This window comes from Brachybacterium vulturis, from assembly GCF_002407185.1.
GTDB lineage: Bacteria > Actinomycetota > Actinomycetes > Actinomycetales > Dermabacteraceae > Brachybacterium > Brachybacterium vulturis.
The window spans coordinates 2,784,758-2,842,428 of sequence record NZ_CP023563.1 but is presented as its reverse complement, the minus strand read 5'-3'; the positions used below and the strand labels follow the sequence as shown (position 1 = coordinate 2,842,428).

The 57,671-nt window shown below is 71.4% G+C and carries 46 protein-coding genes and 6 tRNA genes; 39 read left to right on the top strand and 13 right to left on the bottom strand.

Annotated features, from left to right (window positions below):
- The first annotated feature begins 40 nt into the window (after nucleotides 1–40).
- Genes CFK38_RS17200 through CFK38_RS12720 form a run of 12 tightly spaced genes read left to right on the top strand, consistent with a single transcriptional unit; the run spans nucleotide 41 to nucleotide 13,899 of the window.
- Nucleotides 41–880 carry a hypothetical protein gene (locus tag CFK38_RS17200; RefSeq protein WP_245851042.1) on the top strand — a complete coding sequence of 280 codons (840 nt, stop codon included), beginning with the start codon at nucleotides 41–43 and terminating at the stop codon, nucleotides 878–880.
- Nucleotides 877–1,893, top strand: coding sequence for an HAD-IIA family hydrolase (locus CFK38_RS12770; RefSeq protein ID WP_096803411.1), 1,017 nt, complete (start codon nucleotides 877–879; stop codon nucleotides 1,891–1,893). The genes CFK38_RS17200 and CFK38_RS12770 overlap by 4 nt, the downstream gene beginning before the upstream one ends.
- Nucleotides 1,890–2,735, top strand: coding sequence for a TlyA family RNA methyltransferase (locus CFK38_RS12765; RefSeq protein WP_096803410.1), 846 nt, complete (start codon nucleotides 1,890–1,892; stop codon nucleotides 2,733–2,735). Before CFK38_RS12770 ends, CFK38_RS12765 begins: the two co-directional genes overlap by 4 nt.
- Nucleotides 2,736–2,740: 5 nt before the next feature.
- Complete coding sequence (locus tag CFK38_RS12760) at nucleotides 2,741–3,685, top strand: NAD kinase (protein ID WP_096803409.1); 945 nt, start codon at nucleotides 2,741–2,743, stop codon at nucleotides 3,683–3,685.
- Between the two features lie 15 nt (nucleotides 3,686–3,700).
- Nucleotides 3,701–5,449: a DNA repair protein RecN gene (gene recN, locus CFK38_RS12755; RefSeq protein ID WP_096803408.1), complete on the top strand. Its 1,749-nt coding sequence runs from the start codon at nucleotides 3,701–3,703 to the stop codon at nucleotides 5,447–5,449.
- The gene (gene steA, locus CFK38_RS12750; RefSeq protein ID WP_096803407.1) at nucleotides 5,446–6,621 is read left to right on the top strand and encodes a putative cytokinetic ring protein SteA; all 1,176 of its coding nucleotides are present in this window, start codon (nucleotides 5,446–5,448) and stop codon (nucleotides 6,619–6,621) included. The genes recN and steA overlap by 4 nt, the downstream gene beginning before the upstream one ends.
- 15 nt (nucleotides 6,622–6,636) lie before the next feature.
- On the top strand, nucleotides 6,637–7,698 hold the full coding sequence (locus tag CFK38_RS12745; protein WP_096803406.1) for a copper transporter: 1,062 nt from the start codon (nucleotides 6,637–6,639) through the stop codon (nucleotides 7,696–7,698).
- Complete coding sequence (locus CFK38_RS12740; protein WP_096803405.1) at nucleotides 7,695–8,525, top strand: hypothetical protein; 831 nt, start codon at nucleotides 7,695–7,697, stop codon at nucleotides 8,523–8,525. Before CFK38_RS12745 ends, CFK38_RS12740 begins: the two co-directional genes overlap by 4 nt.
- Nucleotides 8,522–10,369: a murein biosynthesis integral membrane protein MurJ gene (murJ, locus tag CFK38_RS12735; RefSeq protein WP_096803404.1), complete on the top strand. Its 1,848-nt coding sequence runs from the start codon at nucleotides 8,522–8,524 to the stop codon at nucleotides 10,367–10,369. Before CFK38_RS12740 ends, murJ begins: the two co-directional genes overlap by 4 nt.
- Nucleotides 10,366–11,436 carry a glycosyltransferase gene (locus tag CFK38_RS12730; RefSeq protein WP_096803403.1) on the top strand — a complete coding sequence of 357 codons (1,071 nt, stop codon included), beginning with the start codon at nucleotides 10,366–10,368 and terminating at the stop codon, nucleotides 11,434–11,436. Before murJ ends, CFK38_RS12730 begins: the two co-directional genes overlap by 4 nt.
- An 11-nt stretch (nucleotides 11,437–11,447) precedes the next feature.
- On the top strand, nucleotides 11,448–13,220 hold the full coding sequence (locus CFK38_RS12725; RefSeq protein WP_096803402.1) for a CTP synthase: 1,773 nt from the start codon (nucleotides 11,448–11,450) through the stop codon (nucleotides 13,218–13,220).
- Nucleotides 13,221–13,224: 4 nt separating this feature from the next.
- Nucleotides 13,225–13,899, top strand: coding sequence for an NUDIX domain-containing protein (locus tag CFK38_RS12720; protein ID WP_096803401.1), 675 nt, complete (start codon nucleotides 13,225–13,227; stop codon nucleotides 13,897–13,899).
- 33 nt (nucleotides 13,900–13,932) lie between these two features.
- Here CFK38_RS12720 and CFK38_RS12715 read toward each other — a convergent pair whose 3' ends face one another.
- The 3 genes from CFK38_RS12715 to msrB form a co-directional block, all read right to left on the bottom strand.
- A complete protein-coding gene (locus tag CFK38_RS12715; RefSeq protein WP_096803400.1) occupies nucleotides 13,933–15,132 on the bottom strand; it encodes an HRDC domain-containing protein in 1,200 nt (399 codons plus the stop codon).
- On the bottom strand, nucleotides 15,129–15,776 hold the full coding sequence (locus CFK38_RS12710) for a DUF3000 domain-containing protein (protein WP_096803399.1): 648 nt from the start codon (nucleotides 15,774–15,776) through the stop codon (nucleotides 15,129–15,131). The genes CFK38_RS12715 and CFK38_RS12710 overlap by 4 nt, the downstream gene beginning before the upstream one ends.
- Before the next feature lie 118 nt (nucleotides 15,777–15,894).
- Complete coding sequence (gene msrB, locus CFK38_RS12705; protein ID WP_096804351.1) at nucleotides 15,895–16,347, bottom strand: peptide-methionine (R)-S-oxide reductase MsrB; 453 nt, start codon at nucleotides 16,345–16,347, stop codon at nucleotides 15,895–15,897.
- A gap of 134 nt (nucleotides 16,348–16,481) precedes the next feature.
- On the opposite strand from msrB, the gene CFK38_RS12700 reads away from it, so the two are divergent.
- Both CFK38_RS12700 and zapE read left to right on the top strand, forming a co-directional pair.
- On the top strand, nucleotides 16,482–17,837 hold the full coding sequence (locus CFK38_RS12700) for an alpha/beta hydrolase family protein (protein WP_096803398.1): 1,356 nt from the start codon (nucleotides 16,482–16,484) through the stop codon (nucleotides 17,835–17,837).
- Nucleotides 17,838–17,865: 28 nt separating this feature from the next.
- Nucleotides 17,866–18,924, top strand: a complete 1,059-nt coding sequence (zapE, locus tag CFK38_RS12695) for a cell division protein ZapE (RefSeq protein ID WP_096803397.1) — start codon at nucleotides 17,866–17,868, stop codon at nucleotides 18,922–18,924.
- Between the two features lies 1 nt (nucleotide 18,925).
- Here zapE and treZ read toward each other — a convergent pair whose 3' ends face one another.
- From treZ to CFK38_RS12670, 5 genes are all read right to left on the bottom strand, one after another.
- Complete coding sequence (gene treZ / locus CFK38_RS12690; RefSeq protein WP_096803396.1) at nucleotides 18,926–20,698, bottom strand: malto-oligosyltrehalose trehalohydrolase; 1,773 nt, start codon at nucleotides 20,696–20,698, stop codon at nucleotides 18,926–18,928.
- A complete protein-coding gene (treY, locus tag CFK38_RS12685) occupies nucleotides 20,695–23,277 on the bottom strand; it encodes a malto-oligosyltrehalose synthase (protein WP_096803395.1) in 2,583 nt (860 codons plus the stop codon). The genes treZ and treY overlap by 4 nt, the downstream gene beginning before the upstream one ends.
- A gap of 77 nt (nucleotides 23,278–23,354) precedes the next feature.
- A complete protein-coding gene (glgX, locus tag CFK38_RS12680) occupies nucleotides 23,355–25,520 on the bottom strand; it encodes a glycogen debranching protein GlgX (protein ID WP_096803394.1) in 2,166 nt (721 codons plus the stop codon).
- 90 nt (nucleotides 25,521–25,610) lie between these two features.
- Nucleotides 25,611–25,685, bottom strand: a tRNA-Val gene (locus CFK38_RS12675).
- Between the two features lie 28 nt (nucleotides 25,686–25,713).
- A tRNA-Gly gene (locus tag CFK38_RS12670) sits at nucleotides 25,714–25,789 on the bottom strand.
- Between the two features lie 267 nt (nucleotides 25,790–26,056).
- Here CFK38_RS12670 and CFK38_RS12665 point away from each other — a divergent pair.
- The 16 genes from CFK38_RS12665 (at nucleotide 26,057) to CFK38_RS12590 (ending at nucleotide 40,689) form a co-directional block, all read left to right on the top strand.
- Nucleotides 26,057–26,128 (top strand) — tRNA-Val (locus CFK38_RS12665).
- A 26-nt stretch (nucleotides 26,129–26,154) separates the two neighbouring features.
- Nucleotides 26,155–26,227: transfer RNA gene (locus CFK38_RS12660), tRNA-Gly, on the top strand.
- Nucleotides 26,228–26,292: 65 nt separating this feature from the next.
- Nucleotides 26,293–26,363: transfer RNA gene (locus CFK38_RS12655), tRNA-Cys, on the top strand.
- Nucleotides 26,364–26,391: 28 nt separating this feature from the next.
- A tRNA-Val gene (locus CFK38_RS12650) sits at nucleotides 26,392–26,466 on the top strand.
- Between the two features lie 152 nt (nucleotides 26,467–26,618).
- A complete protein-coding gene (gene thrS, locus CFK38_RS12645) occupies nucleotides 26,619–28,619 on the top strand; it encodes a threonine--tRNA ligase (protein ID WP_096803393.1) in 2,001 nt (666 codons plus the stop codon).
- On the top strand, nucleotides 28,616–29,197 hold the full coding sequence (locus CFK38_RS12640) for an HIT family protein (RefSeq protein ID WP_172895796.1): 582 nt from the start codon (nucleotides 28,616–28,618) through the stop codon (nucleotides 29,195–29,197). Before thrS ends, CFK38_RS12640 begins: the two co-directional genes overlap by 4 nt.
- Before the next feature lie 92 nt (nucleotides 29,198–29,289).
- A complete protein-coding gene (locus tag CFK38_RS12635; protein ID WP_096803392.1) occupies nucleotides 29,290–30,615 on the top strand; it encodes a PrsW family intramembrane metalloprotease in 1,326 nt (441 codons plus the stop codon).
- Between the two features lie 121 nt (nucleotides 30,616–30,736).
- Entirely contained in the window at nucleotides 30,737–31,495 is a 759-nt protein-coding gene (locus tag CFK38_RS12630) for a YebC/PmpR family DNA-binding transcriptional regulator (protein ID WP_096803391.1), read from the top strand.
- Between the two features lie 70 nt (nucleotides 31,496–31,565).
- The gene (gene ruvC / locus CFK38_RS12625) at nucleotides 31,566–32,159 is read left to right on the top strand and encodes a crossover junction endodeoxyribonuclease RuvC (protein WP_096803390.1); all 594 of its coding nucleotides are present in this window, start codon (nucleotides 31,566–31,568) and stop codon (nucleotides 32,157–32,159) included.
- 26 nt (nucleotides 32,160–32,185) lie between these two features.
- Nucleotides 32,186–32,794, top strand: a complete 609-nt coding sequence (ruvA, locus tag CFK38_RS12620) for a Holliday junction branch migration protein RuvA (RefSeq protein ID WP_096803389.1) — start codon at nucleotides 32,186–32,188, stop codon at nucleotides 32,792–32,794.
- An 83-nt stretch (nucleotides 32,795–32,877) separates the two neighbouring features.
- Entirely contained in the window at nucleotides 32,878–33,882 is a 1,005-nt protein-coding gene (gene ruvB, locus CFK38_RS12615) for a Holliday junction branch migration DNA helicase RuvB (RefSeq protein WP_245851303.1), read from the top strand.
- A 140-nt stretch (nucleotides 33,883–34,022) separates the two neighbouring features.
- A complete protein-coding gene (gene yajC / locus CFK38_RS12610) occupies nucleotides 34,023–34,403 on the top strand; it encodes a preprotein translocase subunit YajC (protein ID WP_245851039.1) in 381 nt (126 codons plus the stop codon).
- Nucleotides 34,404–34,518: 115 nt separating this feature from the next.
- Entirely contained in the window at nucleotides 34,519–36,447 is a 1,929-nt protein-coding gene (gene secD, locus CFK38_RS12605) for a protein translocase subunit SecD (RefSeq protein WP_096803387.1), read from the top strand.
- Nucleotides 36,444–37,622, top strand: coding sequence for a protein translocase subunit SecF (gene secF, locus CFK38_RS12600; RefSeq protein ID WP_096803386.1), 1,179 nt, complete (start codon nucleotides 36,444–36,446; stop codon nucleotides 37,620–37,622). The genes secD and secF overlap by 4 nt, the downstream gene beginning before the upstream one ends.
- Nucleotides 37,619–38,185, top strand: a complete 567-nt coding sequence (locus CFK38_RS12595) for an adenine phosphoribosyltransferase (RefSeq protein WP_096803385.1) — start codon at nucleotides 37,619–37,621, stop codon at nucleotides 38,183–38,185. Before secF ends, CFK38_RS12595 begins: the two co-directional genes overlap by 4 nt.
- Nucleotides 38,186–38,277: 92 nt before the next feature.
- Entirely contained in the window at nucleotides 38,278–40,689 is a 2,412-nt protein-coding gene (locus CFK38_RS12590; protein WP_096803384.1) for a RelA/SpoT family protein, read from the top strand.
- On the opposite strand, the gene CFK38_RS12585 is transcribed toward CFK38_RS12590, so the two are convergent.
- Nucleotides 40,620–41,366, bottom strand: a complete 747-nt coding sequence (locus CFK38_RS12585) for a hypothetical protein (RefSeq protein WP_245851038.1) — start codon at nucleotides 41,364–41,366, stop codon at nucleotides 40,620–40,622. The genes CFK38_RS12590 and CFK38_RS12585 overlap by 70 nt on opposite strands.
- 114 nt (nucleotides 41,367–41,480) lie before the next feature.
- Nucleotides 41,481–43,208 carry a DUF349 domain-containing protein gene (locus tag CFK38_RS12580; protein WP_245851036.1) on the bottom strand — a complete coding sequence of 576 codons (1,728 nt, stop codon included), beginning with the start codon at nucleotides 43,206–43,208 and terminating at the stop codon, nucleotides 41,481–41,483.
- A 224-nt stretch (nucleotides 43,209–43,432) separates the two neighbouring features.
- Between CFK38_RS12580 and hisS the strand changes: the two genes are divergently transcribed.
- The gene (hisS, locus tag CFK38_RS12575) at nucleotides 43,433–44,809 is read left to right on the top strand and encodes a histidine--tRNA ligase (RefSeq protein ID WP_096803383.1); all 1,377 of its coding nucleotides are present in this window, start codon (nucleotides 43,433–43,435) and stop codon (nucleotides 44,807–44,809) included.
- 297 nt (nucleotides 44,810–45,106) lie between these two features.
- Here the strand turns inward: hisS and CFK38_RS12570 are convergent, their stop codons facing one another.
- Nucleotides 45,107–46,213: an IS110 family RNA-guided transposase gene (locus CFK38_RS12570; protein ID WP_096802321.1), complete on the bottom strand. Its 1,107-nt coding sequence runs from the start codon at nucleotides 46,211–46,213 to the stop codon at nucleotides 45,107–45,109.
- A 199-nt stretch (nucleotides 46,214–46,412) separates the two neighbouring features.
- On the opposite strand from CFK38_RS12570, the gene trxA reads away from it, so the two are divergent.
- On the top strand, nucleotides 46,413–46,796 hold the full coding sequence (trxA, locus tag CFK38_RS12565; protein ID WP_096803382.1) for a thioredoxin: 384 nt from the start codon (nucleotides 46,413–46,415) through the stop codon (nucleotides 46,794–46,796).
- Nucleotides 46,797–46,873: 77 nt separating this feature from the next.
- Here the strand turns inward: trxA and CFK38_RS12560 are convergent, their stop codons facing one another.
- A complete protein-coding gene (locus CFK38_RS12560; protein ID WP_096803381.1) occupies nucleotides 46,874–48,826 on the bottom strand; it encodes a DEAD/DEAH box helicase in 1,953 nt (650 codons plus the stop codon).
- A gap of 337 nt (nucleotides 48,827–49,163) precedes the next feature.
- Between CFK38_RS12560 and aspS the strand changes: the two genes are divergently transcribed.
- Nucleotides 49,164–50,981 (top strand): aspartate--tRNA ligase, encoded by a 1,818-nt coding sequence (gene aspS / locus CFK38_RS12555; RefSeq protein ID WP_096803380.1) that lies wholly within the window; start codon nucleotides 49,164–49,166, stop codon nucleotides 50,979–50,981.
- A 114-nt stretch (nucleotides 50,982–51,095) separates the two neighbouring features.
- On the opposite strand, the gene CFK38_RS12550 is transcribed toward aspS, so the two are convergent.
- The gene (locus CFK38_RS12550) at nucleotides 51,096–51,689 is read right to left on the bottom strand and encodes a DUF3043 domain-containing protein (protein WP_096803379.1); all 594 of its coding nucleotides are present in this window, start codon (nucleotides 51,687–51,689) and stop codon (nucleotides 51,096–51,098) included.
- 101 nt (nucleotides 51,690–51,790) lie between these two features.
- Here CFK38_RS12550 and CFK38_RS12545 point away from each other — a divergent pair, with 101 nt between their 5' ends.
- The 6 genes from CFK38_RS12545 (at nucleotide 51,791) to ctaF (ending at nucleotide 57,414) form a co-directional block, all read left to right on the top strand.
- Nucleotides 51,791–53,203: a dipeptidase gene (locus CFK38_RS12545; protein ID WP_096803378.1), complete on the top strand. Its 1,413-nt coding sequence runs from the start codon at nucleotides 51,791–51,793 to the stop codon at nucleotides 53,201–53,203.
- A complete protein-coding gene (locus CFK38_RS12540) occupies nucleotides 53,200–53,493 on the top strand; it encodes a hypothetical protein (protein ID WP_096803377.1) in 294 nt (97 codons plus the stop codon). Before CFK38_RS12545 ends, CFK38_RS12540 begins: the two co-directional genes overlap by 4 nt.
- Before the next feature lie 109 nt (nucleotides 53,494–53,602).
- Nucleotides 53,603–53,962 (top strand): HesB/IscA family protein, encoded by a 360-nt coding sequence (locus tag CFK38_RS12535; RefSeq protein ID WP_096803376.1) that lies wholly within the window; start codon nucleotides 53,603–53,605, stop codon nucleotides 53,960–53,962.
- A gap of 386 nt (nucleotides 53,963–54,348) precedes the next feature.
- Nucleotides 54,349–55,287: an aa3-type cytochrome oxidase subunit II gene (ctaC, locus tag CFK38_RS12530; protein WP_096803375.1), complete on the top strand. Its 939-nt coding sequence runs from the start codon at nucleotides 54,349–54,351 to the stop codon at nucleotides 55,285–55,287.
- Nucleotides 55,284–56,996 (top strand): aa3-type cytochrome oxidase subunit I, encoded by a 1,713-nt coding sequence (gene ctaD / locus CFK38_RS12525; protein WP_096803374.1) that lies wholly within the window; start codon nucleotides 55,284–55,286, stop codon nucleotides 56,994–56,996. The genes ctaC and ctaD overlap by 4 nt, the downstream gene beginning before the upstream one ends.
- 1 nt (nucleotide 56,997) lies before the next feature.
- Nucleotides 56,998–57,414, top strand: a complete 417-nt coding sequence (gene ctaF / locus CFK38_RS12520; protein ID WP_096803373.1) for an aa3-type cytochrome oxidase subunit IV — start codon at nucleotides 56,998–57,000, stop codon at nucleotides 57,412–57,414.
- The last annotated feature ends 257 nt before the right edge of the window (nucleotides 57,415–57,671 follow it).

Below are 57,671 nucleotides of genomic sequence, written 5' to 3'. Positions count from 1 at the left end.
CGGTCTGAGCAAGGAGACCGCCGAGCGGGTCGCACGCCACATGGTCGCCGCGCATCTGCTCGAGGACTCCGACAACGAGACCGCTCTGGCCCATGCGCGCTTCGCCGCCAGGCTCGGCGGTCGGGTCGGCGTCGTGCGCGAGACCTACGGCGTCCTCGCCTATCGTGCCGGTGACTTCCGCACCGCCTCTCGCGAGCTGCGGACCTCGGTGCGCATCACCGGACGCACCGACGTGCTGCCGATGATCGCCGATTCGGAGCGTGGTCTGGGACGGCCGGAGCGGGCTCTGGACATCGCCGCCTCGGACGACGCCGCGGCTCTGGGCGTCGACGCGGCCATCGAGCTGATGATCGTGGTGGCCGGCGCCTATGCGGACACCGGTGACATCGGCACTGCGCTGCGCACTCTCGAGATCCCGGCCCTGCGTCACAAGGTGGACGGGCGCTGGCAGGTGCGGCTGTGGGTGGCCTACGCCGATCTGCTCGAGCGCGCTGAGCGTCAGGACGAGGCCACGCGGTGGCTCACTCTGGCCGCGGACACCGACACGGAGGGCCTCACCGATGCCGCCGAGCGGCTCGGCCGCCCGGCACCTGCTCCCGCGGACGAGCCCACCTGGGCCGATGACGAGCAGGTCTCCGTACTGGACGCCTACGATCCCGAGGCGGACGTCGACGCCCCGAGCACGGCCGATGCCACCCCGAGCACGGCCGATGCCGAGGACTCGGGGAGCGACCAGGTCGCAGCTGACACGCAGGAGACGGCCGACGCGGACGAGGCCGCGGAGGCCGACGACCCGGAGGACGCCGTGGTCGCCGAGCCCGCTGCACGGGAGAGTGCGCCGACGCCGCCTGCAGAGAACCAGCCGGGGGAGAGCTCGTGATCCGTCGACCGGATCCGTCCCTGCTGGACCTGCACGACGCGCTGCTCCTCGACCTGGACGGCACCCTCATGCACGGCGCTGAGCCGATCCCGCATGCCGCCGAGGCCGTCGAGACGGCGCGGGCGGCAGGATGCACCGTCGTCTTCGCGACCAACAACGCCTCGCGCACCCCGCAGCAGGCCGCCGAGCACCTGGCCGTGGTCGGCATTGCGGCGCAGCCGGAGGAGTTCATCACCTCGCCGCAGGTCGCCGCCCGGCTGCTCGCCGCCCGCCTCGACGCCGGCGCGAAGGTGCTCGTCGTCGGCGGCCCGAGCCTGGCGGCCCAGATGCGCGAGGTCGGCCTCAGCCCGGTGGACACCGACTCCGAGGACGTCGCGGCCGTGGTCCAGGGCTGGTCCCCGGACCTCGATTGGCGGCGCCTGGCCGAGGGTGCCTATGCGATCCGCCACGGCGCCTACTGGATGGCCACCAACGTCGACGCCACCCTGCCCACCGAGCGCGGACTCGCTCCGGGCAACGGAGCGATGGTCGCGGCGCTGCGCCATGCCACCGGGAAGGAGCCGGCCGTGGCCGGCAAGCCCGAGCCGGGCATGTTCGAGGTGGCGGCCCGTGAGCACCGAGCGCGCAGGCCGCTGATCATCGGCGACCGTCTGGACACCGACATCGAAGGCGCGGTGCGCGCAGGGATGGAGTCCCTGCTCGTGCTCACCGGCGTCGACGGGATCGAGGAGGCGCTCCGTGCAGAGCCGATCCGTCGGCCCTCCTTCATCCTCCCGGACCTCGCCCGGCTCACCGCTCCGTTCCCGCTGCCGGTCGTCGACGGCGACCGTGCGCGCTGCGGTGCCGTGAGCGCCGTCTGGCGGGACGGCGACATCGCGGTCCACGGCGACCAGGACGATCCGCGAGTGCTGCGCGCCGTGCTGGCCCTGCTGCGCGAGCACAGTGCGCAGAGCGCCTGGACCGGGCGACTGCACCCGCAGCCCCTCGCCGCCCGGGCGCCCGCCGAGAGGTGAGCGGCGACCGACTCGACGTCGCGCTGCTCGCCGCGGGACTCGCGCGGTCCCGCAGCCACGCCCGGCGCATCATCGACGAGGGCCGCGCCCGGGTGGACGGCCGCACGGGGGCCAAGCCCTCGATGCCGATCGCCCCCGATGCCGTGCTCGAGGTCGTCGACATCCCCGACGGGGTCGAGTTCGCCTCCCGCGCCGCCCACAAGCTCGCCGGAGCGCTCGAGGCGCTGTCGCTGCATCCCGCCGGCCGTCTGTGTCTGGACGCCGGCGCGTCCACCGGCGGGTTCTCCGATGTGCTGCTGCGCCGCGGCGCCGCTGCGGTGATCGCCGTCGATATCGGACACGACCAGCTCGCCGAGCACGTGCGCGCCGACCACCGGGTCACCGTCCGGGACGGCACCAGCGTGCGCGACCTCACGCCCGAGCTGCTGGGAACCACCGTCGACCTGCTCGTCGCGGACCTGTCCTTCATCTCTCTGCGCACCGTGGTCCCGGCCCTGGCCGGGGTGATGCGCGCCGAGGGCGAGCTGCTGCTCATGGTCAAACCCCAGTTCGAGGTGGGCCGGGCCGCGCTGCCGAAGTCCGGCGTGGTCAGCGCCGTCCCCGCGCGGACGGGCGCGGTGCGCGGCGTGGCCGAGGCAGCCGCGCGGGCAGGGCTGCGCACGGTCGCCGTGGGGCCCAGCGCCCTGCCGGGGCAGGACGGGAATCGAGAGTATTTCCTCCATCTGCGGCCGCACGGCGCGACCTCCGCGCTGGACGCCGAGGCCTGTGACATGATCGAGTCGGCCGTGCGCGGGGACGGTCCACGGCACCGTCGTGACCAGCACACCACCGAGGAGGACTGACCACCATGCGACGGTTCCTCCTGTACGTGCACACCGGGCGGCGCGCCGCCCTGCAGGCGACGCTGAGCGTGCTCGAGGAGCTCCGGCTGCGGAACGTGCGCGCCGTCGTCGTCGACGACCAGGTCGACGAGATGCTCGCCCTGCCCGAGGACATGGCCCCGCCCAAGCTGCTGACCTTCCTCACCAACGGCGCCGTCGACGTCCTCGACGCCGTCTCCGCCGCGGACCTCGTCGAGCTGGGCATCGTGCTCGGCGGCGACGGCACCATCCTGCGCGCGCTCGAAGCGGTGCGCGCGGCCGACGTCCCCGTCCACGGGGTGAACCTCGGTCACGTGGGCTTCCTCGCCGAGAGCGAGGTCGAGGACCTCTCGATCACCGTCTCGCGCCTGCTGGACGGCGACTACGAGGTCGAGGAGCGCTCGACCCTCGAGATCACGGTGCTCGATGCCGAGGACGAGCTCGTGGCCCGGCACTGGGCGCTCAACGAAGCCTCCCTGGAGAAGGCCGACCGCAAGAAGATGATCAACGTCGCCATCGAGATCGACGGGCGACCGGTCTCCTCCTTCGGCGCCGACGGCGTGCTGCTGTCCACCCCCACCGGCTCGACCGCCTACGCGTTCAGCGCCGGCGGTCCGGTGATCTGGCCCGAGGTCGACGCGATGATGCTGATCCCGCTGGCCGCTCACGCGCTGTTCGCCCGGCCCCTGGTGCTGGGACGCTCCTCCGAGGCGGCGGTCGAGATGACCCTCGACAACCGCGACGACGCGATCCTCATCCTCGACGGACGCCGCAGCGCGGACATCACCGCGGGGATGCGCATCGAGGCCCGGCTGTCCGCGCGCTCCGTGCGCCTGGCCCGACTGGCCCCGAGCCCCTTCGCGGATCGGCTGGTCGAGAAGTTCCAGCTGCCGGTCGTGGGCTGGCGGGGCCGCGGCCCCCGCACCCGCTGAAGCAGGAAGGGCTCCATGCTGTCCACGCTCCGGATCCGCCATATCGGCGTGATCGACGACGCGATGCTCGATTTCGGGCCCGGCTTCACCGCCCTGACGGGGGAGACCGGTGCCGGCAAGACGATGATCGTGACCGGCCTGAGCATGCTGCTGGGCGGCCGCCTGGATCGGGGACGCACCAGCGGCGCCAGCACCGTGGACGGCACCCTCTCGCTGTCCGGGCACACCGAGCTGGCCGACTCCCTCGACGAGCTCGGCGCGGAGGAGGACGACGGCGAGGTGCTGGTGGTCCGCCGCGTCACCCGCGACGGCCGCTCCCGCGCGCAGATCGGCGGGGTCCCCGTCCCGATCGGCACGCTGTCGCGCCTCGTGGGCACCGCGGTGACCGTGCACGGCCAGTCCGACCAGCAGCGGCTGCGGGACCTCGACGCCCAGCGGGAGGCGCTGGACCGCTTCGCCGGCGCGGAGATCGGGCCGCTGCTGGAGCGCCACCGGGAGATCTGGCGCGAGCGCTCCCTCCTCGCCGAGCGCCTCAGCGAGCTCGATGCCCTGCTCGCCGAGCGCGACCGCCGCGGCACCGCGCTGCGGGAGGCCCTCGAACGGCTCGAGCAGGCGGATCCGCAGGAGGACGAGGACGCCGCGCTGCGGGCCGAGATCGACCGCCTCGGCAATGCCGAGGAGCTGCGCGGCGCCGCCGGGCAGGCGGCGCTCGCGCTGGTCGGGGACGACGACGGCCCGGCGGCCGCGCCGCTGCTGGCCCTCGCCGCCGAGTCGCTGGGCCGGGCGGCACGCACCGATCCCACGCTCGCGCCGCTGCTCGAGCGGCTGGACTCCGTGCGCATCGAGCTGTCGGACGTCGCCGCGGAGATCTCCCGCTACGCCGAGGACATCGATGCCTCTCCCGGCCGGATCCAGGAGGCCAACGAGCGTCTCCACGAGCTGACGGTGCTGGTGCGGGACCTCGGCGGACTGCTGCCCGGAGCCGACGGCCCGGCCGAGGACATCACCACCCTGCTGACGACGTCCCGCACCGCGGCCATCGACCTCGACCGCTTCGAGGGCGCAGAGCAGGAGCGCTCCGGGACGGCCGCCCGGCTCACCGAGCTCGAGCAGGAGCTCACCGCGGCCGCGGAGGCCCTCACCGCCGCCCGCACCGCCGCCGCCGGCGCCCTCTCCGCAGCCGTCCAGGAGGAGCTGCGCCACCTCGAGATGCCCGATGCGGACATCCGCGTGGACGTGACCGGGCAGAGCCATCGTTCGCACGGCCGGGACTCGGTCGCGATCCTGCTCGCCCCGCATCCCGGCGCTCAGCACCTGCCCGTGGCCCAGGCGGCCTCCGGCGGTGAGCTCTCCCGCGTGATGCTCGCCCTCGAGGTCGCGCTGTCCTCCTCCCGCAGCGACCGCTCCGCCGCGCCGGTGTTCGTCTTCGACGAGATCGACGCCGGCATCGGGGGACGGGCGGCGCTCGCGGTGGGCCAGCGGCTGGCCCGCCTGGCCCGGCACGCGCAGGTGATCGTCGTGACCCACCTGCCCCAGGTCGCAGCCCACGCCGGCACCCATCTGCAGATCGTGAAGTCCTCCCGGGAGGGCACCACCAGCTCCACGGTGGAGACCCTCGACCGGCCGGCCCGGATCCGGGAGCTGGCGAGGATGCTCGCCGGCGACGACGCCTCCGATGTGGCGCTGGCCCATGCCGAGGAGCTGCTCGACGAGGCGCGCGCAGTCGCCTCCGGGACGAGCGCCGCACGGGGAGCGCGACGATGAGCGGCGGCGTCGTGATCTCGGGCACCGCCCGGCTCGGCAAGCGCACCAAGGACCTCACCGCCCGGCTGCAGCCCGGGGACATCGCGATCATCGACCACGAGGACATCGACCGGGTGGCCGCCGAGGCGCTGGTCGAGCGGGAGCCCGCCGCCGTGCTCAACGTCGCCGCCTCCACCTCGGGCCGCTACCCGAACGCCGGGCCGCGGATCCTGATCGATGCGGGGATCGTGCTGGTCGACGATCTGGGCGCCGCCGTGTTCGAGGAGCTCCGGGACGGGCAGCCGGTCACGGTGAGCGGGGACGAGGTGCTGCGCGACGACGGCGTGGTCGCGCAGGGGGTCCGACAGGACGACGCGAGCGTGACCGCCTCGCTCGAGATCGCCCGCGAGGGCCTGTCCGAGCAGCTCGAGCTGTTCGCCGAGAACACCATGGAGTACATGCTCCGTGAGCGGGACCTGCTGCTGGACGGGATCGGAGCCCCGGACGTGCGCACCCGCATCGACGGACGGCCGGTTCTCATCGTGGTCCGCGGCTATCACTACAAGGAGGATCTCGCGACCCTCAAGCCCTTCCTCCGTGAGAACCGCCCGATCATCATCGGCGTCGACGGCGGGGCGGATGCGGTCATCGAGGCCGGCTTCCACCCCGACATGATCATCGGTGACATGGACTCCGTCTCCGACCGCACCCTGCGCGGCGGCTCCGAGCTGGTCGTCCACGCCTACCGGGACGGCCGCGCCCCCGGCATGGAGCGCCTCGCCGAGCTGGGCCTGGCAGAGGATGCGATCTCCTTCCCCGCCTCCGGCACCAGCGAGGACATCGCGATGCTGCTGGCCGATGAGAAGGGCGCCTCCGTGATCGTCGCCGTCGGCACCCACGGCACCCTCGAGGAGTTCCTGGACAAGGGCCGCGCCGGCATGAGCTCGACCTTCCTCACCCGCCTGCGGATCGGCTCCAAGCTCGTGGACGCCAAGGGCGTCTCCCGCCTGTACCGTCAGAGGATCTCGACCCTCCAGCTGGTGCTGCTCGCACTGGCCGGGCTCGCCGCACTCGCCGTCGCGCTCTGGGCGACCCCCGGCGGGCAGGCGCTGGTCCAGATCCTCGGCGCCCGCCTGGACGGCATTCTGTCCTGGTTCACCATGCTGTTCTCACCCCGGGTCACCGGGGCGTAGGAGGAACCCGACCTCGTGATCGACTTCCGCTATCACCTCGTCTCGCTGATCTCCGTGTTCCTGGCGCTCGCCGTGGGCATCGTGCTCGGTGCCGGTCCGCTGCGCGAGAACCTCGGCGACCAGCTCGCCGGGCAGGTCGAGCAGCTGCGCACCGAGCAGGAGCAGCTGCGCACGAACGCGGAGGAGCTCTCCACCAAGAACGACCAGCTGGCGACCTTCATCTCGGAGCTCGGCCCGGAGCTCGTCGAAGGCACGCTCGTCGGGAAGCAGGTCGCGGTGATCTCCGACGACCGCTCCACGCGCCCGGGGATCGAACGCATCATGGCCCTGCTCACCGCCGCCGGCGTCGAGTCGCCGGTGCAGATAGGCCTGCAACCGGCCCTGTGGGCCCCGGATGCGGACGCGGAGCGCGCCGCGGCGGTCGAGGAGATCCGGACCATCGCGCCTGCGGCGCTCACCGCGGATCCTGCCGGGGAGCTCGGCGACGCCGCACAGCTGTCGGGCCTGATCCCGACCCTGCTCCGCGGCGGCGAGGACCTCCCGTTCGAACTGCGCTCGCAGCTGTGGCAGGTGCTGATCGATCACCAGATGGTGGTCATCGACGGCCCCCTCCCCACCCGCGCCGACGCCGTGATCTACGCCGGTGCCGCCCCGGAGGAGCTGTCCGTGGAGACGGAGGGCGAGGCCGTCGCGACCGAGCGTGCGCAGGCGCTGCTCGCCTCCCAGACCCACCTGCTCACCGAGCTCTCCGAGGCCGGCCTGCCCGCCGTCGTCGCCGCCGCCACCCCCGGCAACGACGCCTCCACCGGCATCCTGCGCACGGTGCGCGGCGACCGCGCCCTCAGCGCGCTCTCGACCACCGACCGGCTGCAGGAACCCGACGGACCGCTGCTGGCCGTGCTCGCCCTGATCGAACAGACCCGGGGCGGGTCGGGCGCCTACGGCACCACCAGCGATGCGGAGGAGCGCCTGCCCGCCCTGCCCGAGACGCAGGAGCTCCAGGGCGTGGCCGATGAGCAGGGACTGGGCGAGGAGGACACCGCCCCGGCACCGTCCGACGCGGGAGGAGAGGGATGAGCTGCTCGCTGCGGGACGAACTGGCACGGCGGAACTTCGCCGGGCGCGAGGTGAGCCTCGCCGAGGGGGCGCTCGTCGTCGGCGCGGTCACCGCTCTGGCCCTCCGCGGCGGCCGGACGTCGGACGCCGCAGTCCTCGCCGCCATCGGCGCCCTCGGCCTGGTCGACGATCTGCTGGAGCCGCGCCTGCGCCGTGCCGGACGCCCCGTCTCCAAGGGACTGCGAGGCCATCTCGGCACGCTGCGCACGGGGCATCTGACCACCGGCGCCGCCAAGGCGCTGGGCATCCCGCTGGCGGCGCTGGGCGGTGCCCTCGCCGCGCCTGCGCCGCGCGGCGGGCCGATGGTGGCGGCCGATGCCGCGCTGATCGCCGGATGCGCGAACCTCGCCAATCTCCTGGACCTGCGCCCCGGCCGGGCGCTGAAGGCGGTGCTGCCCGCCGCCGCCCTCCTGGCCCTCGGAGCGCCGGAGGATCCGCGCGGGGCCGGCGGACGCGGCCTCGCCCTCGCCGCCATGCTGCCCGGCCTGCTCGCCCTGCCCTTCGACCTGTGCGAACGCGGCATGCTCGGTGACGCCGGCGCGAACGTGCTGGGGGCGGCCGTGGGCGGTGCCGCGACCCGGCGGCTGCCCGTGCCGGCCCGGCTGTCCGTGCTGGGCGTCGTCGTCGCGCTGACCCTGGTCAGCGAGCGGGTCAGCTTCAGCGCCGTCATCGCTCGCAGCGGCCCGCTGCGGGCACTGGACCACCTCGGCCGGCTGCCCGCCCCGGTCGCTGCCGGGGGCACCGACGAGCCGCCCGTGCCCGGCACCGGTCCGGAGGTGCACGGATGAGCCCGATCGCTCCGCGACCCGGCCGGGCCCCGGACCGCCGCAGCTCGATCACCCGCTCCGTGCTGCGTGGAGCAGGCGTCATCCTGGTGGTCACCGTCTTCGCGCGACTCCTCGGCTTCGTCCGCTACCTCGTCTTCGGTGCGAGCATCGGCGCCGGTGACGTCGGCACCGCCTACACCACGGCGAACCTGCTGCCGACCGTTCTGTTCGAGGTCGCCGCCGGCGGCGTGCTCGCCGCCGTCGTGGTCCCGCTGATCGCCGGACTGGTCCCCGAGGGCGACTCGACCGATCCTGAAAGCACCGAGGCGACCGAGGCGACCGAGGTCACCGGGACCGCCGGGACCGCCGGGACCATCGGGGCCGCCGGGACCGCCCCGGTGCCGCGCTCCGCAGGCGCGCGGGCCGCGGCGCGGACGCACCCTCCGGTGGAGGCGGGGCGCCGCGCCGGCGAGGGGGCCGCTCGTGCCGACCGCATCGTCTCCACGCTTCTGACCTGGACGCTGGCGGGCACCGGAGTGCTGGCCGCTCTGGTGATCCTCTTCTCGGACCCGCTCGCGCAGCTCCTGCTGGCCGCCGAGGGGTCCGGGGAGTCGTCGGTGGCGCTCGGGGCCGCCCTGCTGCGGATCTTCGCGTTCCAGCTCCCGCTGTACGGGATCTCCGTGGTGCTGGCCGCCTACCTGCAGGCCCGCAAGAGATTCCTGTGGCCCGCGATGATGCCGCTGCTGTCCTCGGTGACGGTGATGATCTCCTATCGGGTCTACGCCCACCTGGTCCCGGCGGTGGCGACCTCCACCACCATCGACCAGGGCGCGGTGTGGTGGCTCGGCTGGGGGACCACGGCCGGGGTCGCCACCATGGCGCTGCCCGTGGTGGTGATGTCCCTGCGTTCGGGGCTGCGTCTGCGCCCCTCCCTCGCCATGCCGCCGGGCTTCGGCCGCCGCGCCCTCGCGCTCGGTGGCGCCGGTCTGGGGGCCGTCGGCGCCCAGCAGCTGGTGATGCTGCTGGTGCTGCTGCTGGCGATGCGCGCCGGCGGGGTGGGCACCCTGCCCGTGTTCCAGTACGGACAGGCCCTGTACCTCCTGCCCTACGCGGTGCTGGTGCTGCCGCTGGTCACCTCGGTGTTCCCGCATCTGTCCGAGCTGCGCCTGGTCGGTGACCGCACCGGCTTCGCCAGGGTCGCCGCCGCCTCGGTGCGCACGGTGATGGCGGTCTCGGTGGTCGGCGCCGCGATGCTGCTCGCGGCAGGCCCCGCCCTCGAGCAGTTCTTCCGCCTGATCGACCGGGCCGGGGCGACCGGCGTCGGCTCCACCACGGCCGGTCTCGCGCTGGGGCTGGTGGGCTTCGCCGTCGCGACCCAGTGCACGCGGATCCTCTCCGCCGCCCTGCGTGCCCGGGACGCGCTGCTGGTGGGGTCGGTGGGCTGGGTCGTCGCCGGTGTCGTGCTCCTCATCGTGGTCCTGCCGAGCCCGCAGCGCTCCGCCGCCGAGGCGGCGACCGTCTTCGCGCTGGCGATGGCGTTCGGCATGGCGCTCGCCGGCCTGATGGGCCTGGCGCGGATCGCCGATGTGCTCGAGCACGGCGGCCACCTGGCCCGGGTGCGCCGTACCGCGCTCGTGGTCCCGTTCGCGGTGCTGGGCGGCGGAGTCCCGGGCCTGCTGCTCGGCAAGCGGCTGGTGACCACCGATGCCGGGGAGGTGCGCACGGTGCTGATCGGCATGCTCTGCGGTCTGCTCGCTGCACTCGTCTCGGCGCTGCTGATGGCCGCCGCCGATCCCGAGACCACCCGTCGTCTGCTGCACCGGCTCCGGGCCGGACGCCGCGGCGTGCCGAGGTCCGCGCCGTGAGGATCCTGCTGGTGCGTCCTGCCGCGAGCGGCGGGCTGGCCGCCCATGTCGATCACGAGCTGGCCCTGCTCACCGCCGCCGGTCGGGAGGTGAGCGAGGCGCCGGTGCGGATCGGGGAGCGGCCTCGGCTCGCCGGGGATCTGCGCACCGTGCGCACGCTCCGGGCGGCGATGGACGGGTCGCCCGCCCCGGTGACGGTCCACGCCCATGGACTGCGCGCCGGGGCGCTGTCCGCCCTGGCGGTCCGGGGACGTCGCGGTCGGCGACTGGTGGTCACCCTGCACAACCGCACCGTCGGCCGCCGTGCGACGCGCGCCGTCGGCGCCGGGCTGCTGCGGATCGTGGCCCGCGGCGCCGACACCGTGCTCGCCGTCTCCCCGGATCTCGCCGAGGCCGCCCGCCGTGCGGGGGCCCGCGAGGTGCGGCATGCCGTGATCCCCGCGCCGGAGCCGGTCGCCCCGGGGGACCGGACCGTGTCGGGCGCGTCGGAGGAGTCCCTCCCGACCGCTCCGGCCCGGACGGGCGACGGCCCACGGCTGGGGCGGCTCGAGATCCTGGTCATCGCCCGCCTGGCACCGCAGAAGGGGCTGGGTGATCTGCTGGACGTCGCCGCGCTGCTGCGGGAGGGCCCACCGGCGCGGATCCGCATCGCCGGGGAGGGGCCGCTGCACCAGGAGCTCGCCGCCCGCATCCGCGCCGAGCACCTCCCGGTGGAGCTGCTCGGCCGTCGCAGCGATGTCCCGGCGCTGCTCGCCGCTGCCGACCTGGTCGTCTCCGCCGCCCATTGGGAGGGCCAGCCGGTGTCCCTCCAGGAGGCGCTGCAGGCCGGACGGGCCATCGTGGCGACCGATGCGGGCGGAACCCGCTGGGTCACCGGGGACGCCGCCGCGCTGGTCCCGGTCGGAGACGTCCCTGCGCTCGCGGCCGCGATCACCGCGCTCGCAGATCCTGCGGCGCGGGACGCCGCAGAAGCAGCCTCCCGGCGTCGGGCCCGGGACCTGCCCACCGCTGAGGACCTGCTCGCCCAGCTCGACGAGGTGCTCGTCCCAGGCCCTCAGCACTGGTAGGTTGGGGGTCCGTGGCAGATACCAGCGCGAGCACCCTCCAGTCAGGCACCGGCCCCCTCCGTCGGATCGGGGCGGTCCCCACGGCCAAGCCCTTCCGGAAAGCCGGCACCACCAAGCACATCTTCGTCACCGGCGGAGTCGTCTCCAGCCTCGGGAAGGGGCTGACGGCCTCCTCACTGGGGATGCTGCTGCGCAGCCGGGGCCTGCGGGTGGCGATGCAGAAGCTCGACCCGTACCTCAACGTGGATCCGGGCACGATGAACCCGTTCCAGCACGGTGAGGTGTTCGTCACCGAGGACGGCGCCGAGACCGACCTGGACATCGGCCATTACGAGCGGTTCCTCGACGAGGATCTCACCGCCGCGGCGAACGTCACGACCGGCCAGGTGTACTCCACCGTGATCGCCAAGGAGCGGCGCGGCGAGTACCTCGGCGACACGGTGCAGGTCATCCCCCATATCACCGACTCGATCAAGCTCTCGATGCGTTCCCAGGCGCACGAGGACGTGGATGTGGTGATCACGGAGATCGGCGGGACCGTCGGCGACATCGAGTCCCAGCCCTTCCTCGAGGCCGCGCGCCAGGTGCGGCAGGACATCGGCCGCGAGAACGTGTTCTTCGTGCACGTGTCGCTGGTGCCCTTCATCGGCCCGTCGCAGGAGCTGAAGACGAAACCCACCCAGCACTCCGTGGCAGCCCTGCGCTCGATCGGCATCCAACCCGATGCGATCGTGCTCCGAGCGGACCGCGGGCTGCCCGCCTCCGTGAAGACGAAGATCTCCGCGATGTGCGATGTCGACCTCGATGCGGTCGTCACCTGCGCGGACGCACCGTCGATCTACGAGATCCCGCTGGTGCTGCACGGTGAGGGGCTCGATGCCTACGCCATCCGACGCCTGGACCTGCTCTGCCACGACGTCGACTGGACCCAGTGGGAGGAGCTGCTGCGCCGGGTCCGCGAGCCCGCCTACGAGATCACCGTGGCACTGGTGGGCAAGTACGTCGACCTGCCCGATGCCTACCTCTCGGTCACCGAGGCGCTGCGCGCCGGCGGGTTCCACCACCGGGCGGAGGTGGTGCTGCGCTGGATCGAGGCCGATCTCTGCACGAGCGAGGAGGGCGCCGCTGAGCAGCTGAAGGACGCCGACGCGATCGTGGTGCCCGGCGGCTTCGGGGTGCGGGGGGTCGACGGGAAGGTCGGGGCCCTGCACCACGCCCGCACCCATGGGATCCCCACCCTCGGTCTGTGCCTGGGCATGCAGTCGATGGTGATCGAGTACGCCCGCCACGAGCTCGTCCTCCCCACCGCGCACTCCACCGAGTTCGACCCCGACACCGAGCATCCGGTGGTGGCCACGATGGCGGAGCAGGAGGAGGTCCTCTCCGGTCGGGGCGACCTCGGCGGGACCATGCGCCTGGGCTCGTACCGGCACACCCTCGAGGAGGGATCGCTGGTGGCCCGGACCTACGGCACCACCGAGGTCTCCGAGCGGCACCGCCACCGCTACGAGGTCGCCAACAGCTACCGCGACCGGCTCGAGGAGGCCGGGCTGCGGATCTCCGGCACCTCGGTGCTCGAGGACGGCCGTTCGCTGGTGGAGTTCGTGGAGCTCGATCCCGCGGTCCACCCGTTCTACGTCGGCACCCAGGCCCATCCCGAGCTGAAGTCCCGCCCCACCCGCGCGCATCCGCTGTTCGCCGGGCTGATCGGGGCGGCGGTCCAGAGGCAGAAGGCGACCCGCCTGCTCGAGGTCGCCCCGCCCCAGAAGAGCGCACAGGAGTGAGCACATGAGCATGGACGACAGCAGCACCCGGCCGGGGACGACGGGCTCCGAGGAGCCGCTGCGGGACGAGCCCGGGCAGCGCCCCGTCCTCGCCCGGCGAGGGGTGCACGACGGCATGATCTTCGCTCTGGTGCGGGACACGGTCGACTTCGCCGACGGCGTGCGCTTCGACCGCGAGTACGTCCGGCACACCGGGGCCGTGGCCGTGCTCGCCGTCGACGAGGCGGACCGGGTGCTGCTGATCCGGCAGTACCGACACCCCGTCGGTCATGCACTGTGGGAGATCCCGGCGGGACTGCTCGACCTGGAGGGCGAGGCACCGCACATCGCCGCCGCCCGGGAGCTCGCCGAGGAGACCGGATTCGACCCCACCGGGATGCGCACCCTGGTGGACCTGCGACCCAGCCCGGGAGGCAACGACGAGGTCATCCGCGTCTACCTCGCCACCGGGGTCCGTGCCAGCGATACCGAGTTCGAGCGCACCGACGAGGAGGCCGAGCTGATCACCCGGTGGGTGCCGCTGGCCGATACTGTCAGCGCGGTGCTCGAGGGTCGCATCACCAATGCCACCACCGTCTCTGCGGTGCTGGCCCTGCAGGTGATGCGCGCGAGGGGTCAGGATGTCGAGACTCTGCGTCCCGCCGATGCACCGTTCATGGCGCGGCCCGGCAGGCACTGAGAGCGCGGGGAGCCGAGGCCCGGGGGCCGGGGGTCACTCCTGCTCGGTCAGCGCCCGATGGATCACCGGCGCGGTCTGCTCGACCTGCCAGGGCCGGGCCCCGAGCTCGATCAGCTGCGCGGCGAGCTCGGGCTCCGTCGGTGCCTGCTCGTGCTCCCACACCCACTGGCGCAGCACCGCGGGCTGCAGCAGGTTCTCCGGCGGCAGCTCGAGATCCTCGGCACGCTGACCCGTCGCGGTGCGCACCAGCTGGTAGCGCTCGGAGACCTCCGGGTACTTCTTCGACCAGAGCTTGTGCGGCGGGGGATAGGAGCGCTCGGTGCGCTCGGGAAGATGTGCGGCCGGGAGCTCCAGCCCGGTCCGGGCCGCCTGCCACCAGGTGTCCTTCCGGCGCATCTTCGCGGGCAGCGCCCTGTCGAAGGCCTCCCGGCCGCGCGGGGCCTCCTTCGCCGCCGCGACCAGATCGCGATCCTTGATCACGCGGTGCGGGGAGAGGTCCTCGGTGTCGGCGATCTCGTCACGACGGGTCCACATCTCGCGGGCCGCGGCGAGCTGCCGGACCGAGCGCAGGGTGCCGAGGCCGTGCAGCCCCCGCCAGCTGGAGGACCGGGTGGGGCCGTGCTCCCGGGTGCGCTCGTGCTCGAACTCCTGGCGGGCCCAGTCCTCCTTGCCGGCGGCCCGCAGCCGCTCCTGGAGGATGTCCCGGACCTCGATGAGCACCTCGACGTCGAGCGCGGCGTAGGTGAGCCAGCCCTCGGGCAGCGGCCGCTTCGACCAGTCGGCCGCGGAGTGCTCCTTGGCCAGACGGAGTCCCAGGGTGTCCTCGACGACCGCGCCGAGCCCCACCCGCTCCATCCCCAGCAGCCGGGCGGCGAGCTCGGTGTCGAAGAGCGACCCGGGTCGCAGCCCGATCTCGGCGAGGCTCGGGAGGTCCTGGCCCGCGGCATGCAGCACCCACTCCCGCTCGGCGAGCAGGGTCGTGAGCGATCCGGGCATGGTGAAGGCCAGCGGATCGATGAGGGCGGTGCCGGCCGCGTCGGTGCGCAGCTGCACCAGGTAGGCGCGGGAGCTGTAGCGGTAGCTCGAGGCGCGCTCGGCGTCCACGGAGACCGGCTGGTCGGGGGCCGCGGCCGCGGCGTCGCACCACGCCAACAACGGCTGGATGCGATCGATGACCGGCACCAGGCCGTCGCGCGGAGCCTTCAGCGCGGTGACGGCGGGGGATTCGTTCACCGGGCGTCACCGGCTTCCTCGGGGCGGGGCGCCCTCGCGTGGTGGGTGGGAGCGATCGGGGCGATGCGGGGCGGGGCCGGCGGCAGTCCACCGGCGGCGGCGAGCATCGCGGTCCAGGCCGCGAAATGGGGTGCCAGGTCGATCATCGACCCGGACGCCGCCTCGGACGTCGGCTCCGGGGGCTCTGGGGTCCAGGACACCCGCATCTCGACGTCCACGGTCGAGGGACGGGAGGCCAGTGCGCCGTAGGACTGGGAGACCACACGGGTCGCGGTGCAGCCCAGCTCCCGGGAGTCGGCGTCGTGGAGCTCCAGGGACTCGGTCACCCAGGACCAGGCCACGTCGCCGAGCATGGACTCGACGGCGAACTCCGGTTCGAGCTGTGCCTGCACCAGTGCGACCATCCGATAGGTGCCGTCCCAGGACTCCTGGCCCGCGGGATCGTGCAGGATCACCAGCCGACCGGAGGCCAGCTCCTCGTCGTGCACCAGGATCTCGCCCGTGCACGCCCAGGTCGACGGCGCCATCTTCGAGGGCGCGGGAATCGTGCGCCAGGTGAACTCCGCACGCTGTGGTGCAGAGGTCATGGCGTCGACGGCGGCTCGGAAGACGTCGTCACCGGAGCGGATCTCATGGACGGGCACGTCGGGAGGCTATCGCCGGGGACAGGATGAGACCGGCAGGCGCGCCGCGCCGCCGCCGACGGGTGCCCGAGGAGGTCGGTCCGGATCGGGAGATCGGTCGGGGGCGGCGCGGGGGCGATCAGGTGGAGGCGGCGTCGGTGGGGGTCACGTCGTCGCTGTGGACCAGGCTGATCGAGTTGATGCAGTAGCGCTGGTCGGTGGGCGTCGGGAATCCCTCGCCCTCGAAGACGTGGCCGAGGTGCGAGCCGCAGGCGGTGCAGCGCACCTCGATGCGCCGCATCCCCAGGGTGGTGTCCTCGAGCAGCTCGACCGCCTCCGATCCGGCGGGGGCGTAGAAGGCGGGCCAGCCGCAGTGGGCATCGAACTGGGCGGTGGCGGTGAACAGCTCGGCGCCGCAGCCCTTGCAGGCATAGGTGCCGGCCGGTCGCACCTCCTCGTACTCCCCGGTGCCGGGTCGTTCGGTGCCGCCCTCGCGGAGCACCTGGTACTCGGCGGGGGAGAGGCGCTCGCGCCACTCCAGATCGCTGACCGAGATGGGGTAGGGGCGAGAGCCGATGGGTTCGGTGGACATCTGGGGTGCCTCCGATCTGCGACGTCGACGAGAGTCGCCCACCGCGGTGAGCGATCCGTTCGACGCGCTGCTGATGACGTCGGTGAACACGGTGTTCACAGCCTCGATCCTAGCTCGCCGCTAGGATGCGCGATATGACGCGCGCCTCTTCCTCCGCCCGCTCCCGCCTCGACTCCGTCCGCCGCGCCATCCCGCTCCTGCAGCGTCCTGATCAGGCACGATGGCCGGAAGTGGTGGTCCATGGGGCCGTCGGCGCGACCGCCATGTTCGCACTCAGCGCGGGTGCCCTCACGGCGGGGGCCCGCGTGCTGGCGCGCCTTCCGCTGGTGCCTCGGGAGAGCCTGCGCGGGCTGCCCGACGTCACGGTGCGGGCCGTGCACCCGGAGCGCATCCACCTCGACGCGTCCCACACCACCGACCGCGGCGGCCTGCTCGCCCTGCGCCAGGGCGGCGGCACCGTCCACGTGCGCCTGGGACCCGTCGACGGGCGCCCCACCCCGACCACCGTCTCCCGGCCCGTGCTGGCCGTGGACACCGAGGAGCCGCTGCAGGTGGACCGGGCTCGCAGCAACGGCTTCTACTGGGCGGGGACCCCGCAGACCGCCCATGGCCTGGCCACCGAGGAGGTCACCGTCGACTCGCCGGTCGGCCACATGCCCGCCTGGCTGGTGCGCCCCGATACGGAGCAGGGTGCCCTCGCCGGCAACGCGGACACCTGGGCGATCCTGATCCACGGCCACGGGTCCGCACGCGGCGAGGCGCTGCGGGTGATCCCGCTGCTGCACCGGCTGGGACTGACCAGCCTGGCCATCACCTACCGCAACGACGTCGGCGCCCCCGCCTCCGCGGACCGGATGCATCACCTCGGCGCGGCGGAATGGGAGGACACCGAGGCCGCGATCGAATTCGCCCTCGCGCACGGGGCGCGCCGGATCGTCCTGGTGGGATGGTCGATGGGCGGCGGCATCGCGCTGCGCACCTCGGTCCGCTCCGCGCACCGCGACCGCATCGCCGCCCTGGTCCTGGACTCCCCGGCCGTGGACTGGCAGGACATCCTCATCTATCACGCCACCGCGCTGAAGGCACCGGCCCGGATGCGGGAGCTCGCGCTGTGGATGATGACCTCGCGGTTCGGGGCGCGGATGGTGCAGCTGCGGGAGCCGCTGGCACTGGCCGAGATGACTCCGGAGCACTACGCGGAGCACCTGACGCACCCCACGCTGCTCTTCCATGCCCTGGACGACGAGACGGTCCCGCCCGAGCCCAGCCGCCGGCTGGCGGCGCTGCGCACGGACCTCATCGAGTTCGTCCCCGTCGTCGGGGCCTCGCACACCCGCGAGTGGAACAGCGACCCCGCGCGCTACGAGCGTCGACTCGCCGCGTACCTGGTGCGGGAGCTCGGGCTGGAGATCCCGGGCGGGGAGATCCGGGTGCCGGTCCGGGATCCCGCGTCCCCGGCCCTCGAGGGCTCCATCGGGCTGCGTCTGTGAGCGGCGCGCGGCCCCTACACTGAATCCCGTGACCGAAGCTCTCTGCGACCGCCGGCCCGACCCGTCCCTGGAGCGACTGCTCGCGGACCTGGTGCCTCCGCCGCGGTTCGCGCAGGCACGGCTGGACAACTACGTCCCGGACCCGGCCCATCCCTCCCAGGAGGAGGCGAAGCAGCGGGTGACCGCCTTCGCCGCCGCCCTGGGCGCCCCGCGCGGCGGCTTCCTGGCGAAGCTGCGGCGGAGGAAGCCGGAGCCCGCGCGCGGCATCTATCTCGACGGCGGATTCGGTGTGGGCAAGACGCACCTGCTGACCTCCCTGTTCCACGCCGTCGAGGGGGAGCGGGTGTACGGCACCTTCGTGGAGTACACCGACCTGGTCGGTGCGCTCGGCTTCCAGAGGGCCCTCGACCTGCTCGGTGAGTCGGTCCTGGTGTGCATCGACGAGTTCGAGCTCGACGACCCGGGCGACACCCTGCTGATGACCCGCCTGATCCGCGAGCTCTCCGACCGCGGGGTCGCGATCGTGGCGACCTCGAACACCCTGCCCGACGCGCTCGGCGAGGGGCGCTTCGCCGCGCAGGACTTCCTGCGGGAGATCCAGGCGATGGCCGAGCGCTTCGAGGTGCTGCGGATCGACGGGGAGGACTTCCGGCGGCGCGACGGCGTCGCCGAGATCGCCACGCTCCCCGAACCGGAGGTGGAGCGCAGCGGGGAGTCGATGGCGGCGGCCACCCTCGATGAGTTCGATCCCCTGCTGCGCCACCTCACCACGGTCCACCCCTCCCGCTACGGCGCCATGATCGACGAGGTCTCCGCCGCGCATGTCATCGGGATGCACGGGCTCACCCACCATCACGACGCGCTGCGCTTCGTGGTGCTCGTGGACCGGCTCTACGACCGCGAGGTGCCGACGCTGATCTCCCTGGCCGGAGCCTCGGCCCCGGGCGTCCTCGAGGATCTCTTCTCCGCCGAGCTGCTGCGCAGCGGGTACCGCAAGAAGTATCTGCGCTCGCTGTCCCGCCTCGCGTCGCTGACGGGCGACGGCGGGGCGCTGCTGCGCCCCGGCGCCGCCGACGCCGCCTCCTGAGTCACCGGGCCGGTCGGAGCACCACGGCACCCGGTCCGGCCAGGGCGAGCGTCCCGTCGGCGCCGCGCGTCATCTCACCGAAGGAGGCCAGCACCTCTGCGGCGCGCGGTCCCGCCGGGAGCGGGCCGGGCCCGCGATGGGCGAGCACCGCCAGAGCGCCGCGACGCAGCAGCACCGTGCCCTCCGCGAGCACGTCGACGGCGGTGGCGGCCAGCGCGGGATCGTGCAGATCCGCGTGCGCCCGACGCAGCGCGATGAGCGTGCGGTACCACTCCAGCATCGCCGCGTGCCCCGCCTGCTCCCGTTCCCGCCAGCGCAGGATCGAGGACTCGAAGGTCGAGCGCAGCTGCGGGTCGGGGACCTGCGCGGCCCAGCCCATGGCGGCGAACTCCTCCCTCCGTCCGGCGCTCACCAGCGCCCCCAGCTCCTCGTCATGGGCCGTGAAGTAGGTGAACGGGGTCGACGCCGCCCACTCCTCGCCCTGGAACAGCATCGGCGTGCCCGGGCCCAGCAGGATCAGCGCGCTCGCCGCCGCCTGAGCGCCCGGTGTGATCCCGTGGTGGATCCGGTCCCCGGCGGCACGATTGCCCACCTGGTCATGATCCTGGAGGAAGGTGACGAAGGAATGGGCGTCGTACTCGCCGGAGCCGGGATCCACCGGTGCGCCCCACACCTCCTGGCGGAAGCTGGACCAGGTCCCGGCGTGGAGGAAGACCTCCTCCAGCACGGTCGCGAGCGCCTCGGCGCTGCCGAAGTCCGCGTAGTAGCCGGCGCGCTCGCCGCTGATCCAGGCGTGGACGCCGTGGTGGACGTCATCGGCCCACTGCATGTCCATGCCCAGGCCGCCGTGCGCGGTGGGGGTGACCGTGGCGGGCTGGTTGCGGTCGGATTCCGCGATCAGCGTCAGCGGCCGGCCGGTCTCCTCCTCCCAGACGGAGACCGCGTCCGCCAGCTCGGCGAGGACGTGGCGATGGGAGTCGTCGCGCAGCTCGTGGACGGCATCGAGCCGCAGTCCGTCCACACCCACGTCCACCAGCCACAGCCGGGCGCTGCCCAGCAGGAAGTCCCGCACCTGAGGGGACCCGGGGGCATCGAGGTTGATCGCCGATCCCCACGGGGTGTGGTGCCGGTCGGTGAAGTAGGGGCCGAACCTGCCCAGATAGTTGCCGGCGGGGCCGAGGTGGTTGTGCACCACGTCGAGCACCACGGCGAGCCCCCGCCGATGGGCGGCGGCCACGAAGCGGGCCAGTCCCTCCGGGCCCCCGTAGGCGGCATGGACCCCGTACAGACCGACCCCGTCGTAGCCCCAGCCCCGGTCCCCGGGAAAGGGTGCCACCGGCATCAGCTCCACGGCATCGACTCCGAGCTCCACCAGCTCGTCGAGACGCTCGATCGCCGAGTCGAAGGTGCCTCCGCGCCCGTCGGGCCCCGGCGTGAAGGTGCCCACGTGCAGCTCGTACAGGATCCGTCCGCGCAGGTCACGCCCCTCCCAGGAGGTCTCCTGGCGCAGCGGTGCGGGGTCGACCACCTCGCTGTCGGCGTGGACTCCGTCCGGCTGGGACAGCGATCGCGGATCGGGCAGCCACAGCTCGGAGCCGTCGAGCCGGAAGGCGTACCGGGCGCCGGGCACTGCGGGCACCCCCGGCAGGTCGAACCAGCCGTCGCCGGCGGTCCGCATCGGCTGCTCGGCCCCGTCGATCCGGACGGTCACCTGCCGTGCGTCCGGTGCCCACACCCGGTAGGCGCCGTAGTCGCGAGCCGGGACGGTGCTCATCGGTCGTCCTGGCGTCCTGCGACGCGCACCAGGAGCGCGACCGGCCACTCGTCCAGCAGCGCAGCGAGAGCCGCCTGCCCGCCCGCGACCTCCTTGCCGCTGAGGGTGTCGCGCCAGCGGCCCGGGGGCAGCGCGATCCAGGCGTCCCCCCAGCCACCGCGCTGGGAGAGGCCATGGGCGAGCCGGGTCACCACGGTGACCACGTCGATCGGGCCCTCGCCCACGGCACGACCGAAGGCGACGGCGTGCCCGGTGGTGGTGGGCAGCGGGCGATAGGCCGCCTCCCGGCCCTGGAAGAGCTCCGGCCGCTCACGGCGCAGCACCAGGGCGCGGTGGGTCAGCCACAGCTTCTCGTCGGCGATCCCGTCGGGGCCTGCGCCCTGGATCATCCGCGCCAGGCGCTCGCGATGCGCGCCATGGGCGACCTCGCGGCGGTTGTCCGGGTCCACGAGCGAGAGGTCGATCGTCTCATTGCCCTGGTAGACGTCCGGCACGCCCGGCATCGTCAGCTGCACCAGCTTCTGGCCCAGGATCGCGCTGCGCTGGGCGGCGAAGGTGCGGCGCGTCCACTCCCCGAGGATCCCGTCGACCTCCGAGGAGTTCAGGCCGGCCCGGCCCAGGGCCAGCACCTGCTGCTCGTACTCGCCGTCCTGCTCGGTCCAGGTGGTGTGGCGCTTCGCCTCCCGCATGGCCTTGGTCAGGTACTGGTCCAGCCGCTCGGCGGTCAGCGGCTCGGCCGCCGCCCCCGGCAGCGCCCAGCATGCGGCGAGGGTCTGCCACAGCAGCAGCTCGACCGCCCCGTCGACCCGGTCCCCCCGCTGCGCGGCGGTCGCCCGCTCCAGGTCCTGCACCACCACCGACCATTCCAGCGGCTGCTCGGTGAGCACCGCGAGGCGGGCACGCACGTCCTCGCTGCGCTTGGTGTCGTGGGTGGACAGGGTGGTCATCGCATCGGGACGGGTGCGGACCATCGAGGCGGCATGATCGTGCAGCTCGTCCGGATCCACCCCGATCCGATCCGGATCCGACCCCACCTCGTTGACGGCGACGAAACGGGAGTAGCGGTAGAACGCGGTGTCCTCGAGCCCCTTGGCATGGACCGGGCCGCAGGTCTGGGCGAAGCGCACCACCACCTCGTCGCGCTCGGCGCTGCGGGTGCGGCCCGCGCTGCCGACCTCGTCGCCGCAGACCAGAGCCACCACGGTCTCCAAGGTCGCGATGATGTCCTCGTCCTCGCCGAGGCGCCGGTACGCCCGGGCCGCCGCCTGCTCGATCACCGTGCGCTCGGAGCCCGGCGCCGGTTCCCCCGGCACGATGTACGCCCGGTAGCGATCCATCGACGTCAGCAGCGCCACCACGACCTTCTGGAGGTTCCGCCTGGTGGTGTCCCGCAGCCGGATGTCCTCCTGGCAGATCTTGTGGATCAGCGTGGTCAGGCGCTCGATCTCCGCCCACAGACTGGTCGAGACGATCAGATCCGTGGAGTCCTCGGCGACCTCCTCGAAGGGCCGCAGGTCGCCGGTGCGACGCTGCCACAGATGGGTCAGCCCGATCGCGCCGTGCGGGTCGTGGAAGAGCCCGCCCACCCGCCACAGGGCGTCGTACCCCGTGGAGCCCGCGCAGGCGAAGTCCCCGGGCAGCTGCTCCTCGCCGTCCAGGATCTTCTCCACCACGGTCCAGGCCCCGCCGGTCGCGCGCTCGAGATCCCGCAGGTACCCACGAGGATCGGCCAGGCCGTCCGGGTGGTCGATGCGGTAGCCGTCGATCACCCCCTCGCCCTGCAGACGCAGCAGCGTCGCATGGGTCGCGTCGAACACGTGAGGAAGCTCCACCCGGACGGCGGCGAGGGTGTCCACGTCGAAGAAGCGCCGGTAGTCCAGCTCGTCGTCGGCGACCTTCCAGTACGCCAGTCGGTACCACTGCCGATCCAGCAGATCCGCCAGGCCCAGGTGCTCGGTGCCGGCGGCGACGGGCAGCACGTGGTCAAAGTACCGCACCACGTGCTCCCTGCGGAGGGATCCGTCCAGCTGCGGGATCTGCTCCTCTCCCACGGAGATCTCCTCATCGGCCAGGACGGCGCCGATGGGACGACCCAGCACCGGGACCAGGAGCGAGCGCTCCCCGCTGAGCTCGACATCGAACCAGTCCGCGAAGGCGGACGCGGCCCCCTCACGCAGCACCGACCACAGGGCACGGTTGTGCCAGATCGGGGTGGGGATCGCCATATGGTTGGGGACGACGTCGGCGATCAGGCCCATCCCGTGGCCATGCGCTGCCTCGGCCAGTCGGCGCAGTGCGTCCTCCCCGCCGATCTCCTCGCTGATGCGGGAGTGCTCGACCACGTCGTAGCCATGGGTCGAGCCCGGCGCAGCCTGCAGCACGGGGGAGCAGAAGACGTGGCCCACTCCGAGGCGCGCGAGGTACGGCACCACCTGCACGGCATCGTCCGCGGTGAACCCCGCATGCAGCTGCAGGCGGTAGGTGGAGGTCGGGACCGGCCGGAGGGCGGGCAGGGCGGCGGTGGGGGCGGCCCCCTCGCTCCCCTGCGGGACGGGGCGGCGGACGGGATCGATGCTCACGGGGCGATGCTCTCCTTCAACGCGCCCCGGGCGGTGGTCCCGGCCGGGGCGGGCCGGTCGGTGTCGGTGGGCCCGCCTCAGGCGCGGGCGGTGCGGTTCTCGTCGTGCTCGGGAAGGTCTGCGTCGTGCTCCGTCATGGGCGGCCGCATGAGGATCAGCAGCGAATGGCCGGGTCGGGTGACGGTGGTCCCGGCCACGAGGACCTCACCGACATCGAACATGTCCCCGGTGCCCAGCTCGACGCGCCACTCCCGACCGTGGTCGGCCGGGGGCAGCGTGAAGTCCACGGGATTGCCGGAGGCGTTGAACATCACCAGCGCCGAGTCGTCGATGATCCGTTCCCCGCGCAGGTTCGGCTCGGGGATCCCGGAGCCGTTGAGGAACATCGTCAAGCACTTGTTCTGCGGGATGTTCCAGTCCTCGTCGGTCATCAGGGCGCCGTCGGTGCCGAGCCATTCGACGTCCGGGAGCACCGGATCGGCGCCGTCCTGGGCGGTCCCCTGCAGGAAGCGCCGACGGCGGAAGATCGGATGGTCCCGACGCAGCGCGATGACGCTCTGGGTGAACCAGAGCATGTCCATCTGGTACGGGTCCAGCTCCCAGTCCATCCAGGCCAGCTCGTTGTCCTGGCAGTAGGTGTTGTTGTTGCCGTCCTGGGTGCGACCCATCTCGTCGCCGTGCAGGATCATCGGCACACCCTGGCTGAGCAGCAGCGTGGCCATCAGGTTCTTCGCCCGTTGCAGGCGCAGGTCGCGCACTTCCGCATCGTCGGTCGGGCCCTCCACGCCGGAGTTCCAGGAGCGGTTGTGGCTCTCGCCGTCCTCGCCGCCCTCCCCGTTGGCCGCGTTGTGCCGGTCGTTGTAGGAGACCAGGTCGGCCAGCGTGAAACCGTCGTGGGCGGTGACGAAGTTGATCGAGGCGATCGGGGTGCGCCCGGTGTGCTGGTACAGGTCCGAGCTGCCGGCCAGTCGTGAGGTGAAGTCCCCGATCTTGCCCGGCTGGGAGCGGTGGAAGTCGCGCACCGTGTCGCGGTACTTGCCGTTCCACTCGGACCACAGCGGCGGGAACCCTCCCACCTGGTAGCCGCCCTCACCGAGGTCCCAGGGCTCCGCGATGACCTTGACCTGGGAGATCACCGGGTCCTGCTGGATGATGTCGAAGAAGGCGGAGAGCCGGTCCACCTCGTGCAGCTCGCGGGCGAGGGTGGAGGCGAGATCGAAGCGGAAACCGTCCACATGCATCTCGGTGACCCAGTAGCGCAGCGAGTCCATGATCAGCTGCAGCACGTGGGGGGTGCGCATCAGCAGGGAGTTGCCGGTGCCGGTGGTGTCGTAGTAGTGCGCCTCGTCCCCCTCCACGAGGCGGTAGTAGGCGGCGTTGTCGATGCCGCGGAAGCAGAGGGTGGGGCCCAGCTGGTTGCCCTCGGCGGTGTGGTTGTAGACCACGTCGAGGATCACCTCGATGTCCGCCTCGTGGAGGTTCTTCACCATCTGCTTGAACTCCTGGACCTGCTGGCCCAGCTGCCCGGCGTGCGAGTACTCGTTGTGGGGGGCGAAGAAGCCGATGGTGTTGTAGCCCCAGTAGTTGCGCAACCCCTGCTCGACCAGGTGACCGTCCTGCACGAACTGGTGGACCGGCATCAGCTCGACCGCGGTGACGCCCAGCTCCGTGAGGTGCTCGATGATCGCCGGATGCCCCATGGCGACGTAGCTGCCGCGGATGTCCTCGTCGATGTCGGGATGGAGCATCGTCAGACCCTTGATGTGGGCCTCGTAGATGACGGTGTCGTGATATTCGTGGGCCGGCGGGTGGTCGTTGCCCCAGTCGAAGAAGGGGGAGACCACCACGGAGTGCATGGTGTGCTCCGCGGAGTCGTCCGTGTTGCGCTCGGCGGGGTGCTCGAAGTCGTAGCTGTACAGCGAGGGATGGTTGCTGGCCATCCCGGCGATCGCCTTCGCATACGGGTCCAGCAGCAGCTTCGAGGCATCGCAGCGGTGGCCGGCGGCGGGGTCGTAGGGCCCGTGCACCCGGAAGCCGTAGCGCTGACCGGGCTGCACCGACGGCAGGTACACGTGCCACACGTAGGCATCCACCTCCGTGACCTCGACGCGGCGCTCGGCGCCCGTCTCGTCGATCAGGCACAGCTCGACGCGCTCGGCGACCTCCGAGAAGAGGGCGAAGTTCGTGCCCGAGCCATCGAAGGTGGCACCCAGGGGGTAGGCCTGTCCGGTCCAGATCTGCATGCGCCCAGAGTAGACGCACCGTTCCTGAACGTTGATCGGGGGCGGTGCGGGACGACGAAGGCCCCCTCGGGGTTCCGAGGGGGCCTTGCGTGGTGGGCGATACTGGGATCGAACCAGTGACCTCTTCCGTGTCAAGGAAGCGCGCTACCGCTGCGCCAATCGCCCGGTGCGTCCGAGGACGCGGGGGAGGGGTTGGAGCGGACGACCGGATTCGAACCGGCGACCCTCACCTTGGCAAGGTGATGCTCTACCAACTGAGCTACGTCCGCACATCGGCCGAGCCGACGAAGGACGACGATATTCCGCTCCGCCCCGCTTCGCAAATGCTGAGGATGGACAGTGTTCGAGGTCACCGCGCGCTCCGACGGCGGTTCCGGCGGAGCAGATGGGGCAGGCGGTGCCGCCGGGTGCTCCGGCGGGGCCCGGCTGCGGCCGCCCGGGGTGGGGGATGCAGGTCACATCCTCTCTGGCCCGGAGCATCCCGGAAACCGTGTAAGCTTCTTCGAGTCCACTCGAGAGGGTGGTCAGCACCTTCGGGGCGATTGGCGCAGGGGTAGCGCGCTTCCTTCACACGGAAGAGGTCACTGGTTCGATCCCAGTATCGCCCACGGCGGGATCCTCGGATCCCTGTCACGCGGACGTAGCTCAGTTGGTAGAGCATCACCTTGCCAAGGTGAGGGTCGCCGGTTCGAATCCGGTCGTCCGCTCCGAGGAGCGGCGCGCTCGACGACTCGTCGGGAGCGCCGTTTCCCGTAGATGCGAGAGCATCTGCGGTGGGTTGGCCGAGAGGCGAGGCAACGGCCTGCAAAGCCGTGTACACGGGTTCGAATCCCGTACCCACCTCCGTCGGCACCGGTCTCGGTGTCGTCACGGGCGATTGGCGCAGCGGTAGCGCGCTTCCCTGACACGGAAGAGGTCACTGGTTCGATCCCAGTATCGCCCACCAGCACAGGAGGGCCCCGGTCTGCGGACCGGGGCCCTCCTGCGTCCTCGGCCACTGCCGCCCCGGCCGACTCGTGGGGATCCCGCCGGGCGGATACCATCGCCCGTGGAGCCGGCATCGTCGGCCGGCTCGACCCGACCCAGAAGGAGCACTCCGTGGCCCAGATCGCCATCACCCTCGACGGTTCGCCCCAGCACCTCGAGGAGGGGACCACGGGCGCTGAGCTCTTCGCGGGCACCGCCTCGGTCATCGCCCTGCGCATCGACGGCGAGCTGCGGGACCTGCACACGGCGCTCGCCGCGGGTCAGGACGTCGAGGGCGTGGACATCTCGTCCCCGGACGGTCTGTCGATCCTGCGCCACAGCACCGCCCACGTGCTCGCCCAGGCGGTGCAGACGATGAACCCCGAGGCCACGCTCGGCATCGGCCCGCCCATCACCGACGGCTTCTACTACGACTTCGACGTCGCCGAGCCGTTCACCCCCGAGTCCCTCAAGGCGCTGGAGAAGGAGATGAACCGGATCATCAAGTCCGGCCAGCGCTTCGTGCGGCGCGAGATCTCCGACGATGCCGCCCGCGCCGAGGAGTCGGCGGAGCCCTACAAGCTCGAGCTGATCGGGCTGAAGTCGACCGCCGACGACGCCGCCGAGGGCGCGAGCGTCGAGGTCGGCGAGGGCGGGCTGACCATGTACGACAACGTCGACAAGAAGGGCCGGACCGTCTGGACGGATCTGTGCCGCGGCCCGCACCTGCCCACCACCAGGCTCATCGGCAACGGCTTCGCGCTCACCCGCTCCGCCGCCGCCTACTGGCGCGGCAGCGAGAAGAATCCGATGCTGCAGCGCGTCTACGGCACCGCCTGGCCGTCCAAGGAGGAGCTGCGCGCCCACCAGGAGCGCATCGCCGAGGCCGAGCGCCGCGACCACCGTCGGCTCGGCAGCGAGCTGGACCTGTTCTCCTTCCCGGACGAGATCGGCTCCGGGCTGCCGGTGTTCCATCCCAAGGGCGCCATGATCAAGATGGAGATGGAGGACTACTCCCGCCGCCGCCACGTCGAAGCCGGGTACTCCTTCGTCTCCACCCCGCACATCACCAAGAAGCACCTCTTCGAGACCTCGAAGCACCTCGAGTGGTATGCCGAGGGCATGTACCCGCCGATGCACGTGGACGAGGAGGTGGACGCCGACGGCAACGTCACCAAGCAGGGCCAGGACTACTACCTCAAGCCCATGAACTGCCCGATGCACAACCTCATCTTCAGCTCCCGCGGCCGTTCCTACCGCGAGCTGCCGCTGCGGCTGTTCGAGTTCGGCAGCGTCTACCGCTACGAGAAGTCCGGCGTGGTGCACGGGCTGACCCGCGCCCGCGGCTTCACCCAGGACGACGCGCACATCTACACCACCCGCGAGCAGATGAAGGACGAGATCGCCGGGACCCTGGACTTCGTCCTGGACCTCCTGCGCGACTACGGGCTGGACGACTTCTACCTCGAGCTGTCCACCCGTGACCCCGAGAAGTCCGTCGGTGACGAATCCACCTGGGACGAGGCCACCCGCACCCTCGAGGAGGTCGCCACCTCCTCCGGTCTCGAGCTGGTCCCCGATCCGGGCGGCGCCGCCTTCTACGGGCCGAAGATCTCCGTGCAGGCGAAGGATGCGATCGGTCGCACCTGGCAGCTGTCCACCATCCAGCTGGACTTCTTCGAGCCCGAGCTGTTCGAGCTCGAATACACCGCTCCCGACGGCTCCCGCCAGCGCCCGGTGATGATCCACCGTGCCCTGTTCGGCTCGATCGAGCGGTTCTTCGGGGTGCTGCTGGAGCACTACGCCGGCGCGTTCCCGGTATGGCTGGCACCGGTGCAGGTCGTCGCCGTCCCGGTGGCGGCGGAGTACGTGCCCTACCTCGAGGAGGTCGCCGCGAAGCTGCGCGCCCGCGGGGTGCGGGTCGAGGTCGACTCCTCCGATGACCGGATGCAGAAGAAGATCCGCACCCACACCAAGGAGAAGGTTCCGTACCTGCTCATCGCCGGCGGCGAGGATCAGGACAAGGGTGCCGTCTCCTTCCGCATGCGCGACGGCAGTCAGGACAACGGCATCGACGTCGACACGGCCGTCGAGCGCATCGTCACCGCCATCGAGGACAAGGCGCAGGTGTGAGTTCGGAGCCCGGGACGCCCGGCGGGTCCGACGGCCGGCCTGCCATCGAGGACGCCCGCGACTTCGCGGGCGTCCCCGACGACACCCAGCGGCTGTGGACGCCGCACCGCATGGCGTACATCGGCGGCGAGAACAAGCCCGCGGACCCGCACGACGACGCGCAGTGCCCCTTCTGCACCGCACCGCGGCGCACCGATGAGGACGCGCTGATCGTCCACCGCGGCCGGAGCGCGTACGTGATCCTGAACCTGTATCCGTACAACTCCGGGCACCTGCTGGTGTGTCCGTACCGCCATGTCTCGGACTACACGGATCTCGAGGAGCCCGAGGTGCTCGAGGTCGCCGATCTCACCCGCACCGCGATGCGCGTGATCCGCGAGGTCTCCGCGCCGGCGGGCTTCAACCTGGGCATGAACCAGGGCGAGGTCGCCGGGGCCGGCATCGCCGCGCACCTGCATCAGCACGTGGTGCCCCGCTGGCCGGGGGACGCGAACTTCCTGCCCGTCGTCGGCCGCACCAAGGCGATCCCGATCCTGCTCGCCGACACCCGTCGGCTGTATGCCGACGCATGGCCCTGAGCTAGCATGACCGAGGCCGTCCGGGCTGCGCTCCGCAGGGGCGACAGGGTCCGAGGCAGGTCGCACCGACCGGGGGAGAGGCAGGACTGTCCGTGACGAGCACGACCGGGAGCCCGCCGCCCCCCGCCCCGCAGCCGCCGGGCCTCGCTGCCCCCCACGCCGGTCCGTCCGGCCGGGACGGTGCCCCGGACCCGTACGGCTACGACGTCGAGCGCGCGGATCCGAACGCCCCTGCCCGGCTCGGCGGGAGCCGCGCCGGGCGCGGACGCCGCCGCCCCTGGGTGCGGTGGGCGCTGTTCGGGCTGTCCTTCCTGATGCTCGCCGCCGCCGCGGTCGGACTGTACTTCTTCGTCATCCTCCCGCTCGGCTTCGGCACCTCGCTGGTGGCGTTCACCGCCGCGCTGGTGCCGGTGGGGATGATCCTCGCCGCGGTGTGGTGGCTGGATCGGTACACCCCGCAGCCACGGATCTCGCTGGTCTACGCCTTCGCCTGGGGTGCGATCGGGTCGGTGCTGCTGACCCTCTTCTTCGGCACCTTCTTCGACGCCTGGATCTCCCCGGAGGAGGAGACGCAGCTGATCGGCAGCTTCCTGGGAGCCGTCGTGCAGGCCCCCGTGGTCGAGGAGGCGATGAAGTCCGCCGGGCTGATCGGTCTGCTGATCTGGGGCCGGAGATACATCTCCGGTCCGCTCGACGGAGTGGTCTATGCAGCGCTGATCGCCGGGGGCTTCGCCTTCACCGAGAACATCCTGTACTTCGCCCGGTCCTTCCACGAGGCCCAGGCCGCCGGCGAGGTCGCCGTCTTCTGGCAGACCTTCTTCCTGCGCGGCATCCTCTCTCCCTTCGCGCACGTCTCCTTCACCGCGCTGTGCGGGCTGGGCCTGGGGATCGCCGCGGAGCGGCGCTCGCTGATGCTGTCCTTCGGGCTCGGGGTCGGCGGCCTCTCCCTGGGCATGGTGCTGCATGCGCTGTGGAACGGGTCGACCTTCTTCCTCCCGGTGGATCCCGAGGCGCCGCTGGCCGGTTTCCTCCGCTACTACGCCAGCGTCCAGGTGCCCATCTTCCTGCTCCTGGTCGGCATCGTGCTCTTCCTGCGGCTGCGGGAGAAGCGCATCCTGCGCCGGCAGCTCTCGGAGTACGGCCGCGCCGGCTGGTTCTCCCCGGACGAGGTCGAGATGCTGATCTCGATGCGCAGCCGCCGGCGGGCCGAGAGCTGGGCGGCGCGCCACGGGGCCGTCTCCCGGATGGGCATGCGCCACCTGATCCGTTCCGCGGTCGCGCTGGGGATGGAGCGGCACAGCGTCCTGTTCGGACGGACGACGGCGAGGACCCGTGCCCGCGAGCGCGAGCTGCTCGAGGAGATCACCGCCGACCGTCGCCTGATCGGCGCCCTCACCGCTCCCGTGGTGCGGGGCTGAGCGACACCCCGACCACCCCGCGCGGGCGCGTCCGCCGATGGCGTGCGGACCGCGCCGCGACCTGGCCCTAGAATGGAGCGGCAATCCGCCGCCGGACGGCGGCAGAGTCGGGAGGAGAGAGATGGCAGGGCATTCCAAGTGGGCGACCACGAAGCACAAGAAGGCCGTCATCGATGCCAGGCGAAGCAAGCTCTTCGCCAAGCTGGTCAAGAACATCGAGGTCGCAGCCCGCATGGGTGGTCCTGACCCCGTCGGCAACCCCACCCTCTTCGACGCCATCCAGAAGGCGAAGAAGACCTCCGTCCCCAACGACAACATCGACCGCGCCGTCAAGCGCGGCGGCGGCCTCGACGGCGAGGCCGTCGACTACGAGACGCTGATGTACGAGGGATACGCCCCCGGCGGCGTCGCCGTGCTGGTCGAGTGCCTCACCGACAACAAGAACCGTGCGGTCTCCGAGGTGCGGCTGGCCTTCAACCGAGGCGGCGGCAACATGGCCGACTCCGGGTCGGTGTCCTACCTCTTCGAGCGCAAGGGCGTGGTGGCGGTCCCCAAGGGCGAGCACAGCGAGGACGATCTGCTCGAGGTGGTGCTGGACTCGGGCGCCGAGGAGATCAACGACGAGGGCGAGACCTTCGAGATCATCTCCGAGGCCACCGACGTGGTCGCCGTGCGCACCGCGCTGCAGGAGGCGGACATCGACTACGACAGCGCCGAGGCGCAGTTCGTGCCCACCATGCGCACCCCCGTGGATCTCGACGGAGCCCAGAAGGCCCTGCGTCTGATCGAGGCCCTCGAGGACAGCGACGACGTGCAGAACGTGTACTCCAACCTCGACATCCCCGAGGACGTCGCCTCGCAGCTGGTGGACTCGGAATGACCCCGCCGGACGGAGCGGGTACCGCCTGCGGTCCCGCACCGTCCGGGGCGGCCGACCGCAGGAGCCGACCATGACCACCATGCGCGTCCTCGGGGTCGATCCCGGCCTGACGCGGTGCGGCATCGGCGTGGTCGACGCTCTCGGCGGCCGCCGGGCACGGCTGGTCCACGCCGGCGTGATCCGCTCCGAGAGCGAGTCGCCGCTGGACCAGCGCCTGCTCACCATCGCCCGTGGCCTGCGCGCCGCCCTCGAGGAGTTCGCCCCGGATGCGGTCGCGGTCGAGCGGGTCTTCAGCCAGAACAACATCTCGACGGTGATGGGCACCGCGCAGGTCTCCGGCATCGCGCTGCTCGAGGCCGCCGAGCGGGGCATCCCGACCGCCCTGCACACCCCCTCCGAGGTGAAGGCCGCGGTGACCGGGAGCGGGCGCGCCGACAAGCAGCAGATCCAGACGATGCTCATCCGGCTGCTGGGCCTGGACGCCGCGCCGCAGCCCGCCGACGCCTCCGATGCGGTGGCGATCGCCCTGACCCAGCTGTGGCGCGGCCCGGGCCCCGTGGCACTGGATGCCGCCGGCGCCGCCCGCACCAGCGCCCAGGCGGTCTGGGCGCGCGCCGAACGCGAGGCCCGACGCGCCCGGGAACGCTCCACCTCCCGCCACTGATCGAACAGGTGTTCTAGGCTGGACGGGTGATCGCATCCCTGACCGGGCGGGTGGCCCGCCTCGACCTCGACTCCCTCGTGCTCGAGGTGGGCGGTATCGGCTACCTCGTCCGCACCACCCCGCAGGCGCTCGGCGCCACCCGCCACGGGGCCGAGCTCACCCTCCACACCGAACTGGTGGTCCGCGAGGACTCGCTGACCCTCTACGGGTTCCCGCACGCCGAGGAGGCCGAGACCTTCCGCATCGTCCAGTCGGTCTCCGGCATCGGGCCCCGCACCGCGCTGGCGGTGCTCGCGGTGCTCGATCCCGAGGAGCTGCGGCGCGCCGTCGCCGAGCAGGACACGAAGACCATCACCCGCACCCCCGGTATCGGCCCGAAGGTCGCCGGAAGGATGCTGCTCGAGCTCGGCGGGAAGCTGCCGGCGCCGTCCGCTCCGGTCAGCGGTACCGCCCCGTCCGCGACGGCGGCGCCTGCGGGCCCCGACGTCGACGTGGTCGAGGCGCTGGTGGGGCTCGGCTGGGCCGAGAAGGCCGCGCTGGGCGCGGTGGAATCGGTGCGGGCCGACGGCGGTGAGGGTCTCGACGCCGCCGAGCTGCTCCGCCGGTCGCTGCGCGGTCTGGGAGGTCATCGATGACCGACGCCCGGAAGAACGACGTCGAGTGGAACGCTGTCGCCGGGAGCGACGGCGAGGAGCCCTCGCTCACCAGTGCGCGATCGATGCCGCCGGAGCGCACGGCCGAGGCCGCCCTCCGTCCGCGCCACCTCGACGAGTTCGTCGGCCAGCAGGTGGTGCGCGATCAGCTGTCCCTGGTCCTGGACGCCGCCTCGGCCCGGGGACGCACCCCGGAGCACGTGCTCCTCTCCGGCCCGCCCGGCCTCGGGAAGACCACGCTGGCGATGATCATCGCCGCCGAGCTGTCCGCTCCGCTGCGGATCACCTCGGGGCCGGCGATCCAGCACGCCGGCGACCTCGCCGCGATCCTGTCCTCCCTCGACGAGGGCGAGGTCCTGTTCATCGATGAGATCCATCGCCTGGCGCGCCCCGCCGAGGAGATGCTCTACATCGCGATGGAGGACTTCCGGGTCGACGTCGTGGTGGGCAAGGGGGTCGGGGCGACCTCGATCCCGCTGGACCTGCCGCCGTTCACCGTGGTCGGTGCCACCACCCGTGCGGGTCTGCTGCCCGCACCGCTGCGCGACCGCTTCGGCTTCATCGGTCATCTCGACTTCTACTCCCCGCAGGAGCTGCGGGAGGTCGTCCGTCGCTCCGCGGAGCGGCTGGAGGTCGCGCTGGAGGAGGCGGCGTCGGTCGAGATCGCCTCGCGGTCCCGGGGCACGCCCCGTATCGCCAACCGGCTCCTGCGCCGGGTGCGGGACTGGGCGCAGGTGCGGGGGAGCGGGCGCCTCGACCTGGCCGCCGCGAAGGAGGCCCTGCGGGTGTACGAGGTCGACGAGCGCGGGCTGGACCGACTGGACCGGGCGGTGCTGTCCGCGCTGTGCGGGCGCTTCTCCGGAGGTCCCGTGGGATTGTCGACCCTGGCGGTCGCCGTCGGTGAGGAGACCGAGACGGTCGAGACCATGATCGAGCCCTATCTGGTGCGGGAGGGCTTCCTGCTGCGCACCCCACGCGGTCGGGCGGCGGCACCGGCGGCCTGGACCCATCTGGGTCTCGCGCCGCCCGACGGGCCGGAGGGCGTCGCGCCGATGCTCGGCCGCTTCTGAACCGTTCCCCGTACGGTTCCTCACCTCGATCCTGGACGGGCGGTGCGGGTGGGACGGGTACAGTGGGGCGGTCAGTCGTCCGCGGCGGTTCCTCATCGTGCAGCAGCACTGTGTCCGTGCCGTCCGCCGAAAGGAATTCCGTGGAATCTCTCCTGCCCCTCCTGCTCATCTTCGCCGTGATGATGCTGCCCCTGCTGTGGATGTCCAGCCGCCAGAAGAAGGCGCAGCAGAAGCAGCTCGAACGCGTGCGCCAGCTCGGCGTCGGCGATGAGGTGCGCACCCAGTCGGGCTTCTTCGGCCTGATCGTGGAGGCGTACGACGACGTCGTGGTCCTCGAGAGCGAGGACGGCTCGCAGACCAAGTGGGCGCGTCAGGCGATCGCGCAGCAGGTGAACGAGGAGGAGCCGGCGGCGGGCGAGGACGAGGCCTCCGAGGAGGAGCCCTCCTCGCAGGACGCCATCCCCGGCGTGACCGTCTCCGAGGACTCCGCCCGCGACGACGTCCGTCGCGACCGCGACTGACCTCCCGGGGCGCGCCGCCCCGCTGTGACCTCCCAGGGCGCGCCGTCCTGCGGAGACCGTCCGCGGTCGCGCCCTCCGCGCATCGACCATCCGCCGTCCTGAGGAACTTCGCATCATGCCCGCACGTCGCATCGCCCTGGCGGCCCTTGCGGTGCTGATCCTGCTGCTGGGCGGCGGGGTCGGTGCCGGCATCTGGAAGGGTGACTGGCATCCAGCACCGAAACTCGCCCTCGACCTCGAGGGCGGGACCCAGATCATCCTGCAGGCACAGTCCCGGGACGGCGCCGAGATCGACGCCGCCGCCATGGAGCAGGCACGGCAGATCATGAGCCAGCGCATCAATGCGATGGGCGTGGCGGAGACCGAGATCACCGTCCAGGGCGGGACCAACATCGTCATCGACGTCCCCGGTCAGGTCGACCAGGAGACCTCGGAGGCCATCCGGCAGACGGCCTCCATGTCGTTCCGTCCGGTCCTCGGCGTCGTCGCCCCCGAGGGTGTGGACGAGCCGGCGCCCTCCGACGGCGGCGGGAGCTCGGACGGCGGCGGCGAGTCCGCCGACGGCGAGGCCACCGCGCCGGAGGAGACCTCCGAGGCTCCGGCGGATCCGTCCCAGCACCGGTTCGACGGACTGCCCGGCACGGATCCCGCGATGGCCCCGTCCCCGGCCCCGTCCGCCGGCGAGCTGCCCTACCCGGCCTGGTCGCTGGACTGGCTCACCCCCGAGCTGCAGACCGATCTGATGACGGCGGACTGCGTGGACCCCGGCGCCCAGCAGGAGACGGTGACCGAGGCGCCGGCCGACGAGCCGGTGGTCGCCTGCGACCCGAACGGCACCGCGAAGTATCTGCTGGGCCCCGAGGTCGTCGCCGGCTCGGCGATCGAGAACTCCGGTGTCGCCTCCGACCTCACCCCGACCGGGCAGGCCACCGGCTACTACGTCGTGAACATGAGCTTCTCCGAGGAGGGGAGCCAGGGCTTCGCCGACCTGACCACGGCGCTCTACAACGGACAGGGCGCCACGGACGCCTTCGCCATCGTGCTGGACGGCCTGGTGATCTCCGCCCCGCAGGTGCAGGAGCCCTCCACCGGCGGTGAGGCCTCGATCTCCGGGAACTTCTCGCAGGAGGAGGCGAGCCAGCTCGCCGACCAGCTGCGGTTCGGTGCCCTGCCGCTCGAGTTCGAGGTCGCCTCGGAGCAGCAGGTCTCGGCGACCCTGGGCGCCGACCAGCTCGAGATGGGACTGATCGCCGGGCTCATCGGCCTGGCACTGGTGGTGCTGTACGCCTTCGCCCAGTACCGCCTGCTCGCGATGGTGACCACGTCGAGCCTGCTGATCATGGGCCTGCTCACCTACGGCACGCTCACCACGCTCTCGAACATCCCCGAGATCGGCTACCGGCTCTCCCTGGCCGGCGTGGTGGGCCTGATCGTCGCGATCGCCTTCACCGCCGATTCCTTCATCGTCTATTTCGAGCGGGTGCGGGACGAGATCCGTGAGGGGCGGGGGATCGTCGCGGCCGTCGACCACGGCTGGGACCGCGCCAAGCGCACCATCCTCGCCTCCGACGCCGTCAACCTCCTCGCCGCCGTGGTGCTGTACGCGCTGTCCACCGGCGGGGTGCGCGGTTTCGCCTTCGTGCTCGGCCTGACCACACTGCTGGACCTGCTGATCGTCTTCCTCTTCACCCACCCGCTGCTGCAGACCCTGGTGCGCAGCCGGTTCTTCGGCAAGGGGCACCCGTTCAGCGGCCTGGACCCGGCCCGGCTCGGTCGCCAGGTCCCCGCCTACGCCGGCCGCGGGCGGGTGCGCCCGGTCGCGGAGCGCGGCGGAGGCGGGACCGGGACCGCCCGCGACGAGCCCCGCGAGCCGATCGCCGTGCGGCGCGCGCGCCTGCAGCGCGAGGCCGCGGAGCGCGCTGCGGTCGGGGAGGGCACCTCGGGGGAGTCCGCGCCGGGGCACGAGTCGGGCCAGGACGGCCCCGCGACGCACAGGCCCTCTCCAGACAGCCCATCCGAGGACACCGAGGAGCAGAGCCGATGACCGCGACCTTCGCCCGCTTCGGGAATCAGCTCCATGACGGTCGTCGTACCGTCCCGATCGTCACCCGGCGCCGCACCTGGTATCTGTTCAGCCTCGTCCTGATCGTGCTGCTCGCGGTGTTCTCCGTGGTGCGGGGACCGAACTTCGGCATCGAGTTCACCGGCGGCTCCGAGTTCCAGGTCGCCGGGGTGGCCGATACCGAGCAGTCCTCGGCCCGTGAGGTGATCCGCGACCACCTGCCGGAGAACGAACCGAAGATCACGGTGCTGGGGCAGGACACCATGCGTGTGCAGACCGAGCACCTGGACTCGGGCGAGACGGCCGCCGTCGCCGCGGATCTCGCCGCGGCCTACGGGGTCTCCACCGATGCCGTCTCGAGCTCCTTCATCGGACCGGTGTGGAGCGGAGACGTCACCCAGAAGATGCTGCGCGGTGTGATCGTGTTCCTGGCGCTGGTCGCCGGGATGATGGCGCTGTACTTCCGCAACCTCAAGTCCTCTCTGGCCGCGATGGGCGCCCTGCTCCACGACATGCTGGTCACGGTGGGCGTGTATCTGGTGGTCGGCCTCGAGATCACCCCGGGCACCGTGATCGGTTTCCTCACCGTGATGGGGTACTCGCTCTACGACACCATCGTGGTCTTCGACAAGGTGCGCGAGAACACCGCCGGTCTGGCCCGCCAGACCCGCACCACCTATGCCGAGCAGGTGCAGAGGGCCGCCAACCAGACGCTCGTGCGCTCCATCAACACCTCGGTGGTGGCGCTGCTGCCGGTGGGCGCGATCCTGTTCATCGGCGCCTTCCTGCTCGGCGCCGGCACGCTCAAGGACATCTCGCTGGCCCTGTTCATCGGCATCATCGCCGGCACCTACTCCTCGGTCTTCCTGGCTCCGGGCTTCCTCGTGGACCTGCGCCGTCGCGATCCCGAGATCGCCGCGCACACCGAGAACGTGCTGCGAGCGCGGCACGGGGAGGACACGGAGCAGCTCGCACCCGCCGACGCTCTGGGCACAGCGGACGCCGCGGACGTCGAGGGCGAGGCCGGGGACGACCGCGAGGGGGCGACGGGGACGGACTCCGCGGAGCCGGCGGGACCTCCCGCCGCGGCACCCCCGCGGCGACAGCCGCGCCGCACCACCCGTCGCCGTCGCACCTCCGAGGGAGGAGGCCGGTGACCGCCGCGGCCGGGTCCGACGCCGCCCCCGGCGCCGCAGAGATCGACGCGCTGCTGAGCTCGCACATCTCCGAGCATCCCGATTTCCCGATCCCGGGCGTGCTGTTCCGGGACATCACCCCGCTGCTGCGCGACCCCGTCGCGCTGCGCACCGTGATCCGGCACTGGGCGACCCTGCTGCCCGAGGGCGTCGAGTATCTCGTCGGCACCGAGGCGCGCGGCTTCGTGCTCGGAGCCCCGCTGGCGTACGAGATCGGGGCCGGCTTCATCCCGGTGCGCAAGGCCGGGAAGCTCCCCGGCGCTCCCGCAGGGCTGACCTATGACCTGGAGTACGGCAGCGCGAGGATCGAGATCCCGCAGGACTCCTTCCCGGCCGGGGCGCGCGTCCTGCTGGTCGACGACCTGCTGGCGACCGGCGGCACCGCAGCGGCGACCCTCGAGCTGACCCGCCGGTTCGACGTCGAGGTGCTCGGCGCCACGTTCCTCATCGAGCTCGCGGCGCTCCGAGGACGCGATCGACTGGCGGGCACCGCGCTCTCGACCGTCTGGCGGATCGAGGGCTGATCCCGGCACCGGGTGCGGCGCACCACCTCGGGGCGGCGTCCGGACCAGTGGTGACCCGCGCGTAGACTGGCCCTCTCAGCCAGGAGGTGTGCATGCCGCAGGAGCCAGCATCCCCGCCCCCGAGGGCCTCCGTGCCGACGGGCGGCGAGCGCAGCGCGTCCGGAGCGTCGGACCTCTCGATGCCCCGGTCCCCGTCACCGCCCTCCCGCCGGAGCCGTTCGCGACGCTCCTTCTTCTCCTCACGTGCCGGCACCTCCGTCGACCCGCTGCTGGCCCCGCTGCTGGAGACCATCACGGCGGTCAGCCCGAAGGAGAACCCTGACCTCGTCCGTCGCGCGTACACCGTGGCGGAGCAGGCCCATCGCGGACAGACGCGCAAGAGCGGCGACCCCTACATCACCCATCCGGTGTCGGTCGCCATGATCCTCGCGGAGCTGGGTTCCCCGGCCGAGGTGGTCGCCGCCGCACTCCTGCACGACACGGTCGAGGACACCGACTATTCCCTCGAGCGGCTGCGCAGCGAGTTCGGCGAGGTGATCGCCGTGCTGGTGGACGGCGTGACGAAGCTCGACAAGGTCACCTACGGCGAGGCCGCGCAGGCGGAGACCGTCCGCAAGATGATCGTGGCGATGAGCCGCGACGTGCGGGTGCTGCTGATCAAGCTCGCCGACCGGCTGCACAACGCGCGCACCTGGAAGTACGTCCCGGCCGCCTCCGCGGAGCGGAAGGCGAAGGAGACCCTCGAGATCTACGCGCCGCTGGCGCACCGGCTGGGCCTGAACACCATGAAGTGGGAGCTCGAGGACCGCTCGTTCCAGGTGCTGTACCCGAAGGTCTACGAAGAGATCGTCTCCCTGGTCGCGCAGCACGCCCCGGCCCGGGAGCAGTACCTCGCCACCGTCTCCACCCAGATCAACGAGGACCTGCGGAAGGCGAAGATCAAGGCCGAGGTCACGGGCCGTCCCAAGCACTACTACTCGATCTACCAGAAGATGATCGTGCGCGGCCGGGACTTCTCCGACATCTACGACCTGGTCGGGGTGCGCGTGCTGGTGGACACCGTCCGCGATTGCTACGGCGTGCTCGGCACCCTGCACGCACGCTGGTCACCGGTCCAGGGACGGTTCAAGGACTACATCGCACTGCCGAAGTTCAACCTCTACCAGTCGCTGCACACCACGGTGATCGGCCCCACCGGCAAGCCGGTGGAGATCCAGATCCGCACCCGGGAGATGCACCGGCGGGCGGAGTACGGCGTCGCCGCGCACTGGAAGTACAAGGCGATGGCCGGCAGCCCGGGGGGCGGGGACGCCGCCGCGGGCAGTAACGACGCGGCCTGGCTCCGCCAGCTCATGGACTGGCAGAAGGAGACCACGGATTCGGGGGAGTTCCTGGACTCGCTGCGCTTCGAGATCAACACGCAGGAGGTGTACGTCTTCACTCCGAAGGGGGACGTGCTGGCCCTCCCGCAGGGAGCCACGCCGGTCGACTTCGCCTACTCCGTGCACACCGAAGTGGGGCACCGCACCATCGGGGCACGGGTCAACGGCCGCCTGGTCTCCCTCGAGTCGTCGCTGTCCACGGGGGACGTGGTCGAGGTCTTCACCTCGAAGTCCCCCGACGCGGGCCCCAGCAGGGACTGGCTGGGCTTCGTGCAGTCGCCGCGCGCACGCAGCAAGATCCGTCACTGGTTCTCGAAGGAGCGCCGGGGTGAGGCACTCGAGAAGGGCAAGGAGGAGCTCGCCAAGGCGCTGCGTCGGCAGGATCTGCCCATGCGCCGGCTGTTGACCCACGACACCCTCGCCACCGCCGCCGACGACCTGAACCTCCCCTCGGTCGATGCGCTGTACACCTCGATCGGCGAGGGGCACACCGGGGCGCAGCACGTGGTCGAGAAGCTGCGGGCCTCGTTCGGCGGAAGCGTCGGCGCAGAGGAGGACGTGGCCGAGATCACCATGCCCTCCCGGGTGCGGTCCCGGGCCGGACGCGAGGAGCGGCGCGCCTCGGAGACCGACCAGGGCGTCATCGTCGATGGCCACGCCGATCTGTGGGTCAAGCTCGCCAAGTGCTGCGCGCCGGTGCCGGGGGATCCCATCGTCGGCTTCATCACGCGCGGTTCGGGCATCTCGGTCCACCATGAGACCTGCACGAACGCGATCCAGCTGCAGGAGCAGCAGCCCGATCGCATGGTCGAGGTCTCCTGGTCCGGTCGTCACAGCGCCGCGTATCTCGTGCATATCAAGATCGAGGCGCTGGATCGTCCGCGTCTGCTCACCGATATCGCCCTGGTGATCTCCGAGCAGCAGGTGAATCTGCACTCCGCCTCCGCGCAGTCCAACAGTGATCGCCTCGCCACCAGCTTCTTCTCCTTCGAGCTGGCCGATCCCTCGCATCTGCAGTCCGTGCTCGCGCACGTACGGCGGATCGAGGGCGTCTACGACGTGTACCGGGTCACGGCCGACGGCAAGCCCGTGGGCGCTGCGGCCCCGCTGACGTCCCGCTGACCACCCAGCACCGCCTCCCATCTCTCCCGGGCGGACTGCACCCCGGGATGGCGATGCATCCGGTGCAGGCGCCGACGGACCTCGTCGACCTCGACGTGGCCGCTGTCGACCAGCCCCCTCAGCAGGGGAGTGGCCACCGCCGCCGGGGTGAAGCGCAGCAGGTCCATCGCCGTCCGCACCGGGATGGTGATCGGCGTGCCCCCGATCGTCTCGACCTCGTCGGGCCGCAGCCGTGCGGTGCGCAGCACGACCCCGGCGACCTCGCCCCGATGCGCTGGGGAGAGCAGCTCCGCCGGCGCCGGGGGCTCTCCGCCCAGCAGCACCCAGGCCGCGGAGGGGCCGGCGATCACATAGTGCGACTGCAGCCGAGCACCGAGCGCACAGCCGAGCGCGAGCGCCCGTCGGACGGCGCTCCGCAGCACGTCGGGCGGAACGTACCGCCCGGGGAGCAGACGCGTGAGATACCCCTCGGCGACCAGGACCCGGGTGGGTGGGGTCTCCTCCCAGTGCTGGAGGGCCGTGCCGATGGGGACCGCGAGCTCCGCCGCATGACGGGACCATGCCGCGCACAGCCCGATCGAGATCGGCGGTTCCGGACCGCTTCCGTGCCCGTCCGGGACCGCGGGCCCGATGCGGGCTGCCGGCCCGGGCCGGGCGGGGGCGAGGAGCGGTTCCATGCTCCGACTCTGGCCCGGCGGCGCCCCGAGAGCAACGCCCCCGCCGGTCGCTGTGGACAGACGGGGGCGGTGGAGGAACGGTCCCCGATCGGGAAGGTCCGTGGCGCGACCAGGTCAGCCGAGATCGCGCGCTGAGCGCTCGATCACCGCGAGCCACTCCTTGCGCGCTTCGAGCGCGGCCTCGGCCTCGGCGATCTTCGCCGGATCGCCGCCGGCCACGGCCCTGTCCAATGCGTGCTGGTACGAGGCGATCGCGGAATGCAGCTGCGAGGAGGCGCCCTCGACCCGTGCCTTGGTGCGCGGATCGGTGCGCCGCCATTCGTCCTGCTCGGCGTTCTTCACCGATCGCTCGACCGTGCGAAGGCGGTCATCGATCCGGCGCATGTCGCCGCGGGGGACCTTGCCCGCCTCCTCCCAGCGATCCTGCACCGAGCGCAGGGCCTGCTTCGCCTTCTCCAGATCCTGCGCAGGATCGATCGACTCGGCCTCGGACAGCAGCGTCTCCTTGGCCGCGAGATTCTCGCGCTGCTCGGCCTCGGTCTCGTGGAGGTCGGCGTTGCGGGCCTGGAAGAAGGTGTCCTGCGCGGCCTTGAACCGCTTCCACTGCGCGTCATCCTTCTTGCGTCGGCCGCGCGGGGCGTGACGCCATTCGTCCATCAGGTCCTTGTACGCCCGCACGGTGGGTCCCCAGTCGGTGGACTCCTGCATCGACTCCGCTCGGAGGATCAGCTGCTCCTTGACCTCTGCGGCCTCGGCGTGCTTGGCATCCAGCTGGGAGAAGAACTGCTTGCGCATCCGGTCGAAGGTCGCGCGGGCCGTCGAGAGCCGCTTCCACAGCGCCTCCTCGGTGGGGCGGTCCAGGGAGACGTCCTCGGTCTGCATCTGCTTCCAGGTGGGGACCATCTGACGCATGGTCTCGCCGGCGTTCTTCCACGAGATCTGCTCCGGATCGGTGGCCACCAGCGCTTCGATGGACTCCACGAACTCGGTGCGCCGACCGATCGCCTCCTCACGACCCTCGGCACGCTTGGCCTCGAGGTCCCGGATCTTCGCCTTGGCCAGCTCCCGCAGCTCGTTCGCGCGCGCCCGCAGAGCCGGGATGTCACCCACGACCTGCGGCTCCTTCATGTTCTTGCGCAGGTTCTCGAGCAGACGGTTCAGCTCGTTCTGGGTGTGCTCGGGGGCGTTGAGCGTGGTCTGCGTGAGGTCCAGGAAGGCGACCAGATCGAGATAGCCGCGGGCGAAGGGCTCCAGCGCCGCGTCACGGTCGCTCTCGGTGGTGGAGCCGATGGTCCGCACCTGGGTGCCGTCCTGCACCGTGACCGTGCCGTCCTCGGTGACCGTGCCGAAGGCCGCGGCGGCGGTGATCTGCTCCGGGTCGTACTCCGTGACCGGCGGTGCGACCGGGAGCAGAGCGGCGCTCGGCTTCTTCGCGGCCAGGGCGGCGGGGGTCGGGGCGGTGGGCCGGGGGCCGCGTGCCGCGGGCTTGGGAGCGGTCGGCACCGGGGCCGCCCGGTCCGTCTCGGGCGGTGCCGGCGTGTCCGGAGCGCTCGTCGGTCCCTCAGCGGCCGCCGACCCGGCGTCCGGCTCGGAGGCGACGGGCTGCTCGGCGGTATCGCTCGGCTCCGGCGGGACGGGCTGCTCGGCGGTATCGCTGGGCTCCGGCGGCACGGGCTGCTCTGCGGTATCGCTGGGCTCCGGCGGCACGGGCTGCTCGGCGGTGCCGGGCTGCTCCGTCGCAGCGGGCTGTTCCACCGCAGCGGGCTCGGTGCTGTCTGCCGGGGTCGCGGCGTCGGCGTCCACCGGGGAGGAGGCGGGGAGGGGGGTCTCGGACTCGCTCACGATTGAGCTCCTTCGAAAGGATCCGCTGCGGGGCGGGACACTGCCGCCGGGATCGGCGGTCGGGCGGGCAGGAGGCCGTCCCGTCGCGGGGGCGGACCACCTCACGGAACTCTACAGCGACACGCGCATGCGCGAGGACGCGTACCGCTGTCGGACCCCGCGCCGCACCGTCAGGGATAATGGTGCCCGGCATTCAGCCCGTGACCGAGAAGGAAGTGCACCGCATGGCGAAGATCGCCGCCCTGTCAGGATTCCCGGAGTGGCTCCCCGCGGAGCGTCTCGTCGAACAGCACGTGATCGACGTGTTCCGCGAGGTGGCCGAGCTGCACGGCTTCTCGGGCATCGAGACGCGCGCCGTCGAGCCGCTCGACCAGCTGCTGCGCAAAGGAGAGATCGACAAGGAGGTGTACGTCCTGCGCCGCCTCCATGCCGAGGAGGAGGGGGCGGACACCGCCCGTGAGGATCGCTCGCGCACCCTGGGACTGCACTTCGACCTCACGGTGCCGCTGGCGCGCTACGTGCTCGAGCACCAGAGCTCTCTGGCCTTCCCGCTGCGACGCTTCCAGATCCAGAAGGTGTGGCGCGGCGAGCGCCCCCAGGACGGCCGCTTCCGCGAGTTCTACCAGGCGGACCTCGACGTCATCGGTCAGGACACCCTTCCCGGGCACATCGAGGCCGAGGTCGCCGTGGTGATGGCAGACATCCTCCACCGGCTGCCGATGCCCCGATTCACTATCCACGCCAACACCCGCCGGCTCTCCGAGGGGTTCTTCCGGTCCATCGGTCTCGAGGACCAGTCGGCGGTGCTGCGCAGCCTGGACAAGCTGCCGAAGATCGGCGCCGCCGCGGTGCGGGACCTGCTCCTGACCGAGTCCGGGGCGAGCCCGGAGCAGGCACAGGCCTGCCTCGACTTCGCCTCGATCCGCACCGGGGATGCGTCCTTCGCGCAGCAGGTGCGTGATCTCGGCGGCAATGGCGAGATGGTCGAGCAGGGCATCGCCGAGCTGACTGCGGTCATCGAGCGCGTCGAGGCGGCCGTGCCCGGCGTGATCATGGCTGATCTCTCCATCGCCCGCGGCCTGGACTACTACACCGGCACCGTGTTCGAGACCTTCGTGTCCGGGCACGAATCGCTCGGCTCGATCTGCTCGGGCGGTCGCTATGACGCTCTGGCCGCCGACAACCGCCACACCTATCCCGGCGTCGGGCTGTCGATCGGCCTGTCGCGGCTGGTCTCGCGCCTGCTCTCGGCGGGCCTGGCCACGGCCAGCCGCTCCGTGCCCACCTGCGTGCTGGTCTCCGTCGCCGATGAGCAGCACCGCCACCTCAGCGACGCCGCCGCCCGGACGTTGCGCGGTCGGGGCATCCCCTGCGAGGTCGCCCCCAGCGCCGCCAAGTTCGGCAAACAGATCCGCTATGCGGATCGTCGAGGGATCCCGTTCCTCTGGTTCCCGGGGGTCGACGGCGCCGCCGACCAGGTCAAGGACATCCGCAGCGGCGAGCAGTCCGACGCCGACGCCGCGGCCTGGGAGCCGCCGGCCGAGGACCGGAGCGTGCGGATCCTCGCCGCCGACCAGGAGCGGTCCTCCGCGCAGGGCTGATATGTAGGTGTTTCTGTCAAGGGGGCGGAGTGAAGCGGGGGCATCCACTGGCCGGTGGGTGCCCCCGCTTCGGCGTTCGCGGGGTGCTTCTCGGGTGCCGCGTGTCTGGTCGACGCGTGGTCAGTCTGATATGCGCGGGTCGGGTGCCGCATGACGCTGTTTTCGGTGGGAGGGGCGGAGCTTGTCTGAGCTCGAGCGTGGCCCTGTTGCCGGGGCTGCTCACAGTCCAAGCGCTGGTCTCCTCCTCACGCTGCGTCCCGAGAGGCTCTGGATCGCCCGTGAACGCGGTCTATAGGGTTATTCCTCCATGGTGGCCAGGGACCAGCACCAGCCGGCCAGTTCGCGGGCGATCGCGGTATTCGCGATGGCGTGGCGTTTGCGGCGCGCTTCCAGCACCATCCAGCGGTGATGGAGACGTCGGTTCCCGCGGTCGGCGCGTTCGGCGATCACGGCCGGGACCTTCGCCCAGTCCTGTCGCAGGGTCTTGCCGGGGTAGTAGCCGGGTTTGTGGTGCCAGGCCGACTCGATCAGGAACCGGCGGGCGTGGGAGTTGCCGGTCTTGGTGATCCCGCCCAGAGACCTCGTCTGTCCAGAGGAGTGCTCGGAGGGGACCAGTCCGAGGTAGGCCGCGATCGTCGAGCCGGTGAACCGGTCCCAGTCCCCGATCTCCACCGCCAGACCGAACGCGGTCAGAGTGGAGATCCCTCGCAGGCAGGCCAGGCGGTGGGTGATCTCGGTGAATTCGCTGTCCTCGGCCAGGTTCAAGATCGTTACATCAAGGCGATCGCGGCGGGCGAGAGTGTGGGTGACGGCGTCGTAGGCGTCATCGAACGCGGCCACGGTCCCGGAACCATATTCGGCCAAGTGGTCACGGCGGATGGCCCGCAGCCAGGCGTCATGCTCCCGGCCCCAGGTCGTCTTGCCGGGGAAGACGTGACCGCGGCGCAGCACCAGCTTCCCGAGCCGGTGCCGGGCACTCATCAAGTCGCGGCGGGCATCGTCCCGGGAACGGACCAGATCTCGGGCGGACTCCTCCGCGAGCGTGGGGACCCGCACCGCGACGATGTCATCGTTGCGCGCCAGACGGGCCAGCAGCATCGCATCGCGCCGATCGGTCTTGACTCGCTCACCCGTTGGTCGCAACAGCTTCGACGGGGCCGCGACCTGGACGGAATGTCCAGCATCGAGCAGGAACCGGGCAAGCGTGAAGCCGGTGGGGCCGGCCTCGTAGGTGATCCGCAAGGGACCGTGGCCACGGGCGAGGTCCTCGACGAACTCGCTGATAGCGACCAGATCATTCGGCAGGGACTTCTCGATCACCTCGCCGGTGGAGCAGTCGATCGCAGCGGCATTGACGCTACGGGCATGGACATCCAATCCCAGGCTTGTAGTCTCGGTGAACACCAGGGCCTCCTATGAATGTGTGCACCCCGGCCGCCCATCGACCAGGGTGATCCACGAGTCTTCATAGCGAGGCCCTGGGCCACAAGACCCAGCCGGTAACCCCGCCACCCTCATAGCGTCTGAGGATCCCGCTCTGATGAGCTGGGTCACACCGCGGCATCGCGGGAATGATCCCGGATGCCGCGGCGTTCCACCGGTCATGGCTACGCATACCCTGACCACCGAGAACCACGACAAGACCGTCGAGGACGGCATCGTCCTGATCGACTTCTGGGCGGGCTGGTGCGTGCCGTGCCAGCGCTTCGCTCCCATCTTCGAGGAGTCCTCCGAGACCCACGAGGACGTCACCTTCGCCAAGGTCGACACCGAGGACCAGCAGGAGCTCGCGATGCGCTATGGCGTCACCTCGATCCCCACCCTGGTCGCCTACCGCGAGGGCATCCCGGTGTTCTCCCAGGCCGGTGCCCTCCCGCAGTCCGCGCTCGAGGACCTCATCGGCCAGGTGAAGAACCTGGACATGGAGGAGGTCCGCAAGGCCTACGCCGAGGCGCAGGAGCAGGAGCAGGAGAAGCAGCAGGGCTGATCCCACCGCCATGTGCAGCGCCCCCGCCACCGGAATCCGGTGACGGGGGCGTTCCTCGTCCAGCAGGCGCGGGGTGCTCAGCCCTCGCTGCGACGGAAGGGGCGACGCTTCGAGTCGAAGCGGCCGCCGCGGTCGTCGTGGTGGGGACGGTCATGACGACGGAACGGACGGTCGCCGTCCCGACGCGGACCCTTGCCGCCGCGCGGACCCTGATCGGGGCCGATCCGCAGCTCGCGGCCGCCGACCTTGGCCCGGGAGATCCGCTCCATCTGCTCGGAGGACAGCGCACCGCGGATCTGGACCAGGGCGAAGTTGGGGAAGATCTGGATCTTGCCGATGTCCTTGCCGTGCAGCCCGCCCTCGCCGGTGATCGCACCGACGATGCCCGGCGGCCGCGCGCCGTGGGTGTGACCCACACCGACCTTGTACGAGGTATAGCCGCGCTCGGTGGTCGGGGCGTCGCCGCGGTGGCCGCGCTCTGCATGACGGGCGTCACCGGAGAGCTTCGCCCCGGTGAACTCCTCCTCCTCGGAGGGGGCTCCGGGACCCTCGTCGCCCACGGACATCGCGCCCAGGGCGGCGGCGAGCTCCAGCGGATCCAGCTCGTGCTCGGTGACGAACTCGCCGATCAGCTCGCGGTACATCTCCAGGCGGCCCCGCTCGATGCGCTCGGGCAGCTTGGTCAGCTGCGCGGCCAGACGATGCTTGGACACATCGCGCGGCGAGGGGATGTCCGCCTCGGCGAGGGTCTGCTTGGTGGCGCGCTCGATGTTCTTCAGCGCCCGACGCTCGTGGGGGCCGATGAAGGTCAGCGCCTCGCCGGAGCGCCCGGCGCGGCCGGTCCGCCCGATGCGGTGCACGTAGGACTCCGCCTCCTTGGGCACGTCGAAGTTCACGACCAGACCGATCCGCTCGACGTCCAGGCCGCGGGCCGCGACATCGGTGGCGACCAGCACCTGCAGCGAACCGTCGCGCAGGCGCTCGACGATCTTCTCCCGCTCCTTCTGGGGCACATCGCCGCTGATCGATGCTGCGATCAGGCCTCGGGAGAGCAGGGCGGTGCCGACCTCCTCGGCGGCGGCGCGGGTGCGCACGAACACGATCGCGGCCTCCGCCGGAGAGGTCTGCAGCACCCGGGCCAGGGCTCCGGTCCGATGCCGGAACGGCACCACGGCGTAGGTCTGGGTCACGCTCTTGACGGTCGAGGACTGCGGGCTCACGCTCACCCGCACCGGGTCGTTCATATGGGTCTGGGCGACCCGCTGGATGGCCGAGGGCATGGTGGCGGAGAACAGCGCCACCTGTCGGCTGGCGGGGGAGTGGGAGAGGATCTCCTCGACGTCCTCCGCGAAGCCCATCCGCAGCATCTCGTCGGCCTCGTCCAGGACGGCGAAGCGGACGGTGTCCAGGCGCAGGTTCGTGCGGCGCATGTGGTCCATCACACGGCCGGGGGTGCCGACGACGACCTGGGCACCGCGGGCGAGGGCCCGCTCCTGCGGACCGTACGGTGACCCGCCGTAGAGGGCGACCACGTCGAGCCCGCCGATGGAGGTGGCGAAGGAGGCGATGGCGTCGGCCACCTGCATCGCCAGCTCGCGCGTCGGCGCGAGCACGAGGGCCTGCACCTCACGGCGCGAGGGATCGATCGCGGCCAGCAGCGGCAGGCCGAAGGCGGCGGTCTTGCCGGTGCCGGTCTGGGCGACGCCGATCACGTCGCGGCCCTCCAGCAGCGGCGGGATGGCCTGGGCCTGGATGGCCGAGGGGGTGGTGAAGCCGAGCTCATCGACGGCGCGGCGCAGGGGAGCCGGCAGCGCGATGTCGTCGAAGCTGGGGGCAGCGGGGACCTCCGGCTCGACCGGCGCGGCGGTCTCGGGCTGCGCGGCCTCCGGCTGCGCGGACTCCGCGGGTGCGGGAGCTGTCTGTGCGGTCTCGTCCCGGGTGGTGCCGGGCTCCGCGGCGACCTCGGCCGGCGCGGTGGTCTCGGGCTGCTCGGAGGCGGCGGAGTCGTGGGCAGGGGAAACGTCGGTCATGGTGTCCTTCGACAGTCAGGGGGTGAACAAGCCCTAACGTGTCGCAGGGCGTGAGTGCCCGTTCAACGGGCGTGGGCGCCCATACATCTCGCGCAGCGAGGACCGTGCGGTGGCACGATGCGGCTCGGGCGATCTCGGGCGAAAACAGACCTGCTGTCTCGCAGGTCGGACCGTGGTCGAGTCTACGGGCGGGAGGGCCCGAGCAACAGTGCCGCGGTGGCGAGATCGCTCACCCTGCGCGGTAAGGTGGCCACTCACGCCCTCGCGCGTGTCGGCCGCCGAGCGCCCCGGCTCTCGGGCGAGCCATGACCTGTCGACCCCATCAGAAGGACACCTCGTGCTGCGCACCCATACCGCCGGTGAGCTCCGCCAGGAGCACATCGGACAGACCGTCACCCTCACCGGCTGGATCGGCCGTCGCCGTGACCACGGCGGCGTGACGTTCCTCGATCTGCGCGACGCGAGCGGCGTCACCCAGGTGGTGGTGCGCGAGGACGAGGCGATGCACCTGCGCAACGAGTACGTGCTGAAGGTCGTCGGCACCGTCGGCCGTCGCCCCGCGGGCAACGAGAACCCGCAGCTGCCCACCGGCGACATCGAGGTCACCGCGAGCGAGGTCGAGGTGCTCAGCGTCTCGGCACCACTGCCCTTCCAGCTCGACGAGCACACGGAGGTGGGGGAGGAGGCGCGCCTGCGCTACCGCTACCTGGACCTGCGCCGGCAGGGCCCGGCAGCCGCGATGCGTCTGCGCTCCGAGGTCAACCGCGCCGCCCGCGACACCCTGCTGGACCAGGATTTCGTCGAGGTCGAGACCCCGACGCTGACCCGGTCCACACCGGAGGGCGCCCGTGACTTCCTGGTCCCGGCACGCCTGGCCCCCGGCTCCTGGTACGCGCTGCCGCAGTCCCCGCAGCTGTTCAAGCAGCTGCTGATGGTGGGCGGCATCGAGAAGTACTTCCAGCTCGCCCGCTGCTATCGCGACGAGGACTTCCGGGCCGATCGCCAGCCCGAGTTCACCCAGCTCGACGTCGAGATGAGCTTCGTGGACCAGGAGGACATCATCTCCTTGGCCGAGCAGATCCTCACCGCCGTGTGGGCCACGGGCGGTCACCCGATCACCACCCCCTTCCCGCGCCTGACCTACGCCGAGTCGATGCGCCGCTTCGGCTCCGACAAGCCCGATCTGCGCTTCGACCTCGAACTGGTCGAGATGACCGAGTACTTCCAGGACACCCCGTTCCGGGTGTTCCAGGCCCCGTACGTGGGAGCGGTCGTCATGGCCGGGGGCGCGTCCCAGCCCCGTCGCCGGCTCGACGCCTGGCAGGAGTGGGCCAAGCAGCGCGGCGCGAAGGGCCTGGCCTACGTGCTGGTGCAGGAGGACGGCACCCTCACCGGACCGGTCTCCAAGAACATCTCCGAGGCCGAGAAGGCCGGTCTGTGTGAGGCGACCGGTGCCTCCACCGGCGACTGCATCTTCTTCGCCGCCGGTGAGGCGAAGGCCTCGCGCGCCCTGCTCGGGGCGGCCCGCGGGGAGATCGCCGAGCGGCTCGGACTGATCGATCACCAGCAGTTCGCCTTCGTGTGGGTCGTCGACGCACCGATGTTCGAGCCCGCGGCCGATGCCCGTGCCGCCGGCGACGTGGCCGTGGGCGGTGGTGCCTGGACCGCCGTGCATCATGCCTTCACCTCACCGAAGCCCGAGTTCATGGACACCTTCGACACCGACCCCGGCGCGGCGCTGTCCTACGCCTACGACATCGTGTGCAACGGCAACGAGATCGGCGGCGGCTCGATCCGTATCCATGACCAGTCCGTGCAGCAGCGCGTGTTCCGCCTGATGGGCATCGGCGAGGAGGAGGCGCAGGAGAAGTTCGGCTTCCTGCTGGAGGCCTTCCAGTTCGGTGCCCCACCGCACGGCGGCATCGCCTTCGGCTGGGACCGGATCGTGGCCCTGCTCGCCGGGGAGGACTCGATCCGTGAGGTCATCGCCTTCCCCAAGACCGGCAACGGCTTCGACCCGCTGACCGCCGCTCCGGCGGCCATCACCCCGCAGCAGCGCAAGGAGGCCGGGGTCGACACCCCGCCTGCTCCGCGCGGACAGCAGGCGGAACCGGGCTCCGCCGGCACCGCACCGGACCAGGCACCGGGGGCCTGAACCGGGGTCTGCGCACAGAGGAACGGCCGACGCGGAGCTTCGCGTCGGCCGTTCTCGCGTCGGTGGCGGTGCCGCACCCGGGCGGTGGCGCCGAGGCAGAGCTGCCCGGTCGGCTCAGCGCGGCGCCTGGCCGTGCTTGATCTGCGCGCGGGGCAGACGGAAGCGACGGATCTGGATCGCCCGCATGATCCCGTAGCCCACCAGACCGCGCTGGACCGTGCCGAAGCGCTCGGTGACCAGGTGCCGGATCCGCTTGCGCAGGAACAGGCTGTCGACCACGCATACGGCGATCCCGCCCCACAGCACGATGATCATGCCGGTGCTCAACGTGGTGGTGAGCTCCGGACGGATCAGGGGCAGGACCAGCGAGATGACCATGAACACCAGCGCGACCGGGAAGAAGAGCTCCGCGATGTTCCAACGGGAGTCCACCAGATCCCGCACATAGCTGCGCTCAGGACCTCGGTGCTGAGGCGGCATCTTCTTCTCATCGCCGCTCATCAGGGCCTGCTGGGACTCCTGCCGTTCGCGGCTGGCCCGCTCCCGGTCCCGGCGACGTGCCTCCTTGCGGTCATCGACCACCAGGGGTCGACGGCGAGCCGCCTCGGCCTCCTTGCGGGTACGGGTGGGTCGTCCCTTCGAGCCGGGGCGCGCGGACTGCGGCTCGGGCTCGGGGCTTGGCGGGGGTTCGGACTTGCGGAAGATCACCGCAGCAGTCTAGGCGACGTCGGCTGTGCCCTCACCGAGCGGCCCGCGCGACCGGGCCCGGCCGGGCCCTGTCGCCGCCCGGCGGCGGTACCGTGACGGTCATGAGCACTTCTGATCCCTCATCCCGCACTGCTCGCACCGGTGGAGCCGAGGAGGTCGAGGCACTGCGCGCCCGGCTCGAGCCGCTGCTGCCGACCGCCGTCGAGGACCTCAAGGACCTCGTGCGCATCCCGTCGATCGCCTTCGACGGCTACGACCGCGAACCCGTGCGCCGCAGCGCCGAGGCGGTCGCCGAGCTGCTGCGCGGCGCCGGGATGGCCGAGGTGAGCATCGAGTCGGTCCAGGGAGGCAGCCCGGCGGTGATCGGACGGACCCCCGCCGCCGAGGGCCGGCCGACGGTGCTGCTGTACGCGCACCACGACGTCCAGCCCACCGGGGCCGTCGAGGACTGGTCCAGCGACCCCTTCGATCCTGTCGAACGGGACGGTCGGCTCTACGGCCGCGGCGCGGCGGACGACAAGGCCGGCGTGATGGCCCATGTCACCGCTCTGCGCCTGGTCGGCGAGGAGCTCGCCGCCGACGGCATCGGGGTGACGGTCTTCGTCGAGGGTGAGGAGGAGGCCGGCTCGCCGACCTTCCGTCCCTTCATCGAGACCTATCGGGACCGGCTCGAAGCCGATCTCATCATCGTCGCGGACTCCGCGAACTGGGCGGTGGGCACGCCCGCGCTGACCACCAGCCTGCGCGGTGTGGTGGATCTCGTGGTCGAGGTGCGGGCGCTGGATCATGCCGTCCACTCCGGGCTGTTCGGCGGGCCGGTGCTCGACGCGCTGACCCAGCTGTCCCGCCTGCTGGCCACCCTGCACGACGAGAACGGCGAGGTGGCCGTCGAGGGACTCGCCCGCGCCGAGGACCCGACCGTCGAGATGGACGAGGCCGACTTTCGGCGCGATGCCGGGGTGGTCGAGGGCGCGGAGCTCTCGGGCAGCGGTTCGCTGACCGCCCGACTGTGGACCCGTCCGGCGCTCTCCGTGATCGGCATCGACGCCCCGAGCGTGCGTGAGGCCTCCAACACGCTGGTGCCCGTCTCCCGGGCCAAGGTGTCCCTGCGGATCCCTCCGGGCGAGGACCCCGCCGCGGCGATGGCGGCCCTGGTCGCGCACCTGGAGAGCCATGCGCCGGCCACTGCACAGGTCACGATCCGCCGCGGCGAGCAGGGCAAGCCCTACCGCGCCCGCCAGGCAGCACCGGCGATGGACCTCGCCCGGGACGCCTTCGCACGTGCCTGGGGCACCCCCGCCGTGGACACCGGACTGGGCGGCTCCATCCCGTTCATCGCCGACCTGCTCGAGGTGTTCCCGCAGGCCGAGGTCCTCGTCACCGGGGTCGAGGACCCGGAGTCCCGGGCCCACGGCATCGATGAGTCGCTCCATCTGGGAGAGTTCGCGACGGTCTGCCTCGCCGAAGCGCTGCTGCTGCGCGGGGCAGGCGCTCTCGGTGGGGGACAGGCATGAGCCACCCCTCCCAGCGCCCGGGGCCCTCGCAGCGGTCGGGGAGCGGCGAGGGGAGCACCCCCATCTCGCCGCTGCTGGTCCCGATGCTGCTCGGCGGCATCGTGATCGGCTTCCTCGCCGGGTACTTCTTCGTGTGGTGGGGGCTCATCGCGGTGGCGGCGGTCCTGGTGGTCGCCGCGTCGCTGGTGCTCACGGGGCGCAGCCGCGACGGGGCCACGGGCGCGGTGGTCGGCGTGCTGCTCGGATATCTCGGGATCATCCTGGTGGCCCTGTTCCGCGGCGTGCTGTGACCCGCGGGCGCACCGGATCCCGGGGCACGACGGCTCGCCGGGACCTCCGCTCCCCGTTCCGGCTCGGCGGGGCGTATCCTGGCCGGACACGAGTTTCGAGGAGGACCTCATGACAACGCCCACCACCGAGCGTCCCGCCGCTGCGCATGGCGTCGACCTCACGCCCGGCGCCGCCCAGAAGGTGACCACTCTGCTGGAGCAGGAGGGTCGCGACGATCTGCGCCTGCGCATCGCCGTGCAGCCCGGTGGCTGCTCCGGCCTGATCTATCAGCTGTACTTCGACGAGCGCGTCATGGACAACGATCTGGTCGCGGACTTCGACGGGGTCGAGGTCGTCGTCGACAAGATGAGCAGCCCGTACCTCGCCGGTGCGGTGATCGACTTCGCCGACACCATCGAGAAGCAGGGCTTCACGATCGACAACCCCAATGCGGGCAGCTCCTGCGCCTGCGGGGACTCCTTCGGCTGAGCCGCATCGACCGGGGTGCCCATGCATGCTGCGACGGCTGCCGGTCAGGAGGTCAGGGTCCGACCCGGTGACGATCACGTCACCTGGCCGGGCCCTTTTCCGTGTGAGGCCGGTGACCTCGAGGTCACGGACCGATCACGGACGCCGAGGCGGCACGGATCGCGGCGAGTCGAGGTGGCCCCAGCACCTCCGGGAAGCCGTATGATGACGTTGTGCCGTCAAAGGGCGGGCCCCGTGCCCGCCAAGGTCCTTCCCCTGGGGAAGGGCGCGGCACTGTGGGCATGTCCCGCCCACATCAGTACCAGCTCCAGATCGCGGAGCCGGCCGAGTCAGAGCGCCCGGCCCGGTGCCGAGGTCCGGAGACGACGAGCGGAAGGTCATCCCCTGTGATCCCCCAGGTCCCCCAGCGCGCGCGACGCGGACGCCGCGCAGCGGCAGCAGGCCTCGCCCTGGCCACACTGGTCCTCGCCGGTTGCACCCAGGCGCAGCAGCGCGGGTACATGCCCGGCCCGGCCGATGGTCAGGAAGTCACCGACCGGACCGAACGGATCGCCAACATCTGGGTCGGCTCCTGGGTCGTCCTGGTCATCGTCGGCCTCATCATCTGGGGACTGACTCTCTGGTGCGCGATCGCCTACCGGCGTCGCAAGCACGACACCGGCTTCCCGGTCCAGCTGCGCTACCACGTCCCCCTCGAGCTGATGTTCACGCTCGTGCCGGTGGTCATGGTGCTGACCTTCTTCTACTTCACCCAGCGCGATACCCGTGAAGTCGAGATGCACGTGGCCGAGCCCGACTACACCGTCAACGTCGTGGCCAAGCAGTGGAGCTGGGACATCAACTACGTCGACGACGACGTCCACGAGCCCGCCGGCGTGCAGTCATTCGCCACCGGCGTGCCCGGCGCGGCCGAGTCGCTGCCCACGCTGTACCTGCCTGTCGGGCAGACCGTCGAGTTCCGCCTCGACTCCCGTGACGTCATCCACTCGTTCTGGGTCGTGGACTTCCTGTACAAGAAGGACATGATGCCGGGGCACACCAACACCTTCCAGGTCACCCCGACCCGCGAGGGCGTCTACGCCGGCAAGTGCGCGGAGCTGTGCGGCGAGTACCACTCCGACATGCTGTTCAACGTGGTCGTCGTCTCCCCGGAGGAGTTCGACGCGCACATGGAGGAACTGCGCGCCCAGGGGTACGAGGGTCAGCTCGGTGTGGATCTGAACCGTAACGACCAGGAGTGGGGCATGCGCGACAAGGTTGACGATGCCGGTCCTCGCTACTCCGAGGAGACGGCCGCCGCTGGCACCGAGGGAGAGAACGAGTGAGCACCGAGACCACCGCAGCGCCGAGCACCTCGGCGCCGACACGGTTCCAGGAGGAGCGGCCGACGAGCCTCGGCCGGCACTTCTTCAATCTTCTGACCACCACCGATCACAAGCTGATCGGCATGATGTACATGGGCATGGCGTTCACGTTCTTCGCGTTCGGCGGCCTGCTCGCGCTCGGCATCCGGGCAGAGCTGTGGGAGCCGGGACTGCAGGTCGTGGTCTCCAAGGACCAGTACAACCAGCTGTTCACCATGCACGGCACGATCATGCTGCTGATGTTCGGCACGCCGCTGTTCAACGGTTTCGCGAACTACCTGGTGCCGCTGCAGATCGGCGCTGTGGACATGGCCTTCCCGCGCCTGAACATGTTCGCCTTCTGGATCACGCTGTTCGGCTCGATCATCGTCGTCTCCGGGTTCCTGACTCCCATGGGTGCGGCCTCCTTCGGCTGGTTCGCCTACGCGCCGTTGTCGGACACCACCTTCTCCCCCGGCCTGGGAGGTGATCTCTGGGTCTTCGGCCTGGCCTTACAGGGCTTCGGCACGATCCTGGGCTCGGTCAACTTCATCACCACCATCCTCTGCCTGCGCATGCCCGGCATGACCATGTTCCGCATGCCGATCTTCACCTGGAACGCACTGATCACGGCCGTGCTGGTGCTGATGGCATTCCCGCCGCTGGCCTCCGCACTGCTGGCGCTGGGCGCGGATCGACGCTTCGAGGCGAACATCTTCGACGCCGCCAACGGCGGACCGGTCCTGTGGCAGCACCTGTTCTGGTTCTTCGGCCACCCCGAGGTCTACATCCTCGCCCTGCCGTTCTTCGGCATCGCCACCGAGATCATCCCGGTGTTCTCCCGCAAGCCGATCTTCGGGTACAAGACGCTGGTCGGCGCGACGATCGCCATCGCCGCTCTCTCCGTGACCGTGTGGGCGCACCACATGTACACCACCGGTGCGGTGATGCTGGACTTCTTCGCCTTCATGACGATGCTCATCGCCGTGCCGACGGGCGTGAAGTTCTTCAACTGGATCGGCACCATGTGGCGCGGCTCGTTGACCTTCGAGACGCCGATGCTGTTCACCCTCGGCTTCCTCACCACCTTCATCTTCGGTGGTCTGACGGGAGTCATCCTCTCCTCCCCGGTGCTGGACTTCATCGTCTCCGACACCTATTTCGTGGTCGCCCACTTCCACTACGTGATGGCGGCGACCGTGATGTTCGAGATGTTCGCGGGCTTCTACTTCTGGTGGCCCAAGATGTTCGGCTACCGGCTCAGCGAGGGGCTCGGCAAGGTCCACTTCTGGTTGATGACCGTCGGCTTCCACATGACGTTCCTGATCCAGCACTGGCTGGGCGTTGCCGGCGCACCTCGTCGCTACGTCAACTACCTGGCGGAGGACGGCTTCGACTGGATGAACCAGATCTCCACCGTCGGCGCGTTCCTCATGGGCGTCTCCACGCTGCCGTTCCTGCTGAACGTGGTGCTCACGCACCTCAAGGGTGTCAAGGTCGAGGTCGACGATCCGTGGGGCTATGGGGCGTCCCTCGAGTGGGCGACCTCCTGCCCGCCGCCGCGCCACAACTTCCACTCGCTGCCCCGCGTCCGGTCCGAGCGTCCCGCCTTCGATCTGCATCACCCGGAGGTCGCGCTGCAGGATCACATGCTCGCGGAAGAGCCCGCCCTGAACCCGAGGACGAACTGACATGAGAGCAAGCGCAAAGATCTTCTGGATCCTGGGAGCCTTCTTCCTGGTCGTGGCGATCGCCTACGGGTTCGTCACCTATCGCTACGAACCGCTCGGCATCGAGACCGTCGGGTTCCCGGCCGTCCTGGCCCTGGCCGGGCTCGGCTTCATGATCGCGATGACCCTCACGATCGCCTCCCGCAAGCATGAGCTCGACGCCTCGGACGATCTGGACGGCGAGGTCTCCGCCAACTCCGGCGTGCAGGGCAGCTTCTCGCCCTACAGCTGGGCGCCGCTCTGGGTCGCCATCGGTGCTGCGCTGTGCTTCCTCGGCGTGGCCGCCGGCTGGTGGATCTTCGCCTTCGGCGTCATCTTCGCCATCTATGGAGTGCTCCTGTGGGTCCTGGAGTTCTCCTCCGGCCAGCACGCGCACTGAGCTGACAGCGGCGGCTCCCCGGGAGTCCGTCAGGCAGCGCAGGCCCCGCATCGTTCGATGCGGGGCCTTCTGCTGTCCGTGCGCCGACTCGATCCGGCGACCGCGGAACCGGTGAGGGCGACCCGATGGCGTGCGTCCGCCGGCTGGCGGGGGAGCTCGGGCGACGGGTACCGGTTCCCGATGTCGGCGACAAGGCGTCAATCGTCTGTATCTCGGATGACACCCGATATATGCAGTCCCTCGAGAACGAGGCGCCG

Coding starts and splice junctions, on each gene's coding strand:
- CFK38_RS12535 (WP_096803376.1), top strand. CDS start 53,603: ATGACAACGCCCACCACCGAGCGTCCCGCCGCTGCGCATGGCGTCGAC.
- CFK38_RS12760 (WP_096803409.1), top strand. CDS start 2,741: ATGCGACGGTTCCTCCTGTACGTGCACACCGGGCGGCGCGCCGCCCTG.
- CFK38_RS12590 (WP_096803384.1), top strand. CDS start 38,278: ATGCCGCAGGAGCCAGCATCCCCGCCCCCGAGGGCCTCCGTGCCGACG.
- secF (WP_096803386.1), top strand. CDS start 36,444: ATGACCGCGACCTTCGCCCGCTTCGGGAATCAGCTCCATGACGGTCGT.
- steA (WP_096803407.1), top strand. CDS start 5,446: ATGAGCGGCGGCGTCGTGATCTCGGGCACCGCCCGGCTCGGCAAGCGC.
- murJ (WP_096803404.1), top strand. CDS start 8,522: ATGAGCCCGATCGCTCCGCGACCCGGCCGGGCCCCGGACCGCCGCAGC.
- CFK38_RS12700 (WP_096803398.1), top strand. CDS start 16,482: ATGACGCGCGCCTCTTCCTCCGCCCGCTCCCGCCTCGACTCCGTCCGC.
- CFK38_RS12630 (WP_096803391.1), top strand. CDS start 30,737: ATGGCAGGGCATTCCAAGTGGGCGACCACGAAGCACAAGAAGGCCGTC.
- CFK38_RS12545 (WP_096803378.1), top strand. CDS start 51,791: ATGAGCACTTCTGATCCCTCATCCCGCACTGCTCGCACCGGTGGAGCC.
- ctaF (WP_096803373.1), top strand. CDS start 56,998: ATGAGAGCAAGCGCAAAGATCTTCTGGATCCTGGGAGCCTTCTTCCTG.
- CFK38_RS12585 (WP_245851038.1), bottom strand. CDS start 41,366: ATGGAACCGCTCCTCGCCCCCGCCCGGCCCGGGCCGGCAGCCCGCATC.
- recN (WP_096803408.1), top strand. CDS start 3,701: ATGCTGTCCACGCTCCGGATCCGCCATATCGGCGTGATCGACGACGCG.
- CFK38_RS17200 (WP_245851042.1), top strand. CDS start 41: ATGGTCGCCGCGCATCTGCTCGAGGACTCCGACAACGAGACCGCTCTG.
- ruvC (WP_096803390.1), top strand. CDS start 31,566: ATGACCACCATGCGCGTCCTCGGGGTCGATCCCGGCCTGACGCGGTGC.
- CFK38_RS12720 (WP_096803401.1), top strand. CDS start 13,225: ATGAGCATGGACGACAGCAGCACCCGGCCGGGGACGACGGGCTCCGAG.
- CFK38_RS12560 (WP_096803381.1), bottom strand. CDS start 48,826: ATGACCGACGTTTCCCCTGCCCACGACTCCGCCGCCTCCGAGCAGCCC.
- glgX (WP_096803394.1), bottom strand. CDS start 25,520: ATGCAGATCTGGACCGGACAGGCCTACCCCCTGGGTGCCACCTTCGAT.
- ruvB (WP_245851303.1), top strand. CDS start 32,878: ATGCCGCCGGAGCGCACGGCCGAGGCCGCCCTCCGTCCGCGCCACCTC.
- CFK38_RS12540 (WP_096803377.1), top strand. CDS start 53,200: ATGAGCCACCCCTCCCAGCGCCCGGGGCCCTCGCAGCGGTCGGGGAGC.
- hisS (WP_096803383.1), top strand. CDS start 43,433: ATGGCGAAGATCGCCGCCCTGTCAGGATTCCCGGAGTGGCTCCCCGCG.
- msrB (WP_096804351.1), bottom strand. CDS start 16,347: ATGTCCACCGAACCCATCGGCTCTCGCCCCTACCCCATCTCGGTCAGC.
- trxA (WP_096803382.1), top strand. CDS start 46,413: ATGGCTACGCATACCCTGACCACCGAGAACCACGACAAGACCGTCGAG.
- secD (WP_096803387.1), top strand. CDS start 34,519: ATGCCCGCACGTCGCATCGCCCTGGCGGCCCTTGCGGTGCTGATCCTG.
- treZ (WP_096803396.1), bottom strand. CDS start 20,698: ATGAGCACCGTCCCGGCTCGCGACTACGGCGCCTACCGGGTGTGGGCA.
- CFK38_RS12740 (WP_096803405.1), top strand. CDS start 7,695: ATGAGCTGCTCGCTGCGGGACGAACTGGCACGGCGGAACTTCGCCGGG.